At 70.9% G+C, this 57,671-nt stretch carries 43 protein-coding genes (2 of these 43 cut by a window edge); 27 read left to right on the top strand and 16 right to left on the bottom strand.

Annotated features, from left to right (window positions below; translation table 11 throughout):
- The 4 genes from ACZ7SW_RS25700 to ACZ7SW_RS25715 all read left to right on the top strand — a co-directional run.
- Positions 1-1,021: the 3' portion of a cupin domain-containing protein gene (locus tag ACZ7SW_RS25700; protein WP_470232911.1), read on the top strand. The gene continues 128 nt to the left of window position 1, outside the view; 1,021 of the gene's 1,149 nt are visible here — the last part of the coding sequence; its start codon lies beyond the left edge, outside the window; its stop codon occupies positions 1,019-1,021.
- Positions 1,022-1,044: 23 nt separating this feature from the next.
- Positions 1,045-2,499: an aldehyde dehydrogenase (NADP(+)) gene (locus ACZ7SW_RS25705; RefSeq protein ID WP_470232912.1), complete on the top strand. Its 1,455-nt coding sequence runs from the start codon at positions 1,045-1,047 to the stop codon at positions 2,497-2,499.
- 78 nt (positions 2,500-2,577) lie between these two features.
- On the top strand, positions 2,578-4,896 hold the full coding sequence (locus tag ACZ7SW_RS25710; RefSeq protein WP_470232913.1) for a polysaccharide lyase 8 family protein: 2,319 nt from the start codon (positions 2,578-2,580) through the stop codon (positions 4,894-4,896).
- A gap of 100 nt (positions 4,897-4,996) precedes the next feature.
- Positions 4,997-6,463: a flavin-containing monooxygenase gene (locus ACZ7SW_RS25715; protein ID WP_470233129.1), complete on the top strand. Its 1,467-nt coding sequence runs from the start codon at positions 4,997-4,999 to the stop codon at positions 6,461-6,463.
- Between the two features lie 304 nt (positions 6,464-6,767).
- Here the strand turns inward: ACZ7SW_RS25715 and ACZ7SW_RS25720 are convergent, their stop codons facing one another.
- Positions 6,768-7,511 carry a maleylpyruvate isomerase family mycothiol-dependent enzyme gene (locus tag ACZ7SW_RS25720; RefSeq protein WP_470232914.1) on the bottom strand — a complete coding sequence of 248 codons (744 nt, stop codon included), beginning with the start codon at positions 7,509-7,511 and terminating at the stop codon, positions 6,768-6,770.
- Between the two features lie 44 nt (positions 7,512-7,555).
- On the opposite strand from ACZ7SW_RS25720, the gene ACZ7SW_RS25725 reads away from it, so the two are divergent.
- Positions 7,556-8,446, top strand: coding sequence for a MerR family transcriptional regulator (locus ACZ7SW_RS25725; protein WP_470232915.1), 891 nt, complete (start codon positions 7,556-7,558; stop codon positions 8,444-8,446).
- Positions 8,447-8,758: 312 nt separating this feature from the next.
- Here ACZ7SW_RS25725 and ACZ7SW_RS25730 read toward each other — a convergent pair whose 3' ends face one another.
- From ACZ7SW_RS25730 to ACZ7SW_RS25755, 6 genes are all read right to left on the bottom strand, one after another.
- Positions 8,759-9,919, bottom strand: a complete 1,161-nt coding sequence (locus ACZ7SW_RS25730) for a VWA domain-containing protein (RefSeq protein ID WP_470232916.1) — start codon at positions 9,917-9,919, stop codon at positions 8,759-8,761.
- On the bottom strand, positions 9,916-12,096 hold the full coding sequence (locus ACZ7SW_RS25735) for a DUF5682 family protein (RefSeq protein WP_470232917.1): 2,181 nt from the start codon (positions 12,094-12,096) through the stop codon (positions 9,916-9,918). Before ACZ7SW_RS25735 ends, ACZ7SW_RS25730 begins: the two co-directional genes overlap by 4 nt.
- Positions 12,093-13,178, bottom strand: a complete 1,086-nt coding sequence (locus tag ACZ7SW_RS25740; protein ID WP_470232918.1) for an ATP-binding protein — start codon at positions 13,176-13,178, stop codon at positions 12,093-12,095. Before ACZ7SW_RS25740 ends, ACZ7SW_RS25735 begins: the two co-directional genes overlap by 4 nt.
- On the bottom strand, positions 13,175-14,617 hold the full coding sequence (locus tag ACZ7SW_RS25745) for a DUF5691 domain-containing protein (protein ID WP_470232919.1): 1,443 nt from the start codon (positions 14,615-14,617) through the stop codon (positions 13,175-13,177). Before ACZ7SW_RS25745 ends, ACZ7SW_RS25740 begins: the two co-directional genes overlap by 4 nt.
- Positions 14,614-15,927 (bottom strand): SWIM zinc finger family protein, encoded by a 1,314-nt coding sequence (locus tag ACZ7SW_RS25750; RefSeq protein WP_470232920.1) that lies wholly within the window; start codon positions 15,925-15,927, stop codon positions 14,614-14,616. The genes ACZ7SW_RS25745 and ACZ7SW_RS25750 overlap by 4 nt, the downstream gene beginning before the upstream one ends.
- A gap of 126 nt (positions 15,928-16,053) precedes the next feature.
- Positions 16,054-17,211, bottom strand: a complete 1,158-nt coding sequence (locus ACZ7SW_RS25755) for an NAD-dependent epimerase/dehydratase family protein (protein WP_470232921.1) — start codon at positions 17,209-17,211, stop codon at positions 16,054-16,056.
- 187 nt (positions 17,212-17,398) lie between these two features.
- Here ACZ7SW_RS25755 and ACZ7SW_RS25760 point away from each other — a divergent pair, with 187 nt between their 5' ends.
- Positions 17,399-17,905: a GtrA family protein gene (locus tag ACZ7SW_RS25760; RefSeq protein WP_470232922.1), complete on the top strand. Its 507-nt coding sequence runs from the start codon at positions 17,399-17,401 to the stop codon at positions 17,903-17,905.
- Here the strand turns inward: ACZ7SW_RS25760 and ACZ7SW_RS25765 are convergent.
- Together ACZ7SW_RS25765 and ACZ7SW_RS25770 are read right to left on the bottom strand one after the other, a co-directional pair.
- On the bottom strand, positions 17,835-20,009 hold the full coding sequence (locus ACZ7SW_RS25765; protein WP_470232923.1) for a glycosyltransferase family 2 protein: 2,175 nt from the start codon (positions 20,007-20,009) through the stop codon (positions 17,835-17,837). The genes ACZ7SW_RS25760 and ACZ7SW_RS25765 overlap by 71 nt on opposite strands.
- A complete protein-coding gene (locus ACZ7SW_RS25770) occupies positions 20,006-20,950 on the bottom strand; it encodes an NAD-dependent epimerase/dehydratase family protein (protein ID WP_470232924.1) in 945 nt (314 codons plus the stop codon). The genes ACZ7SW_RS25765 and ACZ7SW_RS25770 overlap by 4 nt, the downstream gene beginning before the upstream one ends.
- A gap of 234 nt (positions 20,951-21,184) precedes the next feature.
- Here ACZ7SW_RS25770 and ACZ7SW_RS25775 point away from each other — a divergent pair, with 234 nt between their 5' ends.
- The 3 genes from ACZ7SW_RS25775 to ACZ7SW_RS25785 are packed head-to-tail and all read left to right on the top strand — an operon-like array spanning position 21,185 to position 23,317.
- Complete coding sequence (locus tag ACZ7SW_RS25775; protein WP_470232925.1) at positions 21,185-21,628, top strand: XRE family transcriptional regulator; 444 nt, start codon at positions 21,185-21,187, stop codon at positions 21,626-21,628.
- Entirely contained in the window at positions 21,625-22,233 is a 609-nt protein-coding gene (locus ACZ7SW_RS25780) for a hypothetical protein (protein ID WP_470232926.1), read from the top strand. Before ACZ7SW_RS25775 ends, ACZ7SW_RS25780 begins: the two co-directional genes overlap by 4 nt.
- 7 nt (positions 22,234-22,240) lie before the next feature.
- The gene (locus ACZ7SW_RS25785) at positions 22,241-23,317 is read left to right on the top strand and encodes a hypothetical protein (protein WP_470232927.1); all 1,077 of its coding nucleotides are present in this window, start codon (positions 22,241-22,243) and stop codon (positions 23,315-23,317) included.
- Here the strand turns inward: ACZ7SW_RS25785 and ACZ7SW_RS25790 are convergent.
- The gene (locus ACZ7SW_RS25790) at positions 23,259-23,780 is read right to left on the bottom strand and encodes a 2'-5' RNA ligase family protein (protein ID WP_470232928.1); all 522 of its coding nucleotides are present in this window, start codon (positions 23,778-23,780) and stop codon (positions 23,259-23,261) included. The genes ACZ7SW_RS25785 and ACZ7SW_RS25790 overlap by 59 nt on opposite strands.
- Positions 23,781-23,950: 170 nt before the next feature.
- On the opposite strand from ACZ7SW_RS25790, the gene ACZ7SW_RS25795 reads away from it, so the two are divergent.
- The 4 genes from ACZ7SW_RS25795 (at position 23,951) to ACZ7SW_RS25810 (ending at position 27,724) form a co-directional block, all read left to right on the top strand.
- Positions 23,951-24,112: a hypothetical protein gene (locus ACZ7SW_RS25795; RefSeq protein ID WP_470232929.1), complete on the top strand. Its 162-nt coding sequence runs from the start codon at positions 23,951-23,953 to the stop codon at positions 24,110-24,112.
- A 125-nt stretch (positions 24,113-24,237) separates the two neighbouring features.
- The gene (locus tag ACZ7SW_RS25800) at positions 24,238-25,038 is read left to right on the top strand and encodes an alpha/beta fold hydrolase (protein ID WP_470232930.1); all 801 of its coding nucleotides are present in this window, start codon (positions 24,238-24,240) and stop codon (positions 25,036-25,038) included.
- Positions 25,039-25,286: 248 nt separating this feature from the next.
- Positions 25,287-26,813: a CehA/McbA family metallohydrolase gene (locus ACZ7SW_RS25805; RefSeq protein ID WP_470232931.1), complete on the top strand. Its 1,527-nt coding sequence runs from the start codon at positions 25,287-25,289 to the stop codon at positions 26,811-26,813.
- A gap of 95 nt (positions 26,814-26,908) precedes the next feature.
- The gene (locus ACZ7SW_RS25810) at positions 26,909-27,724 is read left to right on the top strand and encodes a hypothetical protein (protein ID WP_470232932.1); all 816 of its coding nucleotides are present in this window, start codon (positions 26,909-26,911) and stop codon (positions 27,722-27,724) included.
- Positions 27,725-28,247: 523 nt separating this feature from the next.
- Here ACZ7SW_RS25810 and ACZ7SW_RS25815 read toward each other — a convergent pair.
- Together ACZ7SW_RS25815 and ACZ7SW_RS25820 are read right to left on the bottom strand one after the other, a co-directional pair.
- The gene (locus ACZ7SW_RS25815; RefSeq protein ID WP_470232933.1) at positions 28,248-29,084 is read right to left on the bottom strand and encodes a trypsin-like serine peptidase; all 837 of its coding nucleotides are present in this window, start codon (positions 29,082-29,084) and stop codon (positions 28,248-28,250) included.
- Positions 29,085-29,972: 888 nt separating this feature from the next.
- The gene (locus tag ACZ7SW_RS25820) at positions 29,973-30,446 is read right to left on the bottom strand and encodes a hypothetical protein (RefSeq protein ID WP_470232934.1); all 474 of its coding nucleotides are present in this window, start codon (positions 30,444-30,446) and stop codon (positions 29,973-29,975) included.
- Between the two features lie 183 nt (positions 30,447-30,629).
- Here ACZ7SW_RS25820 and ACZ7SW_RS25825 point away from each other — a divergent pair, with 183 nt between their 5' ends.
- From ACZ7SW_RS25825 to ACZ7SW_RS25835, 3 genes are all read left to right on the top strand, one after another.
- Positions 30,630-31,301, top strand: coding sequence for a GntR family transcriptional regulator (locus tag ACZ7SW_RS25825; protein WP_470232935.1), 672 nt, complete (start codon positions 30,630-30,632; stop codon positions 31,299-31,301).
- Positions 31,302-31,364: 63 nt separating this feature from the next.
- On the top strand, positions 31,365-32,777 hold the full coding sequence (locus ACZ7SW_RS25830) for an aldehyde dehydrogenase family protein (protein ID WP_470232936.1): 1,413 nt from the start codon (positions 31,365-31,367) through the stop codon (positions 32,775-32,777).
- Positions 32,778-32,800: 23 nt separating this feature from the next.
- Positions 32,801-33,883, top strand: a complete 1,083-nt coding sequence (locus tag ACZ7SW_RS25835; RefSeq protein ID WP_470232937.1) for an alcohol dehydrogenase catalytic domain-containing protein — start codon at positions 32,801-32,803, stop codon at positions 33,881-33,883.
- 31 nt (positions 33,884-33,914) lie between these two features.
- On the opposite strand, the gene ACZ7SW_RS25840 is transcribed toward ACZ7SW_RS25835, so the two are convergent.
- Together ACZ7SW_RS25840 and ACZ7SW_RS25845 are read right to left on the bottom strand one after the other, a co-directional pair.
- Positions 33,915-34,607 (bottom strand): GNAT family N-acetyltransferase, encoded by a 693-nt coding sequence (locus ACZ7SW_RS25840; protein WP_470232938.1) that lies wholly within the window; start codon positions 34,605-34,607, stop codon positions 33,915-33,917.
- A 13-nt stretch (positions 34,608-34,620) separates the two neighbouring features.
- The gene (locus ACZ7SW_RS25845; RefSeq protein WP_470232939.1) at positions 34,621-36,936 is read right to left on the bottom strand and encodes a transketolase-like TK C-terminal-containing protein; all 2,316 of its coding nucleotides are present in this window, start codon (positions 36,934-36,936) and stop codon (positions 34,621-34,623) included.
- A 133-nt stretch (positions 36,937-37,069) separates the two neighbouring features.
- On the opposite strand from ACZ7SW_RS25845, the gene ACZ7SW_RS25850 reads away from it, so the two are divergent.
- Positions 37,070-37,549, top strand: coding sequence for an Lrp/AsnC family transcriptional regulator (locus ACZ7SW_RS25850; RefSeq protein ID WP_370936400.1), 480 nt, complete (start codon positions 37,070-37,072; stop codon positions 37,547-37,549).
- A gap of 3 nt (positions 37,550-37,552) precedes the next feature.
- Here the strand turns inward: ACZ7SW_RS25850 and ACZ7SW_RS25855 are convergent, their stop codons facing one another.
- Positions 37,553-37,846 carry a DUF3040 domain-containing protein gene (locus ACZ7SW_RS25855; RefSeq protein WP_470232940.1) on the bottom strand — a complete coding sequence of 98 codons (294 nt, stop codon included), beginning with the start codon at positions 37,844-37,846 and terminating at the stop codon, positions 37,553-37,555.
- 152 nt (positions 37,847-37,998) lie between these two features.
- On the opposite strand from ACZ7SW_RS25855, the gene ACZ7SW_RS25860 reads away from it, so the two are divergent.
- The 5 genes from ACZ7SW_RS25860 (at position 37,999) to treZ (ending at position 47,258) form a co-directional block, all read left to right on the top strand.
- Positions 37,999-38,853, top strand: coding sequence for a TIGR03619 family F420-dependent LLM class oxidoreductase (locus ACZ7SW_RS25860; protein ID WP_470232941.1), 855 nt, complete (start codon positions 37,999-38,001; stop codon positions 38,851-38,853).
- Positions 38,854-39,118: 265 nt separating this feature from the next.
- Complete coding sequence (gene malQ / locus ACZ7SW_RS25865) at positions 39,119-41,059, top strand: 4-alpha-glucanotransferase (protein ID WP_470232942.1); 1,941 nt, start codon at positions 39,119-39,121, stop codon at positions 41,057-41,059.
- A gap of 54 nt (positions 41,060-41,113) precedes the next feature.
- Entirely contained in the window at positions 41,114-43,240 is a 2,127-nt protein-coding gene (glgX, locus tag ACZ7SW_RS25870; protein ID WP_470232943.1) for a glycogen debranching protein GlgX, read from the top strand.
- The gene (gene treY / locus ACZ7SW_RS25875; protein ID WP_470232944.1) at positions 43,237-45,531 is read left to right on the top strand and encodes a malto-oligosyltrehalose synthase; all 2,295 of its coding nucleotides are present in this window, start codon (positions 43,237-43,239) and stop codon (positions 45,529-45,531) included. The genes glgX (ACZ7SW_RS25870) and treY overlap by 4 nt, the downstream gene beginning before the upstream one ends.
- Positions 45,528-47,258, top strand: coding sequence for a malto-oligosyltrehalose trehalohydrolase (gene treZ / locus ACZ7SW_RS25880; protein WP_470233130.1), 1,731 nt, complete (start codon positions 45,528-45,530; stop codon positions 47,256-47,258). The genes treY and treZ overlap by 4 nt, the downstream gene beginning before the upstream one ends.
- Here the strand turns inward: treZ and ACZ7SW_RS25885 are convergent.
- A complete protein-coding gene (locus ACZ7SW_RS25885) occupies positions 47,227-48,195 on the bottom strand; it encodes a helix-turn-helix transcriptional regulator (RefSeq protein ID WP_470232945.1) in 969 nt (322 codons plus the stop codon). The genes treZ and ACZ7SW_RS25885 overlap by 32 nt on opposite strands.
- A gap of 308 nt (positions 48,196-48,503) precedes the next feature.
- Between ACZ7SW_RS25885 and glgX (ACZ7SW_RS25890) the strand changes: the two genes are divergently transcribed.
- The 5 genes from glgX (ACZ7SW_RS25890) to glgB all read left to right on the top strand — a co-directional run.
- Positions 48,504-50,648, top strand: a complete 2,145-nt coding sequence (glgX, locus tag ACZ7SW_RS25890; RefSeq protein WP_470232946.1) for a glycogen debranching protein GlgX — start codon at positions 48,504-48,506, stop codon at positions 50,646-50,648.
- Between the two features lie 341 nt (positions 50,649-50,989).
- A complete protein-coding gene (locus ACZ7SW_RS25895) occupies positions 50,990-52,969 on the top strand; it encodes an alpha-1,4-glucan--maltose-1-phosphate maltosyltransferase (RefSeq protein ID WP_470232947.1) in 1,980 nt (659 codons plus the stop codon).
- 90 nt (positions 52,970-53,059) lie between these two features.
- A complete protein-coding gene (gene treS, locus ACZ7SW_RS25900) occupies positions 53,060-54,853 on the top strand; it encodes a maltose alpha-D-glucosyltransferase (RefSeq protein ID WP_470232948.1) in 1,794 nt (597 codons plus the stop codon).
- Position 54,854: 1 nt separating this feature from the next.
- Positions 54,855-56,267 (top strand): maltokinase N-terminal cap-like domain-containing protein, encoded by a 1,413-nt coding sequence (locus ACZ7SW_RS25905; RefSeq protein ID WP_470232949.1) that lies wholly within the window; start codon positions 54,855-54,857, stop codon positions 56,265-56,267.
- A gap of 5 nt (positions 56,268-56,272) precedes the next feature.
- On the top strand, positions 56,273-57,671 hold the 5' portion of the coding sequence (gene glgB, locus ACZ7SW_RS25910) for a 1,4-alpha-glucan branching protein GlgB (RefSeq protein ID WP_470232950.1). It continues 809 nt past the right edge of the window; the window shows 1,399 of its 2,208 coding nt (coding positions 1-1,399); the start codon lies at positions 56,273-56,275; the stop codon falls past the right edge of the window.

Consider the following 57,671-nt stretch of genomic DNA (forward strand, 5'->3'; position numbering starts at 1 on the left):
GCCGTGGTCGACTGAGCAGACGTCGGTGGTCGCGCGGACCGCTGCGCTCTACCGGCCGGTGCGCGCGGAGGCGTGGGAAGGCCGCGAGCTTGTCCCGGCCACGCCGGACTGGGTCTCGGCGGAGGACAGCGGGGGCGATGCGGTCCGGCGGCTCAACGAGGCTGGAATCCCGGCCGCCGCGTGGATCGTGCTCACGCACAACTCTCAGCTCGGCACCGAATTTCCGCAGTACGCCGTGCGCAACTGCTTTGGCGAGACGTACCCGTGGGCGCTGTGCCCGGCGCAGCCCGCGGTACGCGAGTACGCGGCGACGCTGACCGCGGAATCGGTTGCGGGGCTGGAGCTTTCGTCGGTGCTGCTGGAGGCGTGCGGCCCGCTCGGCGGTGTGCATCAGCATCAGCACGAGAAGACGGACGGCGTGTGGGCTCCGGCGACCGCGCGGTTGTTGTCGATCTGCTGCTGCGACGCTTGTGCGGAGGGCTGGACCGGCCTTGACCCGTCGGACGTCCGGGAGACCTTGCGTGCTGAGGTGCAGCGGCTGATCGCGACGGCGGATTTGTCGGTGGCCGAGGATAGACTGCCGGCTGAGTTGAAGGAAAAACTGCTTTCCGGGCGGCAGCGGGCGACCGACGCGTTGCGTGCCGCGGTTCTGGCGGTGTTGGAGCCGGGTACGCGGATCGTGTTGCACGGCGCGCTCGACCCGTGGGTCACCGGTGCGCTGCCCGGCTTGACCCCGACGGCCGCCGACGACGCCGAGACGGTGGTGCTGCAGAACTGGGCACCCGGTCAGGGCAGTGTCGACGCGGTTGCCGCCGCTCGGCAGGCGCTGCCGGAACGGGTCGCGATCGGCAGCTACATCACCGCGGTCGCGGCGAGCGCGGTGCCGGACATCGAGGCGTACGTGGCCGAACTGGCCAAGGCCGGAGCGACCGAACTGCACCTGTACCACTTGGGCCTCGCCGGGCCTGCGCGCTGGCCGGACCTGCACGCCGCCACCGCCGCCGCGCACTCGGCGCCCTGAACTGTGTTTGACGAGGAGAACCATTGAGCCGCGAAACTTCCGCCACGGAACTGGAAAGCGTCCTGGCCGCCGCTGCGAAAGCCGCCCGGCCGTTCGCCGAAAGCACGCCAGCTGAGCGGGCCGGGTGGCTGGCCGCCGTCGCGGACGCGCTCGACGCCGCCGCTGATGAGCTGATCCCGCTGGCGCACCAGGAAACCCGCCTCCCGGCCGCGCCGCGGCTGAAGGGCGAACTCGCGCGCACGACGTTCCAGCTCCGGCTGTTCGGCGAAGTGCTGCGGGACGGCGAGTTCCTGGGCGCGACCGTCGACCACGCCGACCCGGCTTGGCCGATGGGCGCCCGGCCGGACCTGCGCCGGGTGCTCGTGCCGATCGGGCCGGTGCTCGTGTTCGCCGCGAGCAACTTCCCGTTCGCGTTCAGCGTCGCGGGCGGCGACACCGCGTCGGCGCTGGCGTCCGGCTGTCCGGTGGTGCTCAAGGCACACCCGGGCCACGAAGAGCTTTCGGCGCGGACCGGCGAGATCGTCGCGTGTGCGCTGACCGGCGCGGGTGCGCCGGAGGGTGCGTTCGCGGTGATCCACGGGGTCGAACAAGGCGTCACGGCGCTCAAGGACCCGCGGATTTCCGCCGCCGCGTTCACCGGTTCGGTGCCGGGCGGGCGGGCGCTGTTCGACATCGCGGTCTCGCGGCCGACGCCGATTCCGTTCTACGGCGAGCTGGGCAGTGTCAACCCGGTCGTCGTCACGCCGGGCGCGGTCGCCGCGCGCGGGGAAGCGGTGGCGAAGGGCTATGCCGGGTCGTTCAGCCTTGGCGCGGGCCAGTTCTGCACGAAGCCGGGCCTGTTGTTCCTGCCTGAGGGACACGGGCTGGACGACACCCTGCGCGAGGCGGTCAGCGCGGTGGCTCAGCAGGAAATGCTGAACGACCGCATCGCGGCCGGGTTCGCGCAGAAGCTGGCGGAGCTGCGTGCGGTGTCGGGCGTCGAGTCGGTCGTGGAAGGCGCACAGGACGGCGATGCGTTCACGCCGTCGTTGCTGGCCACCACCGCGAAGGAATTCCTGGCTGGCGGCGAGGCTGTCCGCGAGGAGCACTTCGGGCCCGCTTCGCTGATCGTCACCTACTCCGACCAGGCGGAACTGACCGAGGTGCTGGACAGCCTCGAACCCGGTCTGACTGCGACGGTGCAGGGCGAGGAGAGCGACGCCGACTTCGTGCGCCCGCTGCTGCCTTCGCTGACCCGGCTGGCCGGACGGCTGCTGTGGAACGACTGGCCGACCGGCGTCACGGTCAGCTGGGCGCAGCAGCACGGCGGCCCGTACCCGGCGACCACCGCGCCGACCACCACCTCGGTCGGCACCGCCGCGATCGAACGCTTCCTGCGCCCGGTGGCGTGGCAGAGCTTCCCGGACGCACTGCTGCCGGAAGCGCTGCGGGAAGCGAACCCGTGGCAGCTGCCGCGCCGGGTCGACGGAGCGCGCTGAGCAGACCCCCTTGTGCGTGGCGATCCCGGTTCTCACCGGGATCGCCACGCACGACCAACCCCACTGGGAGGCACCGTCATGCCCGTGAACCGCAGAACCGCACTGCGCGGCGGTGCCATCGCCGCCGCGTCGGCCGCGCTGGTCGCCACCGCTCGCCCGGCCTTCGCCGCGCCCGCCGCTGATCCGCTGAAGAAGATCGTGGCGGGCTACCGCGAGCTGCAGACGGGCATCAACCGTCCGTCGCCGGAACGCACGGCCGCGCTGAAGAACCTCGGCCGGGTCGCGAAGTCGTACTACGACAGCATGACGGTCTCCGGCAATGGTCCACTGTGGACCGACCTTCCGCTCGGCCCCGGCAGCGACTACACCACGTCGATGTACGCCCGGCTGCGCGCGATCGCCGTCGACTGGGGGACGCCGGGCAGCACGCTTTCCGGCGATCCGAAGGTGCTCGACGGGATCAAGAAGGCGCTGGAGCTGATCTACGCCAGCCAGTACAACCCGCAGGTCGGCGAGATCGGGAACTGGTACACCTACGAGATCGGCGTGCCGTACTACCTGCTGCACACCCTCGTCACGGTCGCCGACCAGCTGACCGCGGACGAACTGGCGCGCTACGTCAGCCCCGTCAAGCGGTTCGTCGGCAACCCGAACCTGCGCGCGAACAACCCGAAGATCGTCGAAACCGGCGCGAACCGTGCGGACAAGGCACTGATCTCGATCGTGTCCGGCGCGCTGACCGGCGATACCGCGTGGATTCGCACCGGCCTCGACGCGATCACCGACGTCGCGGGCGGGGGAGCGGCGAGCGTCTTGGCGAAGCTGGACCGCGCTGCGGGCGACGGTTTCCACGCCGACGGCTCGTTCATCCAGCACGACACCATCCCGTACCCCGGCCACTACGGCATCGTCCTGCTGACCGCGCTGGCCGGGACGATCCACGTCACCGAAGGCACCGAGTACGCGCTGCCGGACGACCTGGCGCAGAAGGTGTACGCGCTGGTCGGCGACACGTTCGCGCCGTTCGTGTACGCGGGCGCGCTGATGGAGCCGGTGCGCGGGCGGATGCTTTCGCGGCAAGGCGAAACCGCGCACGACATCGGACACCAGCTGACCGTCGCGACGCTCGTGCTCGCCCGCTCGGCGACCGGAACCGTGAAGACCGAGCTGTCCGGTCTCGCCGCCAAGTGGATCAAGGAAGGCACCTACGCGCCGTTCCTGGAGATCCCCGATCCCGAACGGTTCGCGCCCGGCCCGGACCTCGTCGCGACCCCGGGCATCGAGTTCGCCCAGGAGATGCTCGCCGGACGCGTACGGCCCACGCCGATCGTCGCGACGCACCGGATCTTCGGACAGCAGGACCGGATGGTGCACGTGACCGAGGGCTGGTCCGCGTCGCTCGGCGTCGGCTCCACGCGGATCTCGCGCTACGAGTCGATCAACGGGATGAACCTGCACGGCTGGCACGTCGGCGACGGAGTGCTGTATCTGTTCCTTCCCAACGCGAAAGGCCACTACTCCGACGCCTATTGGCCGACCGTCGATCCGGCGCTGCTGCCCGGCACCACCGCGAAGGCCGGCCCGCCGGGACCGCTGGCGGCGACGCCGTTGACGACGAAAGCGCACGTCGGCGGCGTGCGCTGGGACGCCCGGCACGGCGCGTACGCGATGGATTTCGTTTCCGAAGACGGCTCCCTGACGGCGAAGAAGTCCTGGTTCTTCACTCCGGCGGGCATTGTCTGCCTCGGCGCGGGAATCACTGACACGTCGGGGCAAGCGGTCCGGACGACGATCGAAAACCGCAACCTCGGCGAGAACGGACGGGGCACGCTGCTGGCTGATGCCCGCGCAGTCGGCGATTCGGCCGCGCTGCACCGACCGCGCTGGCTGCACCTCGACCACGTCGGCGGGTACGTCCTGCTCGACAACGCCGAGGTCACCGCACTGCGCGAAGACCGGATCGGGGCGTGGCGCGACGTCGACACCGGTGCCAACACGAAGGGCACTACGACGCCGAACACGCGGCGGTACCAGAAGCTGGTGATCGAGCACGGCGCGAAGCCTGTCGACGCGAAGTACGCGTACGCGGTTCTGCCCGGCGCGTCGGTGGTGGGGACGGTCGCGTCGATGCTCTCGTGGCGCGTCCGGGCGAACACGGCCGCTGTCCAGGCCTTGCGGCTGTGGGATAACACACTGCTGGCAAACTTCTACAGTGCAGGTAACGTGGACGAAGTATCCGTCTCAGGACCCGCTTCGGTGGCGCTCGGCAGGAACAGCCTCGCTGTTTCCGACCCGACGCAGCTGCAGGACAGCGTCCGCGTGACGGTGCGGCGGCGCACCGTGGAGGTTCCGCTCAAGGACACCTTCGGCGCCACCAAGATCGTTCCCCTGCGGTGAGCACGGTTTTCCCCGCCGGGCCGGTGGTTCCCGGCCTGGCCCGGCGGGGCCCCACCTGAGACGGCTCTAGTCTGGGCGGAGTCCGTTCGAGCGGGGAGGAATCGTGGCGCGTTTCGATGTCCTGGTCGTCGGGGCCGGGCTGTCCGGCATCGGCGCGGCGTGCCGGCTGCAGCAGCGGGCCCCGGGCCGGACGTACGCCATCCTCGAAGCCCGGAACACGATCGGCGGAACCTGGGACCTTTTCCGGTACCCGGGCGTGCGCTCCGACTCGGACATGTTCACGCTCGGCTACCCGTTCCGGCCGTGGGACAAGGAACAGGCGATCGCGTCCGGCGCGGAGATCCTCGAATACCTCCGGGAGACCGCCGCGCAGCACGGGATTGCCCGGCACATCCGGTTCGGCCACCGGGTGGTGCGGGCGGCCTGGTCGTCAGCTTCGGCCCGCTGGACCGTGGATGTCTCGCACGACGGCGAGGTCGTCACCCACACCTGTTCTTTCCTGTATCTGTGCAGCGGCTACTACAGCTACGAGAACGGCCACGTCGTCGATTTCCCCGGCCGCGACTCGTTCCGCGGCGAGATCGTGCACCCGCAGTTCTGGCCGGAGGACCTGGACCTCTCCGGCAAACGAGTCGTAGTGATCGGCAGCGGCGCCACCGCGGTGACCTTGGTGCCGGAACTGGCTTCGCACGCGGAGTCGGTGACGATGCTGCAACGCTCGCCGAGCTACGTCCTGGCCCGGCCGTGGACGGATTCGCTCGCCCGTCGCCTGCGGAAAGTTCTGCCTTCGCGGCTCGCCTACCACGTCGTGCGGGCGAAGAACGTCCTGGTGACGACGCTGCTCTACCAGTTCTCCCGGCGGCAACCCCGGCGCGCGGCAGCGTTCTTGCGGGACGCGGCCGCGAAGCAATTGCCCCCTTCGATCCCGGTAGATCCCCATTTCTCGCCCCGCTACCAGCCCTGGGATCAGCGGCTCTGCCTGACGCCCGGGGCGGACTTCTTCCAAGCGCTCCGCAGCGGCAAAGCGGACATCGTCACCGACCGGATCGACCGCATCACCCCCGAAGGCATCGCTCTGGAATCGGGAACGCGGCTGCCCGCGGACGTGATCGTCACCGCGACCGGCCTGCGGGTGATCGCGTTCGGCGGAATCGAGCTGAGCGTGGACGGTGCGGTGATCGAACCGTCGGAACAGCTGGTGTACAAGGGAATGATGCTGGGCGGGGTGCCGAACTTCGCCTGGTGCCTCGGCTACGTGAACGCCTCGTGGACGCTGCGGTCGGACCTCGTGTCCCGGTACGTGTGCCGGGTGCTGAACCACCTGTCCCGCAACGGTTTCGACACGTGCGTGCCCCGCCCGCCCGCGCTCCCGGAGACGACGCGGCGTCCGATCATGGACCTGACGTCGGGCTACCTGACGCGCGCCGCCTCGGTGCTGCCGCGCCAAGGCGACCGGCGACCGTGGCTGATGCGGCAGAACTACGTACTGGACGCGGCGGACCTCCGGCTGAGCCGAATGGACGACGGGGTGCTGCGGTTCGAGCGCGCTTCGGGGCGCCGTGCTTGACCTCCTTGACCTGGGTTCTGCTGGCCTTTCGCGGCTCCGCGGGGGTCGTGGTGAGATCCCTCAGACCTGAGTGTTCGGCGTTTCCGGTGGCCGGGCGGGGGAAGCGCGGCGGTCGTGTCGAGGTGTCCGCCGCGGTGGCCCGCTTCCTGGTCCGCTTCACCGCGGAACTTCTTCCGCTCGGCCCAGCACTGGTGGCCTGGCCGGCTCTTCAACCGACGTGACGGGGGCCGCTGCGGTGCCGAGATCCTTCCGGCCCGACCTGCTCGGCTTCCTGGCGGCTTGGCGGTGCACCGCGGTTGTGCCGCTACGCCGCCGTGTGTGCGAGCCAGTGGCCGGCCAGGTCTTGGTCCCCGGCAATCGTGATCCGACCGGGCGGCAACCGCCGGGTGAGCACCAGCAGGAGATCTCCGACAGGACCGGTCAGCGTCACGTCCGCGGTGTCGGTCGCGCGTTCCCACCGCACGCCGTCGGGGGTGCGGGTGATCAGCCAGCCCACGCCGGCACCGGGGTTGAGCCGGAGCGTTTGGCCGGTGCCGCGGAGGGCGGAGAAAGCCGGTCTCAGCGTCGTCATGACCGGGTGGGACAGCATTTCCAGCCACTCGCTGATCGCGTCGGCTGCGAGGTCTGGGGCCACCTCGAACGCGGCGCCTGTGGCGAGGGCCGCGTCCGCGTGGTGCACCGTCGTGTCGTGGAGCATGCGGCGCAGCCAGAACGTCGCCGGTCGCGGGCCGAAGAATGTCCACACCGGACTGTCGGCGGCGGCGAGCACCGCGTCAGCGAGGTCCGCGGCTCCGGCGCGCAGCCAGCCGGGCCATTCGCCGGGCGCGCCGGGGTTCGCTTCGAACGGGTCCGGCACCGGGGCCGCGCCGGACCGGACGAGGCTCGCCGCCCAGCGGTGCGCCTGTCCGACGTGTCCGGCCAGCACCCGCAGCGGCCACTCCGGGCAACTGGGCACCGGAGTCTCCGGATCCGCGCCGGTCACCGCCTTCGCGAACCCGGCGGTGTGCTCGTGCAATCCCTGGAAAAGTCGTGCGATATCGAGATCCATGGCCGTACCGTACGAACTCCACCCGGCTGGAGGTTCCATTGGAAGTGACCGGCGACACACTCGGAATCGGCGATCTGGCGGGGCGCACCGGCGTGCCCGTCCGCACGATTCGCTTCTACTGCGACGAGGGACTGCTGGAGCCGGCGCGCAGCGTCGGCGGGCACCGCCGGTTCGATCCGGCGGAGGTGCACCGCCTGAACCTGGTGCGGCGGTTGCGCGGGCTCGGCCTGAACCTGAAGTCGATCACTGACGTTCTCGCTGGAGTGCGTTCCCTCGCCGAGGCAGTGGCCGCCGAGCGCGTCGCGCTCGACCGCGAGGTGACGACGTTGGCCTGGCGACGCGCAGCTCTCCGCGCCGTCGAGGAGGCACCGCCCGCCGACCGCGCCGCTCGGCTCGAGCTGTTGTCCGCGGCGACGGATGGGTTTGCCGCGCAGGAGGCTCTCGTCCGCTTCTGGCATCCGATGGCCACCGGCGCGGTCCCGCCGGACACGGCCGACATGTTCCTCGCCGTGAGTGCGCCGCGGCCGCCGGAGTTGCCGACTCCGGCGCAGGTCGTCGCCTACGCTGAACTGGTGCTGCTCGCCGCCGACCGCGCGTTCGTCGCCCGGATGCGGACCAGCCCTCTGACCACTCGCCTCGGCGTTCTCCACGACGGCGTCGGCGCGGCGTGCGAGCTGGCGTCCCCGCGGGTGGCGGCTGGGGCCCGGCCGGAACCGGGGCCCGCGCTCGACCTGTTCGCCGCGGCGCACGCCGCCGCGTCCGGCACCGGCGACACCCCGGAGTTCCGGTGCGCGCTGCGGCGGCGCACCGCTGCCGACCGGCATCCGCAGGTACGCCGCTACTGGCATCTCGCGGGCGAGATCACCGGCGAAGCCGCGCCGGTCGGGGTCGCGCATACGTGGTTGCTGGATGCGCTGGACTGTTCGGTCGGCTGAGGCTTTCCCAGCGGCGGGCATGCCAGCGTGCCGGTCGTCGGCTTGACCGCGGAACTGAACGGCAAGCAGGGCAACGCATTCCGCTCGGCTGGGACAAAGCCGCCCGCGGAAGTCCACACCTAAGGCGAAATGTTGACCCGTCGGCGAGACATGAGGGACGTCCTTAAGCCAAGCGACGACAGCGCCGACGAAACCGTGCGCAGACGACAAGGCTTGTGCCGCTGGATACCCCGGAGCCCCACCGGCATTGCCCATCCGCCTCGGTGCGTTCCCCGGCGAAACCGTGCTGCGCGAACTCGGCCTGGCGTCAGGTCATTGCGCGGTCGCGGCGGCCGCCCAGCGGCTCAGGTCCTCCCTTCGGAGCGCGGCTGCCATCAGGTCCGGGAAAAGATCCGGCGTGCAGGCGAAAGCGGGCACCCCCAGTTCGGTGAGCGCGGCCGCGTTCTCGTGGTCGTAGAACGGCGCTCCGGAGTCCGACAGCGCCAGCAGCGTGACCACCTGCACCCCGGAGCCGACCAGGTCTGCGACCCGGCGCAGCAGGTCGTCCCGGACTCCGCCTTCGTACAGGTCGCTGATCAGCACCAGGAGCGTCTGCTCGGGGCGCTCCACCAGTCCCTGGCAGTACGCCAACGCGCGGTTGATGTCGGTGCCGCCGCCGAGCTGGGTGCCGAACAGGACGTCGACGGGATCGTCCAGGTGGTCGGAGAGGTCGGCGACCGCGGTGTCGAACGCGACGAACTTCGTGCTCAGAGCGCGCATCGAGGCAAGTGCCGCGCCGAAAACTCCGGAGTACACCACGGATTCCGCCATCGAACCGGACTGGTCGACGGCCAGGATCACGTCGCGCCGGACGCTCTGTTCCCGGCGGCCGAAGCCGAAAAGCTGTTCGGGCACAATGGTTTTCAGCTCGGGGGAGTAGTGTTTCAGATTCCGGCGGACCGTGCGGTTCCAGTCGATGTCCGCGCCTCGGGGGCGTTGGGTGCGGGCCGCGCGGTCCAGTGCGCCGCGCACTGCGGCTCGGGTCCGTTCGGCGAGCCGTTCCTCCAGTTCGGTGACGACCTTGCGCACGACGGTGCGCGCGGTTTCCTTCGTCTCCTCCGGCAGGACATTGTTGAGGGACAACAGGGTCCCGACCAGGTGGACGTCCGGTTCCACGGCGCTCAGCAGTTCCGGCTCCAGCAGCATCCGGGTGATGCCGAGCCGGTCCACGGCGTCGCGTTGCATGACCTGGACGACCGAGCCGGGGAAGTACTTCCGGATGTCGCCCAGCCAGCGCGCGACGCGCGGTGCGGAGGCTTGCAGGCCGCCGCTGCGTTCGCCGCTGCCGCGGGAGTTCTTGGGGCGCTCGTCGTAAAGGGCGGCCAGCACGTTGTCGACGCCGGTGTCCCCTTCGGACAGTGCGTGGCCGGTGCCGTCGGAATCTCCGCCCAGCACTAGGCGCCAGCGGCGGAGGCGTTCGGGGTCGGTGGTCACGGGGCGGCTCCCAGGAGGGTGGCGAAGACCGGCAAGGCGGCCGCGGCACGGAGTTCGTCCAGGTCCTCGACGACCGTCGCTTCGGCGCGGCGAGTGCCGGACAGGGTGGCGGCGCGTTCGCCGATCGCGCGTTTTTCGGGACCGGCGAAGGCGCCGAAAGTGCGGCGCAGCAAGGGAAGCACCTCGGTGAAGACCTCGGGCGGGATCGAAGCCAGCCAGGTGTCGACCACGCGCAGCATGCGTTCGTCGTGGACCAGCAGGAGCGCGCCGCCCGAGAAGAAGCCTTCGACGTAGCCCGCGCCGTCCGTCGGGACGATTCCGGGGGTGAGCATGCGGCCCAGCCGGAGCTCGACCTCCGAGCCGTCGAGCAGGTCGGCGTCGTGCAGGAGACGCACGATGCGGCCGGCCAGCAGCGGCGGCAGTGAGTCGCGAGCAGACAGCCGGGCGAGGGCAGTGAACCAGCGGTCGCGGGCCGCGTCGCCAAGTAGATCGGTGGCTTCGTGGACGTCGTCGACCAGTTCGCAGAACTGTGCGGCGGCCTCCTCGTCGATGCCGTGCACCGCGGGCGGGAGCCCGGCGCAGACTCGGGTGAGGATCCGGTCGGCGACTTCGCGCAACCGTGCGGTGTCGGTGCCGCGGACGTCGCCGTAGCGGGTTGCCCGCGCGAGCGGAGGCAGGGCCGTCATGAGGTGCGCGACGTCCGCGTCGGCGGCGGCGCGAGTGTCCAGTGCGGCAAGGGTTTCCGGCAGCGCGTCGCCAAGGTCGGCCAGGAGACAGCGCTCTACCGCGGCGGTGATGTCGGCGAGCGGGGGAGACTCGGCGACGGTTTCGCGCACGACCGCGGTGGCGGCGGCGGGCACGGTGGTTCCGTGCACCGCGGCCGCGACCAGGTCGACCTCGAAACCCGGTTCCCAGCACAGGGTCCAGGTCTCGCGGAAGGTGCCTTTGCTCCGCACCGAGGACAGTTCCGGCTCGCCCCAGGGAATGCCGAGGATCTGCAGGCGGTGCAGCAGGCGGGAGCGGTCCAGGCCGCCGGGCGTGCGCAGGTCCAGATCGAGTTCGCGCGCCTGGGGCTCGCGTTTGAGCCGGAGCCGCCGGGCGGTGGCGATCAGGTCGGCGGCCAGCGGCGCTTGCGGGACGGTCTCCGGAACCTCGCCGAGCAGTTCGCCGACCACCAGCCGCCGGGTGACCAGGTCGGCCTGGACGTCGTCGCCTCCGCACAAGACCGCGCGGGTGGCGGCGTCGACCTCGGCCAGCCCGGCCGACGACCGTCCGCGCAGCGCGGCCAGCGTGTCGGCCAGCCGCACTGCTTCGATCACGTGCGCGGTGGAGACGGGCAGGTCTTCCTCGCGCAGCACCCCGGCGACGGCGGTGAGCCACCGGGTGGTGACGTCGTCAGTCGTGCTGAACAGATGGTGGTACCAGCCGGGCGAGCGGACGCCCGCGCCGTAGCCGGTGACCGAGGCGAGCCTGCCGTGCGTCCACGGCACCCACGTGCACACGACCTTCCGCTTCGGGAGTCCTTTGAGGACAGCGTTGTCCTGGGAAGCGGGCGGCAGCGGATCGGCCAGCGCGGGCACGTGCCAGGCCCCGCACACCACGGCGATCCGTTCGTAGCCTTCCTTCCGCGCCTTGCGCAGCACGTTCCGCATGTACGCCTCGCGCCGCCGCTCGTGCGGATCGTCCGGCCGGTCGTCCTCGCGCAGCGCGGTCATCGCGTCGGCGATCACCTCGAACGGCGATTCCCCGCCCCGGCGGGACTCGACGAAGTCGTCCCACCAGCGTTCCGGGTCGTCGTACCCGCCCGCCGAGGCGAGTTCCGCGAGCGGGTCGGCGCGGGGCGCGGTCCGTTCCTCGCCGAGCGCGAACTGGTGCGCCGCCGGGAGATCGCAGAACTTCACCGGCACGCCGGCCGCGGCGGCGTACCGCAGCGCCTGCCATTCCGGGCTGAACACCGCGAACGGCCAGAACGCCGCGCGCGACACGTCGTCGGACGCGTACGCCAGCAACGCGACCGGCGGCCGCATGGCGTCGTCCGCGGCGAGATCGACGAGCTGGTCCGCCTCCGGCGGTCCCTCGATCAGCACCACGTCCGGTTCCAGTTCGGCGAGCCGGGCGGCCACCGCCCGCGCCGAACCGGGACCGTGGTGCCGGATCCCGAGGAGGTGAGTGGTCATCCGGCGATCTCCTGGCCTGCCCGGTAGAAGTCGGCCCAGCCTTCCCGCTCGCGCACGACGGTTTCCAGGTACTCGCTCCAGATCGCGCTGTCGGCCACCGGGTCCTTCACGACCGCGCCGTGAATCCCGGCCGCGACGTCCTGCGCCCGCAGCACGCCGTCGCCGAAGTGCGCGGCCAGTGCGAGACCGCCGGTGAGCACGCTGATGGCTTCCGCCGTCGACAGCGTGCCCGACGGGGTTTTCACCGCCGTGCGGCCGTCTTCGGTGCGACCCGCGCGCAGCTCGCGGAAAACCGTGACCACGCGGCGGATTTCGGCGAGATCGGCGGCTTCGGCGGGCAGCGACAGCGCGGCGCCCAGCTGCCCGACCCGCCGCCGGACGATCTCCACCTCGGCCTCGGCGGTGTCCGGCAGCGGGAGCACGACGGTGTTGAACCGGCGGCGCAGCGCGCTCGACAGCTCGTTGACGCCCTTGTCCCGGTTGTTCGCCGTGGCCACCAGCGTGAACCCGGGCCGGGCCTGGACTTCGCCTCCCAGTTCGGGGATCGGCAGCGTCTTCTCGGACAGGATGGTGATCAGCGAGTCCTGCACGTCCGCGGGGATGCGGGTGAGCTCTTCGAGCCGAGCGACCTTGCCGTCCCGCATCGCGCGCAGGACCGGGCTTTCGACCAGGGCCTGGTCGCTCGGTCCCTCGGCGATGAGCCGCGCGTAGTTCCAGCCGTAGCGGATCTGCTCCTCGGAGGTGCCCGCGGTGCCTTGGACGAGCAGTGTGGAGTCGCCGCTGATCGCCGCCGCGAGGTGCTCGGACACCCAGGTCTTCGCCGTGCCCGGCACGCCGAGCAACAGCAGCGCGCGGTCGGTGGCGAGGGTGGCGACCGCGACCTCGATCAGCCGCCGCGGGCCGACGTACTTGGGGCTGATCTCGGTGCCGTCGCCGAGTTTCCCGCCGAGCAGGTAGGTGACCACCGCCCAGGGCGAAAGCCGCCACGACGGCGGTTTCGCCCGGTCGTCGGCCGCGGCGAGAGCGGCCAGTTCGCCGGCGTATTCCTGTTCGGCGTGCGGCCGGAGGACGGGGGACGTCATGCGAGCTCCTTGTGCATTTCACGGCGGAAGGACAGGGTTTCGGCGACTGCGCGCCGCCACGGGGCGGCCTCGCCGGGAAGCGGGATCTCGGCCAGCGGGTGGCCGAGGCAGGGGACCGGCACGGCTTTCGCGATCAGCGCGGCCGCGTGCGCGACCAGCCGGTGGTCGCGTTGCCCGGCGACCCAGTCGAGCAGCACCGTGCCGAGCGCGGCGGGCCACGGCTGCGGCAGGTCGAGGATGAGCCGGGTGAGGGCTTCGACCGGCAGCCCGCGAGTCAGCTTCGCGACCGTGGCGGCCTGCTGTTCGGGCGACAGCACGCCGATGAGCGCCGCGGTGCTGCGTCCCCCCGGTTCGGCTTCCACGAGGGCTTGCGCCCATTCCTCGTCGCGCTGCCGAAGCGCCGCGGTGGCCCAGCTTTCGCGCACCACGTTCAGCGGCGGGCCTTCGACGAGCATCCCGGCCAGTTCACCCGGGCTGCCGTACTCGGCCCAGAACCGCAGGGGAGTGGCGGCGATGATCGCGCGCAGCCGGGCAGTGCCCTGCCCGGGCCCGGCCGGGACGCGGATGCCGTCGCGGATCAGGCCGTCGTCCGGCTCGGGCGGAGTGAATTCGAGGACGTCGGCCCGCAACGCGCGGCTGCGCACGGTGACGCAGGCCCGCAGCCGTTCGATCATCCGCTCGCCGGAGGCCGAATCGGGGTACCGGCCGATCAGCCGCAACGCGATCTCGCGCACCCCGGCCGCCCGGTCGCCGAGCGCGGCTTCGACGAACGGCTCGTCCTCGTCGGCGAGATGTTCGCCGAGCAGGGCCAGGAAGGTCGCCCTGACGTCGGCCGGTTCGTTGCTCCAGGCCGCGGCGAGCGTCTCCCGCGCGCGGGCGGGATCGGCGACGAGCACGCGTTCCAGCCACGCCTGCCGTCGTGCCGCGGTGCCGAACTGCCAGGCATTGTCGCTGGTGTCGTCCGCGGCGGCGACCAGGAACGCCCACTCCGGGTTCCGCTCGCCGAGCCACGCCCCGACCGGCCCGGCGACCGTGGCGAGCGGCGCCCGCAGCGACACCCGGGTCCGCGCCGCGTCGGCCAGCGCGGGCAGCCGCTCGGCCGGAACGCGGAATCCCTTGCCCGCCACCGTGGCGAGCCATTCCTCGACCAGTTCGGGCCGGTTGGCGGAGAGCAGGTGCACGAGCCGCGCCCGCGCCACGGCCGGGAGGAACGGCCGGTTGTCCGCGGCCGCGGCGGGTTCGGGTTCGATGCCGGCGAGCGGTCGCTGCCCGGCTCGGCGGTACCCGGTGTAGGCGGCCGCGGCGACGAGCGCCTGGTCGGCGGGTTCGGTGCGTTGTTCGGCGATTTCCTTTACCCCGGAAGGCAAACTGGCAGGGTCGACGGTTCTGCGGCGGGTGCCGAGGAGAACGGTGCCGACGAGGTCGTCCCAGGCGGTCACAGTCGCACCATCCCGTTCTGATGCCAGCAGCTCAACGGCCGCAACCCCGCCGTCGTCCATTCCGCGGCCACCGTGACCGGCTGCTCGGCAGCGACGGCCAGCAGCGGCCAAGGATCCACCGTCGGTACCAACGGCAAAGCGGCACCGTCTACATCGGACAGTGCCCAGCCCTCGCCGTGCCGCGCCGGGCGGAGATCGGACAGCAGCACCGGCCACCGGTCCAGCCACGGATCAGCCGCGAGCGCGGCAGCGTGCTCGGCCAGGGCCGAAGCGACCGTGCCGCCGACCGGGGCGGCTTCCGGAGCCTCGGGTTCCTCGCGATGGTCGAACACCGCCCGCAACGGCACCGCGCCCGGGTGGAACACCAATTCCCCCGCGACCACGAACCCCGGCGGCAGCGAACTGTCCAGCGGACGCCCGGGCGGCGCGAACGACAGCACCAGCGCGTCCCGGCCGCTGCGTTTGCCCCGCAGCCACGTGCGCCTGCTGCGCAGCGAATCCTGTTCCTCGTCGATCGCGCCGGTGACCAGCCATTGGTCCGGCACCCGCTCGCCGGACTCCAGCACCTGCGCGTTGCTCACCGAAAACCCGAGCCGGGTCCGGACGGTGTCGGCGAGCCCGGCGGGCAGCGATTCCAGCCGATTCGCCGCGTCCGCGAGCACGTACACCAGCGACAACTCGGCCAGCAGCCGCTCCGGCCAGTCCCGGCCGCGGCCTACCAGCGCGGCGGCCCGGCGCAGGCCGTTCGCCAGCCCGGGAGCTTGCGCGTCGACCATGCGCGAGGCAACCGTGTACAGCTCGTCGGTGCCGCCGCGTTCGAACGTCGCGAAGCCGGCGGACACCCGGTCGGCGAGCCATCCGCGCAGCTCAGCGGCCCCGGCGGTGACGCGCGCGAGCCGCTCCTGCGCCCGCTTCGCCGCCGCCTCGAGATCCTTCGGCGCGTCCGTCTTCTTCTCGGCCCGCTCCGCTCGCGCGGCCCGTTCGTCCAGCCACTGGTGCACCCATCCGGGCTCCTCCGCGCGGGGGAGCTGTCCCTCCGACCAGAGCAGCAGCAACCCCAGCGCGTGCTTGCACGGGAACTTCCGGCTCGGGCAGGTGCACCGGAACGCGGGCCCGGCCGTTTCCACCGTCGTCTGGTAGGGCCGCTTCCCGCTGCCCTGGCACGCGCCCCAGACGGCGCGGCCCGACGCGCCCGCGTCCGACCATTTGGCCGGTGCCGCCTGCCCGCGCCCGGCTTTCGCCGACGCGGCGTCCGGCGCAAGTTCGAGCACCCGCTCCGGGCTCCACCGCGCCGCTGCTTCGTCCCCCACGTTTTCCTTGCCGCTCTCCCGGTTCCGTCCCCTTCAGGGGCTGACCCGAAGAAGCATCCCACCCGCCACCGACAATTTCCGCGACGGCGGCGGAACCAGGCGAAACGAGACGGAAACGGCCGGAGGTCAGGAGGTTTCGACAGCCCCGCGCCAGCGCACCGTCGGGCGCAGCCGCTCGTCGTTCACCCGGTGCTTGTTCGCGCCCACGATGTCGAACATCGACTCGATCAGCGTGTCCGACAGCAGGTGCGGCTCCAGCCCCAGCCCGACCAGCCCGGTGTGCTTGACGTGGTAGTAGTGCTCGGGCTGCTCCACCCGCGGGTTGTCCAGGTTCTCGATCTGCACCGGCCCGGGGAAGCGGTCGGCGACGAGTTCGGCGATCTCCCGCACCGACATGCTCTCGGTCATCTGGTTGAACACCCGGAACTCACCGCGCCCGGCCGGATTCTCCACGGCGAGCCGGATGCACTCGACGGTGTCGCGGATGTCGATCAGGCCGCGCGTCTGCCCGCCCTTGCCGTACACCGTGAGCGGCTGCCCCAGAACGGCCTGGATGACGAACCGGTTGAGCACCGTGCCGAACACCGCGTCGTAGTCGAACCGCGTCGCCAGCCGGGGGTCGAGCGCGGTCTGCGGCGTCTGCTGGCCGTACACCACGCCCTGGTTGAGGTCGGTCGCGCGCAGGTCCCAGATCCGGCAGGCGAACTCGATGTTGTGCGAGTCGTGCACCTTCGACAGGTGGTAGAACGAACCCGGTTTCTTCGGGTACAGCATCCGGTCGCGGCGGCCGTTGTGCTCGACTTCGAGCCAGCCTTCCTCGATGTCGATGTTAGGGGTGCCGTACTCGCCCATTGTGCCCAGTTTGACCAGGTGGATGTCCGGATCGAGTTCGGCGATCGCGTACAGCAGGTTGAGGTTGCCGACCACGTTGTTGTGCTGCGTGTAGACGGCGTGCTCGCGGTCGATCATCGAATACGGCGCGGACCGCTGCTCGGCGAAATGCACGATCGCGGAAGGACGGAATTCGCGCACCGCCGCGAAGAGGAATTCCGCGTCGAGCAGGTCGCCTTCGTAGCGCTGAATGCGCTTTCCGGACACCGCGTGCCACGCGTCGGCGCGGGCGCCCAGGTCTTCGATCGGGACGAGGCTCTCGGTGCCGAGTTCGACGTCGTACTGCCGTCGCGCGAAATTGTCCAGAACAGCCACTTCGTGGCCTTTGTCCGACAAGTGGAGCGCAGTGGGCCAGCCCAGGTAACCGTCACCGCCGAGAACCAGCACTCGCATCCGGAGCACCCTTTCCTTTCGTTTTCGCGACAGGCACGGCCTTTCGTTGTACACGACGCCCGGTGTCGCGGTGGCAGATCCGAACCTAATCGCCGGCCGCTGTCGTTCGGCTGGCAGTCAGCTGTGAATCCGCTGTGGGCCGGGGGGCCGCGCGGCGGAACCGGCGGCCCGAGGGGAGACTGGGACTATGACGACGGTAACCAACCCGGCGAACCCGCGCACGACGGAGGAATCGCCCAGGCCGCGCCGTCGCGGCCTGGCCCGGTTCGTCCGCGCGGCCGCCAGTTCGGTCGCCGCGACCCTGCTCAGCCAGGCCGCGCTGATCGCGGTGCTCGCCGCCGGCGGCGCCCCGTGGCTCGCCAGCACGTGCGCGTTCGCGGCCGGGGCGGTGCTGAACTTCTTCCTGACCCGGCGCTGGGTGTGGGGCCGCCGCGGCCGTCCCGAACTGGGCCGCGAGCTGCTGCCCTACGTCGTCGTCATCTCGCTCGGCGGCCTCGCCTCGGTCGGCCTGACCACGCTCGCCGGGCATCTGCTGGCGCCGCTGCACCTGCCGCACTTCTGGTGGGTCGTACTGCTCGACGCGGCGTACGTGCTCAGCTACGCGCTGGTGTTCGTCGCGAAGTTCACGATGCTCGACCGGTTCGTTTTCGACCGCGGCGCAGCACGTACCCCCGCCACCACGTCCCTGTCATGACTCGCGCGTAGTTCGCGCCGTACACGACGCTGCCGCCCTTTTTGCTCTTGCCCGCCTTGCGCAGCCGCATGCTCATCGGCCGTTCGAGGACGCGCGCGCCTCGCGCGGTCGCGCCCAGCAACAGTTCCGACGATTGGTACTGCGGCTCGTTCAACGGGATCGCGCACGCGAGTTCCGCGCGCAGCGAACGGAATCCGAACGACGTGTCGGTGATCCGCCGCCAAGTGAGCACCGAAGCGAGCCACGCGAACACGCGCACGCCTACCCAGCGCATCCGGCTGTCGGCCTCTTCGTGCCCCAATCGCCGGGAGCCCGTCACGAAATCCGCAGTACCGTCCAGAAGTGGCGCGAGGAGTTCGGCCATTTCGCTGTTGTCGTACTGACCGTCGCCGTCGGTCGTCACGATGTACTTCGCGCCGTTCTCGGCAGCGAGGTGGTATCCGAGGCGAAGCGCGGCGCCCTGGCCGCGGTTAGTCGGCGCGACGCACACGTACGCGCCATGGTCTTCTGCGATAGCCGCAGTGTTGTCCGTGCCGCCGTCTACGACCACCAGGACGGCTACTGGCAGCCCGAGACATTCGTCCGGCATCTTCTCCAGTACTTGGCCGATGCCGCCAGCTTCGTTGTACGCGGCGATCACCACGGTCAGCTCGGACAGCTTCGCGCCGGGATGACGGTCGTGGAAGTCCGCGATCGCACCTTCGTCGACAGCGTCGGGATAACTGCCGAGGCGGCGACGGCTTGCGACGGTGAGCGTGGTGAACCCGAGCGCGCCGGCGACCGGCAACAGCACGAGCGCAGGCAGTTGGTAGCGCCAAGAAAACTCGAACACCGCAGACGCGAACAGCAGGAACAACCCAGTGCCCGCGGCGAACAGCGCACCGCTGCGGGCGATGTGACGGGGTTTCTTGCGGCGCAGCACGGTCAGCAGGCCGAGCAGCGCGAAGAACCCGAGCACCGCGCCGGGCACGAATCCGCCGTTGATCTGGTAGTCGCGCAGGAACACCGCGATCGGCTCGTTGACCTGGGGATCGGTGCCGTCGTACTGCTGCGTGACCGCTTTGAGCGCGGCGGGATCGGCGAACTGCGGGTACGTCAGCTGGAACTGCCACCGGTCGATCGGCACGTCGGTGGCCGCGGTGTGGCGGGTGAACTGGAAGCTCTTCCCGAAGTCGCCGAGGATCGACGTCGCGACGTCCCACCACTGCGCTTTCAGCGTGGTCACGGCGAATTCGCGCGCCAGCGCGCCTTTGTCCGCGCCGGGCGGCAGCGGGCCGGGCCAGGCCGGGTCGAGATCGGCGTGCGTGTAGTTGTCGACGAGCCGGTTCTCGACCGGTTCGGTGGGGCAGAACTGCCGCACGGCCGGGTCGAGCTGAAGTTTCGCGCAGTCGGCGACCGCGGCGGTGCGGCCGTACAGCATGCTGCCGGACGGCCCGCTCAGCCCCCATTTTCCGGTCTCTGCCCGGACTTGCGCCGCGTACGGGACCACCACGACGAGGATCGCGAGGAGCCCGATCCCGGCGTCGCGCCAGCCGCGCCACGACCGCCAAGCGCTGCCCGCGGCGAGCACGTACAGCAGGAACGGCACGGCGATCGTGATGCCGATCAGCCGCACCAGCACGCCGAATCCGACCACGAGCCCGGCCAGCGCGATCCGCCGCCAGTTCGGTTTTCCCTTGGCCAGCACCAGCCACAGCAGTCCGAACAGCAGTGCCTCGAACAGCACCTCGGCCATGATGTTCTGCTCGATCTGCACCTGGTACGCGTCGAGCAGCAGCGGCGCGGCGGCCAGCGCGCTTACCCAATAGCGGGCACCGAGCCGCCGGGCCAGCGCGTAGATCCCGATGGCGATCGCCAGGCCGCCCAGGTGCTGCACGGCGGCGACGAACGACAGCCCGCCGACCGCGAGCAGCGGCCGCAGCAGCAGGTCGTAGCCGACCGGGTTGATCCCGTCGGCGCGCAGGCCGTGCAGATTGTCCAGGTACCGGAAGGAATCGATGTACAGCAGCGCCGGCTGGTACGCGACCCAGGACAGCACCCGCAGCGTGGTTCCCGCGGCGAGGAGCACCAGCAGGAACGCGTGGCGGCGGAGGAATCCGGTCACGGCGCCTCGGCCCGGTCCAGTCCGGAGAAGTACTTCCAGGCCGTGGCGAGACCGTCGGCGAGGGTGATTTCCGGCTGGTAGCCGATGGTTTCGGCGCTCGTCGACACGTCCACGACCACCGCGGGCATCTCGCCGGCCGGCGCGGGCACGTGCTCCACCGGCAACTCGGCCCCGGTCACCGCGCGCACGGTCTCGACCATTTCCAGTACTGACACCGAATGTCCGGCACCGACGATGGCGCGGCCGGTGTAGCCGCTCTCGTACGCGAGCGCGATCGCGCGTACGACGTCGTCAACGTGCACGAGGTCGCGACGCTGTTCTCCGGTGCCGTACACACGCACGCCTTCATTATTCAACGCCGCGCGCATCATGCGCGGGACGAAGCTGTCTTTATGCGACATGCCGGGTCCGTACACGTTGGTGAAGCGCAACGCGCACGTCGTGATGCCGTACGCGCCCGCGTAGCCCGACAGCAGCATCTCGCAGGCCGCTTTCGTGGCGCCGTACGGCGTAAGCGGCTTCGTGGGCAGGTCGACCGTGATGGTGTTAGTGCCGACGTCGCCGATCACTGCGTTCGTAGACGCGAGAATGAAGCGCGGCACCTCGCGTACGCGGCACAGTTCGAGAAGTTCTTGTGTCACCGCGACGTTCTCCGCGTACGTGTCGCGCGGCAGCTCTACTGACTTCAGCACGGACGTCAGCGCGGCGAGGTGCACGATCCCGCCGACGCCTGCTTCGACAGCCGCTTCGCGGGTTTCGGCGTCGCGCAGGTCTCCGACGACGACGCGCACTCCCTTGTCCGTCGTCTCGTAGCGCACGCGGTCCACGACGGTGACCGGATAACCGCGCTCACGAAACTCGCGCACGACAGCGCGGCCGATGAAGCCGCTGCCGCCGGTGACGACGACGGGTGTCCTTTCGGGACTGTGGGGGAGTGTCATGGCGCACAACCTACCTCCGCAGTCTGTGCGTCACTTGTGCGTCCCTCGCGCGGACCAGCACGCGCAAGCGCGGGACCGCGTGCGGGCACCCCCAGCGACCGCACGCGGATCCCGGTGTTTAGTTTTCTAAACGATGCGCGGGGCGAGTGTAGCCGGAACGGGACGGCTGGTGTCAAGTTTTCGGGACGGTTATGCTGGACGCTGTTACGGAGACGGAACGATGGTGGGGGCGGCATGGCCGAGCAGGCGGAGGAGCGCAGCTTCGCGCAGCGGCTGGCGCACCTGATCGCGACGGTGCACCCGCCGGACCGCAAGCCCTACTCCTACCGCGAGATCGCGCAGGGCGTCGCCGACGTCACCGGCGTCAGCATGTCGGCCACGCACGTGCAGCAGCTGGCCGTCGGGGCCCGGCGCGACCCGAAGCGGTCGCACATCCAGGCGCTCGCGCGGTTCTTCGGCGTGCCGGTCACCTACTTCTTCGACGACGAGGTCGCCGGCCGGGTCGACGAGCAGGTCGCCGACGTCGTCGCCTGGCGCGACACCCAGGCCCGCGACCTGGCGCAGCGCGCGATGCGGCTGTCCGAGCGCGACCGGCGGACCGTGTCCGCCCTGATGGACCAGCTCGACAGCTACACCGGGGGACGCGATCGCACCCGGCGCGGACGCAAGCCGGAGTGAGCCGGGCGGCTATGCTGGCGACGGCCGGAGCGCCGGGGACACCCTGGTGCACCAGGCTGGTCCAGCCGCCGATCGCCTCGGGAGGGGACATCGACCCGACCGTGCGAGTGCGCGCCCGCGACCGGGTGCGCGACCTGCTGCGGCACGTGCCCGCCCCGCGGCCGTGGTCGATGAACGCGTGGATCGACCGGCTGGAACAGCATCGCGGCCGCGAGATCGACCTGATCGCGGTCGATTACGCGCCCGGCCAGCCCTCGGGTGCGTGGCAGCGGCATCACGACTTCGATCTCATCGCGTACGCGATGAGCACGTCGTCGTTGCACCAGGACCACATCATCGCTCACGAAATCGCGCACTTGCTGTGCGGCCATCGCGGCGAATGCGTGCTCACGGACGCCGAAGCGGCGACAGTCGCGCCGGATCTCAGCGCGCACCTGCTGTCGCATCTGCTCACCCGCGTCACCACGAATTCCGACGAGTACGAAGCGGAGCTCATTGCCGTGTTCCTGATGAGCGCCGCGACGGCGGACGGCGCCCAGTTGCGGCCAGGCGCTTCCGGTCCGGCAGCGGATCGCGCGCGGCGCTTCGCGTCGCTGCTGGGGTAGCGCGCGGATGATCGACGTTCTTTTCTTCGGGGTCGGCCTGTTCGCCCTCGCGGTCGGGATCTGGCGCGCGGTGCGCGCACGGCGAACTGGTGCGGGCGCGGGCTTGGCGATCAGCTTGATCGCCCTCGGCGTCGCGTTGTGCTTGCTCGCCGACAGCGCGCAGGCGATCGAGAGCCAGCTGTACCCGAGCTTGGGGCGGCTGCTGTCGAACCTCGCGACGATGGTGGCCGCGTACGGCATCGAGGTGACTGTCGCGGAGATCGGCGGCGTGGCAGAGCGTCGACGGCGTGCGCGGCTCGGAGCGTTGATTGTCGCACTTGTTGTGCTTACTGCGTCGTTCTTCGCGACGCGCGGGCTGCCGACGGGCGTCGGGCTCTTCGACGAGCTGTACCGGTCTAATCCGTCACTGGTCGTGTACATCGTCGTCTACACGCTGTACTTGGGCTTGGCGGTGGCCGACATCGCCGTGGTGTCGGCAGGGGCGGTGCGCGCGGGCACCGGTGCGTTGCGGGCCGGGCTGGGCATCATGCTCGTGGCTTGTGTGTTCGCTTTCGCTTATCTGGTCGGCAAGATCGTCGATTTGATCGGCGATCTGACGGCCGAACATCCGGTCACGAAGCTGTGCCGCGGTGCGTTTTCGACCATTCGGTGCACGCTCGCGGTCGGCTTCCCCGCGGTTTCGGTGCTGCTGATCGTGGTGGGGCTGACGGTGCCGGCGTTGCCCGCGTTGGGACAGGCCGTGCGCGACGCGCGGACGCGGTCGGTGCTGCGGCCGCTTCGGGAACACCTCGCTTCGCGGTACCCGGACGTCGTCCGCCTCGACGACGCGTCGGGGACCGGACGGGAGCGGCTGCTGACCATGATGAGCGAGATCAACGACGGGCTGCTGCTGTCCGGCGTCGGGCCTGAGCTGTCGCCGGGCGCGGCCGCGCAGGTGCTGCGCAGTTCGGCCGCGCCGGTGCCGGACGAACCGGCGGTGTTGCCCCAGGAGACGGCTTTCGCGGCGGAGGTGGCCCGGCTGCGGGCTATCGCGCGGGCGTTCCGAGCGGAGCCGACAGCCGGAGCTGCCAACCCTGCTCCGTGAGCACGACGAGATGCACCGCTTCCGCCCGGGCGGTGATCGGCAGCGCGGCTCGCGCCCGTTCGGCGACCTCGGCGCGCTGGTCGTCGGTGCCGCCGAGAGCGATCGTGAGATGCGCTGGCGGGTGCGTCCCGAAACGGCCGCCGTACGGGGGCGCTTCGGGCCAGTGATCGCAGACAGCGTCGGCGAGGGGCTGCAGCGCTGGGGCGGCCGCGGCGACGAATCCGGGCGCGGTGACCAGATCGGTCAGCCGCACGTCCGTCGCGGGGAAGCCGGCGGCGAGCTGACGGACGCCGGTGTCGGTCCGGTCGGTGAGCCGGTCGGCGGGCAGGAACGGGTACAACGCCGTGACGTGCGGCGGAAGGCCGGGCCGGACGAGTCCGGGGTCGACGGCCGCGGCGGTTTCGAGCAGGACGGCGGCGGACGGGAGCGTGACGACGAGCGCGCTGGTTCCGGGCGTGGGCACGTCCCCGATCCTGCCGGACCGCCCCCGCCGCCGCACCGGAAGGGCCCCTCGCGGGACGGAAAGGAAAGGCAACCCTTTCTTTTGCTTCTTCCGGGGAATTCCGTTCGACCTAACCCTAAGTCTTCCCCAAGTCCGCTCTCGGCGATTCTTCGCGGTCCTACACTCGGTGGATGAAGATCGTCCTATGGACCGCATTGTGCGGATTGTGCGCCGTCGCCGGCCACGTGCTCCTGGGCGTCGTGGCGGGTTTCCTTCTGCTGGCTTGTGTTCCGCGCCGTCCCGCCGCGGGGCGCCCGGCTCCCGAAAGGGAATTGATCGGCTCCCGCGGCTGACTTTCCGGGGAATTCTCCCGGAAATGCGCCCCCGGCGCCCGGCGCCGGCCTCCTCCCGGCCGCGGGCGTCCCGGAATTGTCGGTGCCGTGCGGTACAACGGTGTCCGGCTGACAGGGAGGGAACGATGCATTACGTCGAACACGGTTCCGGCACGCCGGTGCTGGCCGTCCACGGCTGGATGCCGGACCACCGCCTGATGACCGGCTGTCTCGAGCCGGTCTTCGCGCGGCGGCCCGGATTCCGGCGGATCTACCCGGATCTGCCCGGGATGGGCGAGTCGCCCGCCGGGTCCGCGAGCGGTTCGGACGACCTCGTCGCCGCGCTGGAGGACGTGGTGGACGACCTGATCGGCGACGAGCCGTTCTTGCTGGTCGGGGAGTCGTACGGGGGTTATCTGGCGCGCGGGCTGGTTCGCGCGCGGCCCGCGCAGGTCGCCGGGCTGGCGCTGGTGTGCCCGGTCGGCCGTCCGGTGCCGGTCCTGGAGCGGGACGTGCCGGACCACGAGGTGCTGCGCGCCGATCCGGAGCTGCTGGAGAGTCTCGATCCGGCGGAGGCGGCGGAATACGGGGAGATCGCGGTGGTCCAGTCCGCGGAGACGCTGGCGCGTTTCCGGGCGGACGTCGCGCCCGGTCTGGCGGTCGCCGACCGGAATGCGCTGCGGCGGATGCTGGCGGGCTGGAGGTTGTCGGTCGATCCGGAAAGCGGTCCGGCGTACCGGAAACCCGCGCTGATCGTGTGCGGGCGGCAGGACGCGTCCACGGGATTCGCGGAGCTGTACGAGTTGCTGGGGCACTATCCGCGGGCGAGTTACGCGGTGCTCGACCGGGCGGGGCACAACCTGCAGTTCGAGCAGCCGGTGTTGTTCGAGGCGTTGCTGGAGGAATGGCTGGACCGGGTTGTCGAGGGGAGCGGTGCGGTGCGGTGAAGCCGGTGCGGGGTTCGCGCTTGAGCGGTAGGGCACGGTCCGCTGCTCGGCGCCGGGCGCGCCGTTGTTCCGTGCGGGCAAGCGATCCTGCGCCGGCGGTCGTTCCGGAGCCTGTTCGAGCCGCGGCTCGATGAGCTGAAGACGTCGATGCCCGGCGAGGCGAGTCGCCGAGTGTTCACCGCAGCGTCGTTGATGGGGGTTGCTCCGGCGGCTAGCGTCGGCGCGACTTCTTTGCTGCGGAGGTAGGCATGTCCACTGGGGAACTCAACCGGCGCAACCTGTTCCGGGCCGGCGGCGTCGTGGCGGCGGGTGCGGCGATGAGCATGCTGCCGGGCGTCTCGTTCGCCGAGCCCGCGCCCGGCTCCGGGCAGCAGACGAAGACCGTGACCGGCACCTTCCGCCCGGACGTGCCCGACTGGTACTACCTCCCGGTCGACGTCCCGCGCGGGGTGAAGCAGATCGACGTCGTGTACTCCTACGACAAGCCGTCGGTGCCCGCCGGGACGCGCGGAAATGCTTGCGACATCGGGATGTTCGGGCCGGAAGGACACGAACTGGGCACTCGCCGCGGCTTCCGCGGCTGGTCCGGCGGCTTCCGCGACCGGTTCTCGATCAGCGCCGCCGAGGCGACGCCCGGCTACCTCGCCGGACCGATCGCGCCCGGCCGCTGGCACGTCATCCTCGGCCCGTACACGGTCGCGCCGCAGGGGCTGAACTACCGCGTCGACATCACGCTGACGTTCGGCCGCGACACCTCGAAGCCGTTCCAGCCGAACCCCGCCCCGGAGACCGCGCCCGCGCGCGACCGCGGCCGGTCCTGGTATCGCGGCGACTCCCACCTGCACACCGTCCACTCCGACGGCAGGCGCACGCCCGAGCAGCTGGTCGCGGACGCGCGGGCGGCCGGGCTGGACTTCATCGTGTCCACCGACCACAACACGTCCAGCTCGCAGCTGGTGTGGGGCGATTACGCCACGGACGACCTGCTGATCCTGAACGGCGAGGAGGTCACCACGCGCTCCGGGCACTGGCCCGCGATCGGCCTGCCGGCGGGCACGTGGATCGACTGGCGCTACCGCGCGTCCGACCCGCGCGACTTCCGGCGGTTCACCGACCAGGTGCACCGGGCGGGCGGCCTGGTCACCGCCGCGCACCCGTTCGCGAACTGCTTCGGCTGCACCTACGAATTCGCCTACGAGATCGCCGACCTCGTGGAGGTCTGGAACGGCCCGTGGACCGCGGACGACGAAGCGAGCGTCACGCACTGGGACGGCCTGCTGCGCGGCGGCCGGTGGATCCCGGCGATCGGCGATTCCGACGCGCACAACCCGGACCAGACCGTCGCGCTCCCGCACACGGTCGTCCAGGCAGACCGGCTGGGCCGGGCCGAACTGCTCGCCGGGCTCAAAGCAGGCCGGTCGTGGCTGGCCGAATCGAAGGACGTGCAGCTCGATTTCTCCGTCTCCGGCGCAGGCCGCACCGCAGGCATCGGCGGACGGCTCGCCGCGGGCACCGGCACGCCGATCGAGGTGCGCGCGGTCGTTCGCGGAGTGCCCGGCACGACCGTGACCTTCCTCGACCAGCTCGGCCCGGAGCACAGCGAGACCGTGCCGGAGTCCGGCAGCGCGACCGTCACGTGGACGACGTACCCGCGCTACAGCCGCTGGGTCCGGGTCGAGGTGCGGCGTCCGTCGGGCGGCCCGAAGACCACGACGCCGAACGCCATGGTGGCCCTGTCGAACCCGATCTTCCTGGGCGCGCCCGACGCCGGCTGACCTGACCCGGGCGTCTCCCCGCCGGGACGTCCGGGCAGACTGTGCACTCGGAGCGGGCAGTGGGGAAGGGCGGGCACGGGGTGCGCGGGTGTGGCGTGCGAGCGGCGATCCTGGCGGTCGTCGTGGCCCTCGCGGCGGTGGTCGTCGTGGTGGTCATGTTCTCGAGCAGTGACGAGGTGAAGACCCCCGGCTGCACTGTCGCGCTGCCGAAGGGACCGAACGACGCCTCGGCGACGCAGTACACGCTGCAACCGGAACCCATGAACAACGCCGCGATCATCGCCGCCGTCGGCGTCAAACAGGGCCTGCCCTCGCACGCGGTCACGGTCGCCCTCGCGACCGCGCTGCAGGAGTCGAAACTCCGCAACCTGAGCGGCGGCGACCGGGATTCGATCGGCCTGTTCCAGCAGCGCCCGAGCCAAGGCTGGGGCACGCCCGATCAGCTCCAGGACCCGGTCTATTCGGCGACGGAGTTCTACAAGAAGCTGGCGAAACTCGACAACTGGCAGACGATCCCCGTCACCGAAGCGGCCCAGGCCGTGCAACGCTCCGGCGCTCCCGACGCGTACGCCCAGTGGGAAGACGAAGCCACCGCACTGACCGGCGCACTGACCGGCCAGTACCCGGCGGCGCTGACCTGCCGGAACCTGACGCTGAGCGCGCCGGCGAACCTCGTGACGGTCGCGAACGCCGAACTGGGCACCGCGCGCTTGAGCGGCGCCCACCCGGCCGCGGAGGGCTGGCGGATCGCGAGCTGGCTGGTCGCCCGCGCGGCGAAACTGGGCGTCGACCGGGTGAGCTTCGCGGGCCAGACGTGGACGGCGGAGTCGGGCGCGTGGGCCGCGGACGAGAAGGCCGGGCAGAATCTTTCGCTGCATCAGGCGCCGGTCGCGCCGCCTAGCTCGGGGTGATCGGCGGGGCTGGCTTCGGCTGGCTCGGGACTGGGACTGCCGGGCGGAATCTTTCGGTGCATCAGGCACCGGTTGCGCCGCCTAGCTCGGGGTGATCGGGGGGTTGGCTTCGGTTGGCTCAGGATTTGGACCGCTGGGCGTAATCTTGTGCTGTATGGGGTGCCAGCTAGTTCAGGTTGACCGCTCGGGGTTGGCTCAGGGTTTTGGGCCTGTGGGCGGAGCGCACCGGGCGGAATCTTTCGCTGCGTCAGGCATCAGCTGTGCCGCCCAGTTCGGGTAACCGGCGGGGCTGCCCTCGGCTGGCAGAGGATTTCGGGCTGCTGGGAGGAGCGTTCCGGGCAGATCGGCAGCGTGCCAAGCGGCGTGGTTCGCAGCGCGGAGCGGAGTTGTCATCACAGCTGCTCCGACGTGTTCACTCGCGCCTGTTCCGCTTGGCAGGTGTCGTCCGGCTCGGCGGTTCGCGTCAGGCTGCCGGAGTGCGGGCTGATTTCCGCCCAGCTGTGGCGGTTTCGCCGGGCGCGGTTCAGCTGATGGCGGAGTTGTAGAGCTTGGCGATGTCGTCGTCGAAGTAGGCGCTGTAGGAGACGTCCGGGGTGGCGCCGCCGGTCTGGTAGCCGCCGATGGTGCCGATGACTGTGCCGGTTCCGGTGTTCGGGTCCTGGTTGATGACCCAGGGGCCGCCGCTGGTGCCGTCGGGGAAGCCGGGGCAGGCGACGCGTTGCTGGTAGGTGTCGGACTGGGTGGTGGTGCCCGTGCAGACGACTGGTTGCTCGGTGCCGTCGGGGTAGCCGGTGAGGGTGATCGTGTGCGAGAAGCCCTGGTTCGTGCCCAGCTGGTTGGCGCCGGTGAGGCTTTCGAGGCTCGCGGAGCCGGGCTGGGCGACCTTGAGGAACGCGAAGTCGAGGTCCTGATCGGACGAGGACTTCCACCCGTCGGCGAGGATCGCGGCGGTGACCTGCCAGGTGCCGTACGGGGCGAGGCCGTCGTGGTAGCCGGGCTTGAAGGTGACGCCGGAGACGTCGCCGCTGACGCAGTGCGCGGCGGTGAGGAGCAGGTCGCCTGCGGGGCTGTGCACCACGCTGGCCGAGCAGAAGTGCTTGCCGCCGGAGAACAATGCGCCGACTGTCCGGCTCGCGGTCCCGGTCGCGGTGGTGCTGGGGGCCGCGCCGGTGTCGCCGGTGTTCGTCGCGGTGCCGCCGGGATCGTCGCCGGTCGAGACGGCCGGGGTGCCCGTGCCGCTCGCCTGGTTCGCCGGGCCGGTGACGGCAGCGGTGTCGACGACGGCGTTGGCGCCGCCGGTCGCCACGATCGCTGCCGCCGCGCAGACGATCAGCGCTGTCCGGGAAACGTTGACTCTCACGCTTCAAGATGACCATGCCGACGCCCGCCGGGCATCCCGTGCGGCCGGATGCACAGCAACCTCACAGCGCTTGCACATCGCCTCACAGCAGGGGATTTGATCTGACGCGCCCGGAATTTTCCACCCTGGCGGGGGTGGGTGAGCGGGCGTGCTGTCGGGGTGGGCGAGCGGGTGCGCCGCGAGGCGGACGTCCACCTCGCGGCGCGTTCGCGGCAGGCGGGCGGGTGACCGGCCAGCCTGGGGGACTGGCCGGACAGCCCGCCTGCCGCGCGGGCAGCCCGTGTGACTCAGCCGATCTGGGGGACTGGCCGGTCACCTGTGTGCTGCGTGGGCAGCCCGTGTGACTCGGCCGGTCTGGAGAACTGAGCTGTCACCCGCCTGCTGCGCGCAGCCCGCGCGAGGCCCGGTCTGGGGGACTGGCCGGTCACCTGTGTGCTGCGTGAGCAGCCCGCAGGACTCCGCCGAACCGAGCGACCGTCGGCGTTGCCGGTCTGTTCAGCCAACGGGGTCGCCTCCCGAAGCGCCTGACCACTCGGTGGTCGACGTGGCTGGGGCGAGCCAGGCCACCGCCAGCGTTAGGGAGCAACCCTCGCAGCGACGCTGTGCCCCGCCCGGGTGGAGACCATCCGTGTGGCGGAATGACCGATAGGCGGCCAAGCCATGCAGACAGCCATCCGCGCTGGATCGCGATTGCGGAGTCGGGGGCGTCGCCGTCCGGCCGGGTGGGTGCCCGGCCGGACGGCCGACCCTCAGCGCCGGGCGAGGGACCTGCCCGGTCCCGACATCGTCGGCCCTAGCCGACAACCGCGAGCGCCGGACTTGCCTAGCCGGGCACCACCTCCGAACCGGAGCGGGTCACCCTCGTGCCGCGAGACCTCCCCGGCATCGCTATTCACCCGCCGGCGGGGTGTGGGTCACCAGCAGGGTCACGCCTGCTTCCCCGTCGCAGTCGACCATGACGGGGCCGACGCCGTTGCCGAGCTTCGTGGCGAGTTTCGCTGTGGCCTTGAAGGCTTCCGGGTTCGCGTCGACGATCTTGACGTCCTTGAGGATCTGATGACCCGGATATCCGCCGATCACCTTCTTCAGGCCCTTGCCGCCGCCGCAATTGCCGGTGATCGTGACGTCCCCGCCGGGGGCGGCGGGGTTCGGGTCGACCTTCACGATCGCCCGGGCGCCCTCCGGCGGCTGCTCGGCGGCGGGCGGCTGAGCAGCGGGCGCGACGGCGGCGACGGGCGGCGCCGGGTGCTCGCCGGTGGCCGCCGCGGCGACGCCGATCGTTCCTCCGGCGATGACGGCCGCCGCGACTGCCGTGCCGGCGGCCAGCCGGCCGTGGCGCAGAACCGAAGACTTCACTGACATTCCGTTTCCCTCCCTCGATGTGTCCATTGAGGACACTGTGCGGTTCACCCCGGGGCACGGGGTTCGTCCGGATAGTCGAGGCGACCCCTGACGGAGGTTCTCATCGGAGCAAAAAGTGACGGGGGTCACACCGGCGAAGAAAGGCTACGATGGCGGGAAATCGAACGCTGGCGGGGAGTTTTCGTGACAGTGGCCGGAGAAGCGCGCGAACGGCTGAGCCCGCGGGTCGCCAAGCAGGTGCGCGATCTGATCCTGACCGGCGCGGTCCGCGGCGGCGAGCGGCTGCGCACGGAGCATCTGGCCGAGCGCCTCGGCGTCAGCGCCACCCCGGTCCGCGAGGCGTTGATGGCGCTCGCGGGCGAGGGCATGGTGGATTTCCGTCCAGGGCGTGGATTCCGGGTGATCCCGGTGACGCGCCGGGACGTCGTGGACGTCTACGCGATGCAGGCCTACGTCTCCGGCGAGCTGGCCGCGCGGGCGGCCGAGGCCTTCGATCCGGTGGGGCTGGCGCGGCTGGACGATCTCCAGCGCGAGATCGAGAAAACCGTCCGCGACGGGGACCTCGACGCGACAGAGCGGGCCGACTTCGCGTTGCATCGCATGGTCAATCGCGCTGCCGCCGCGCCGAAGTTCACCTGGATGCTGTCGTTGACGCTCAGGTACGTGCCCTTCTCGGCGTACGCGGACATTCCCGGCTGGCCGATCCTGGCTCGCGACGACCACGATCGGGTGCTTGCCGCCCTGAACGACCGCGAGCCGGACGCGGCGCGCGAGGCGATGGCGGCGCACATCCGCGAGGCGGGGGACCTGCTGGTCGACTTCCTCGCGGCGCAGGGCGTCCTCGCGGCGCACTAGACAGCCGGAGCGTTTTCTATAGAATCCGCCGAGAGGGAGAGAACCTAGGTCGAAGGAGACTCGGTGGCTGAGCGCGACGTGCTGTACCTCGGCGGCGAATGGGTCCGCTCGGACTCCGAAGCCGTGATCCCGGTGGAAAACCCGGCCACCGAGCAGGTGCAGGCGCACATTCCGGAGGGCACGGCCGCCGACGTCGACCGGGCGGTCCGGGCGGCGCGCGAGGCGTTTCCCGCGTGGGCCGCGACCACGAGGGCGGAACGCGCGGAGCTGCTGCGCAAACTCCTCGACGGCTTGGCGAAGCGGGCCGACGAGATCGGCGAGACGATCGCGAAGGACGTCGGCACGCCGCTGCGGATCGCGACCCGGATCCAGGCCGCGCTGCCGCAGACCGACGTGCGGACCTACGTCGATCTGCTCGGCCAGGACGAGCCGGAGGAGAAGGTCGGCAACTCGCTGGTCGTGCGCGAACCGGCGGGCGTGGTCGCGGCGATCACGCCGTGGAACTACCCGCTGCACCAGATCACCTGCAAGATCGCCCCGGCGCTGGCGGCGGGCTGCACGGTCGTGGTGAAGCCGAGCGAGGTCGCGCCGTTGAGCGCCTACCAGTTGTTCGACGCGATCCACGAGGCCGGTTTCCCGCCTGGCGTGGTCAATCTGGTCACCGGATACGGACCGGCGGTCGGCGAGGCGCTGGCGACGCATCCGGAGGTCGACGTCGTGTCGTTCACCGGTTCGGTGCGCGCCGGCACCCGGGTGGCCGAGCTGGCGGCACGCACGGTCAAGCGCGTCACGCTGGAACTGGGCGGCAAGTCCGCCAACGTGATCCTCGACGACGCGGACCTGGCGACGGCGGTCAAGGTCGGTGTCTCCAACGCGTTCCTCAACGGCGGCCAGACCTGCACGGCGTGGACGCGCATGCTCGTCCCGCGCGAGAAGCACGACGAAGCGGTGGCGCTCGCGAAGACGTTCGCCGAGGGGTTCACGACGGGCGATCCGTTGGACCCCAAGACAAAACTGGGCCCGCTTGTCTCGGCAGCACAGCGCGACCGGGTGCGCGGCTACATCGAGAAGGGCATCGCCGAGGGCGCGACTCTGGTGACCGGCGGGACCGAAGCTCCTGCCGAAACAGGGTACTTCGTCGCACCGACAGTTTTCGCGGGCGTGGACCCGGATTCGACGATCGCGCAGGAGGAGATCTTCGGCCCGGTGCTGTCGATCATCCCGTTCGACGACGAGGACGACGCGCTGCGGATCGCGAACAACTCCCGCTACGGCCTGCACGGCGCGGTGTGGTCGGCCGACCAGGACCGGGCGCTGGCCTTCGCGCGCAAGGTCCGGACCGGGCAGATCGACGTGAACGGCGGGGCTTTCAACCCGCTCGCCCCCTTCGGCGGCTACAAGCAGTCCGGTCTCGGCCGCGAGATGGGCCGCGCCGCGCTCGACGAGTTCACCGAACTCAAATCCATCCAGCTCTAGCGCGACCCGAAGGAGAAGACACCGTGGTCAAAGCCGTGGTTGTGCGCGAGGAAGGCGGCCGTCCGGAGGTCTGCGACATCGTGCTGCCGCCGGTCGGGCTCCAGGACGTGCGGGTGCGGATCGCGGCCGCCGGGGTGTGCCATTCCGATCTGTCCATGGTGGACGGAACGCTGCGCCCGCAGTACCCGTTCGTGCCGGGACACGAGGCGTCCGGCGTCGTGGCGGAGGTCGGCGGCGAGGTCACCCACGTGAAGCCGGGGGACCGGGTGGTGCTCAACTGGGCCGCCGCGTGCCGGGAATGCTGGTTCTGCCTGGCCGGGGAGCCCTGGCTGTGCTCGGCGATCGAAGGCGTCACCACGCTGCCGCGCGGGGAGCTGGACGGCGGGCCGCTCAACGTCGTGCTCGGGGTCGGCGGATTCGCCGAGGAAACCGTGCTGCCCGGGCGGTCCGTCGTGCCGCTGCCCGACGGCGTTCCGCTCGATCTGGCCGCGTTGATGGGCTGTGCGGTGCTGACCGGGGTCGGCGCGGTGCGCAACACCGCGAAGGTCCGGAAAGGACAGAGCGTGCTCGTGCTCGGTCTCGGCGGGATCGGGCTGTGCGTGGTGCTCGGGGCGAAGCTCGCAGGCGCCGGGCAGATCATCGCGGCCGATCTGTCGCCGGAGAAGGAAGCGCTCGCTCGCGCGGCCGGTGCGACGGATTTCCTGGTGAGCGACGACAAACTCGCCAAACAGGTGCGCGGGCTGACCGAGGGCCGCGGCGCGGACTACGCGTTCGAATGCGTCGGCGCGGCGACGACGATCCGCGCGGCGTGGAGTTCGGTGCGCCGCGGCGGGCACTGCACGGTGGTCGGCGTCGGGAGGAAAGACCAGCAGGTCGTGCTGAACCCGCTGGAGATCTTCCACTTCGCCCGGACGCTCACCAGCACCGTCTACGGCGCTTCCGACCCGGACCTCGACATCCCGGTCCTCGCCGACGAGGTCCGGTCGGGCGCGCTGAACCTGGAAACCCTGGTGACGCACCGGATTTCGCTCGACGAGGTGGACGAGGCGTTCGACCGGATGCGGCGAGGGCAGGGCGCCCGCTCGCTGATCCGGATCGGGGACTGAGGCAGCGACACGACAGCGACCGCGGGCGGCGTCAGCGAGGCGAGTCCGGCGACACGACGTCCCAGGTGCCGAACAAGGTCAGCCCGGCGGACGCGGCGAGCGCGAGCGACGCGTGGTTGTCGAGCTGGCACCGGTACTGCGGCTCGTGCTCCCGGCCGAGCGCGTGCCGTGACATCGCCCGCACGAGGCGGCGGGCATGCCCCTTGCCCCGGTGCGGTGCCAGCGTCACCACCCCGAGGTCGGCCAGCGGCGCGTCGCCCCACGGGTACATGCTCGCGACGGCCACGAGCTGCCCGTCGGCGAACGCGCCGTAGACCGCCCAATGGTCCAGTTCGACGGACGCGTCGTCCAGATCCTGTTCCGACGCGGCGGCCTCGAACGCGGCGAACGCTTCGGCGTCCGAGGCGGTGAGCGGCCGGACCCACGGGCCGTCCGGTTCGGCGAGCAGCGTTTCCCTCGCGGTGCCGGCGAAATAGAACAGATTGTCGGCCCCGTGCAGCACAATCCCCGCCGAGGCCAGCCGCTGCCGGAACTCCGGTTCGTCGCGCGGCCGGCCGAGGGTTTCGGCCATCGCCGGGGTGAGCCGGATCCGGATCTGCCCGTCCTCGGTGGCGAGGACGGTCAGCCGTTCGTCCTCCTCCAGCGCGGCGTCGACGGTCATGCTGAAACCGCCGCCCTCCGAGACCGGCGGCAGCCAATGGCGGGTGACGGCGGGGGCGAACAAGAGTCCTCCTCGATCAGTCCGCGACGTCCAGCGCGGCCTGGATGATGCTGTCGGTGTCGATGCCGTGGTGCCGGTACACGCTCTCCAGGTCGCCCGACTGCCCGAACCGCGTCACGCCCAGGTGCGCCGCCCGCACGCGGTGGACGTTCGCCAGGAACGCCAGGGTGTGCGGGTGCCCGTCGAGGACCGTCACCATCGGCGCGGACCGTTCGGACGGCAGCGCCGACTCCAGGATCCACGTCTCAGCCGTGTCCTGGCCCGCCCTCGCCTGCACGGCGCGGAACAGCAAGCCAGGGCTCGTCACGCACACGACGTCGGCGTGCTTGCCCAAGGCGTCCAGCCGGTCGGCGGCTTCCAGCGCTTCGGTGACCATCGCGCCCATCGTCACCAGCGTGACGTCCGGGCGGGCCACCGCGGCGGTGCGGATCGGGTACGCCCCGGCCACGACCTGGCGGCGGCGGCGTTCCCGGGCGGCCGGGTCGGCCGGCACCGCGGCGAGGCTCTGGTCCACCGGACGGGTCGACAGGCGCAGGTAGGCGGAAGTTCCGTCGGGGCGGCCGAGCCGCGAAAGAGAAGCGAGCAGGGTCCACTCGACGTCCAGCGCGAACGCGGGTTCGTAGGTCACGCAACCAGGCTGTTCGAGCCCGACCGACGGCGTGGTCACCGACTGGTGCGCGCCGCCCTCGGGCGCGAGCGTGACGCCGGACGGCGTACCGACCAAAATGGACTGTCCGCCGCCGTAGACGCCGAACGACCACGGTTCCAGCGCGCGCTCCACGAAGGGGTCGTAAAGCACCCCGATCGGCAGCAGCGGGCGGCCCCAGCGCGACCACGTGGTGCCGAGTTCGCCGAGCGCGCTCACCAGGTTCACCTCGGCGATGCCCAGCTCCAGATGCTGCCCGCTGGGCCGCTCGCGCCAGTGCAGGATCGTCTCCGGGTCGTCGGCGAACCAGTCGACACGTTCCTGCGGCGACCACACGCCGACCTTGTTGACCCAGCCGCCGAGGTTGGTGCTGGACGAGACGTCCGGGCACAGCGTCACGACGAGTTCCGCCGCTTCGGGCGCTTCGCGGGTCAGGTCGAGCAGCGCGCGGCCGAGCGCGGCCTGCGTCGTCGTGCGGCCGGACGGCGTGCGGCCGATGTCGGACGGCAGCGCCGGAACCGGTTGCAGCTCAACGGTTTCCCGTTCCAGGCGAGTGGCGGTCGAAGCGCACAGCTGGGCGGCGGCGGAGCCTTCGGGGAACTTCTGCCACGGGTCGTCCGGCGAGATTCCGACGCGTTCGGCCAGCGAACCCAGCTGCTCAGCGGTCAGCAGCGACGAGTGGTTCTGCGGGTGTCCCTCGCTCGCGAGCCCGAATCCCTTGACGGTGTAAGCGAAAACGACCGTCGGCCGGTTGTCGTCGATGGCGTCGAACGTGTCCAGCAGCGCGGACAGGTCGTGGCCGCCGAGGTTGCGGATCGCGGCGTGCAGCGTGTCGTCGTCGACAGTGTCCAGCAGCGGAGCCAGCTCCGGCGTCGTCAGGCGTTCGCGCAGCTGCGCCGGGGTGCAGCGGATGAGCCGCTGGTACTCCGGGTTCGACATCTCGTCGATCCGCGTACGCAAGGCCGAGCCGCCCGGCCGCTCGAACAGATCCTGCAGGAGCCGGCCGTACTTCACGGTCAGCACCTGCCAGCCGGCCGCCTCGAACATGCCCTGCAGCCGGGTCGCGCCGATGTTCGGCACCACGCGGTCGAGCGACTGGCGGTTCAGGTCGACGATCCAGACGACCTCGCCCAGTTCCGCCACGTTCGGGTCGAGGATCGCCTCCCAGCACGCGCCCTCGTCCAGTTCCGCGTCGCCGACCAGCGAGTACTGCCGTCCGGCGCCCGCGCCGCCGCCGTGCGACTCGACGTAGCGCCGCGCCAGCGCGCCCCAGATCGGGGCGGTCGCGCCGATGCCGACCGAACCGGTGGAGTAGTCGACGCGGTCCGGGTCCTTCGAGCGCGACGGGTAGCTCTGCAGGCCGCCGAACTCGCGCAGCGTCGTCAGGTACTTCTCGTCGAGGTCGCCGAGCAGGTAGTTGATCGCGTGCAGCACGGGGGAGGCGTGCGGCTTGACCGAGACCCGGTCCTCGGCGCGCAGCCGGGCGAACCACAGCGCGGTCATGATCGACACCATCGAGGCGCTGGACGCCTGGTGCCCGCCGACCTTGAGCCCGGTCGGATTGGGCCGCACGCGGTTCGCGTGGTCGATGATCGCGGTCGACAGCCACAGCACCCGGTCCTGCACCTCGCGCAGGACGGTCACCGTGTCGTTGTCCGGAAGGCGTTCGGGGGCGGCGCTGCTCACGACGGATCGGACCTTTCTTGGGCGGAAAGTTCAGGACAGTCCAGCAGAGCTGGTTAGGGTGCACAACAAGCGCGTTCGACATTGCGCAGAACGCCCAAGACAGCACCTCGCGGTGCGGAGAGGACTGCGCAGCATGCCCAGCACTCAGCGGCTCGACGCCACCGACGCCCGGATCCTGCTCGCGCTCGGCCGAAACCCTCGGGCCACCGCGGTCGCGCTCGCCGACGAGCTGGGCCTGTCCCGCAACACCGTGCAAAGCCGGCTCGCCCGGCTCGAACAGGGCGACGCGCTGCGCTCGGCCGAACACCGGATCGACCCGGCCGCGCTCGGCTACCCGCTCACCGCGTTCGTGACGGTGCAAGCGCGGCAGCGGTTGCTGGACGAGGTCGGCCGCGCGCTCGCCGCGGTGCCGGAAGTGCTGCAGGTGCGCGGATTGACCGGGGCGCAGGACCTTCTGGTGCACGTGGTCGCGACGGACGCGGACGACCTGTACCGGATCGCCGGGGAGATCCTGGAAATCCCCGGCGTCGAGCGCACCAACAACGCGCTCGTCATGCGCGAGATGGTGCCCTACCGGCTCACCCCGCTGCTCGAACGCGCCGCGCGACGCTGAAAATCACGGCTGGTCGTCGGCCGCCCGTTCCCGGCGGTTCAGCAGCGCGCTCCGGTGCGCCCAGACGAGCAGGGGAGCGGCGAGCAGGCCCCACAGGAACCAGCCGGTGTCCCCGGCCATCAGGCCGAACACCAGCATCAGCACGGCGGTGGCCTCGGCGAGGACGAGGATCTTCTGCCATCGCCGGGACCGCGCCGTCGGCACGCCTTGGCTCAGCGTCGCGGCGAACACGGGGTCGCTCGCAGCGAGTTCTTCTTCGATCTTCCGCAGGGCGCTGCGGTCGCGATGGGGCAGCATGATCCCCTCCTCGGGAAGGACGGGCCGGTGGAAGCGCGGGTACCAGTGGAATACCCGGCCCGCACCGCCGTCAAGCCCGGGTTTCACCAGGAATGATCGCCCGGCCCCGGACACCGTTGCAAACTGAAACACGTTCTAATAACGTGCCGGGGGTGAGATACGGGATCGTGTTGTTCACCAGCGACCGGGGCATCTCCCCGGCGGCGGCCGCCCAAGCCGCGGAAGAGGCCGGATTCGCGACCTTCTACGTGCCCGAGCACACCCACATCCCGGTCCGGCGGGACGCCCCGCATCCCCGGACCGGCGGCTCCTCGCTGCCCGACGACCGCTACCTGCGCACGCTCGACCCGTGGGTCGCGCTGGCCAGCGCGGTGCCGGTGACCTCGACGATCCGGCTGGCGACCGCGGTGGCGCTGCCGGTGGAGAGCGATCCGATCACGCTCGCCAAGACCGTCGCGACGCTCGACCACCTGTCCGGCGGCCGGGTCACGCTCGGCGTCGGGTTCGGCTGGAACACCGACGAGCTCGCCGACCACGGGGTGCCCGGGAAGCGGCGGCGCACCGCGCTGCGCGAGTACCTCGAGGCGATGCGCGCGCTGTGGACCGAGGAGGAGGCGAGCTACGCGGGCGAGTTCGTGGAGTTCGGGCCGAGCTGGGCGTGGCCGAAACCGGTGCAGCCCAAGGTGCCGGTGGTCGTCGGCGCGGGCGGGACGGAGCGCACGTTCCGCTGGATCGCGCGGCACAGCGACGGCTGGCTGACCACGCCCGGCGAAGACGACATCACCGCGAAAGTCGCGCAGTTGCGCGAAATCTGGCGCGAGGAGGGCCGCGAGGGCGAGCCGGAAGTGATCGCGCTCGGCCCGCGCCCGGATCCGGAGGGGCTGGCCAGGCTCGAGCAGGCGGGCGTGACCGAGGTCGTGTTCGGGCTCCCGGACCGCTCGGCGGGCGAGGTCGAGGCGTGGCTGGACCGGCTCGCCGGGAAGCTCGGGCAGCCGGCCGGAGCCTGACCGGCGTCCATTTCGGACGGCATTACCTCCATTGGTATGGACCTGCGCGGTGAAAAAGCGAAAAGCGCCTGAACGGGTGAACTCGGCCGCCGCGCGTCATTCCCGGAGCGGCCTTCCCTCTTGTTTCGTGTGGCGGTGACCGGCCGGCACGCCCCCCGACCGGCCGGTCACCGCTTCGCCCGTCTGCGGCGGCGAGGCGAATGGCGCCGCGCGGCACCGCCCGGGACACTGGTCGGGTGCGCATTCCCCTTCCCCGGACCGAAACGTGACCCCCGAACTGGCCGAACTGGCCGCTGCCCACGGCGTCGCCACCCGCTACGAAAACGCCGACCAGATCGAAGTACGGGTTGACCCTGACGTCGTGATCGCCGTATTGGCGCAGCTCGACGTCGACGCCGGCACTCCACAAGCAATTCGGCGAGAATTGGCCGCGGTGCGGGAAGCCCGTGCCTCGCAAGCCTTGCCGCCGACTGTCGTGGTGCGCGCCGGGCAGGAACGCGAACTCGGCCGGGCCGCCACCGTCGAACTCGAAGACGGCACTGCGCGTGACGTCGGCACCACACTTCCGGCTGACCTTCCGCTGGGCTGGCACGAGATCGTGACCGCAGAGCAACGGGTTTCGCTGGCCGTCGTCCCGGCGAGGCTGCCCGCGGTGCCGCCCGCGTGGGGCTGGATGCTGCAGCTCTACGCGCTGCATTCCGGCCAGTCGTGGGGGATGGGCGATTTCGGCGATCTCGCCGAAGTGGCGTCCCGGTCGGCCGCCGAACTGGGCGCGGGCGTGCTGCTGGTCAACCCGGTGCAGGCGATCAGCCCAGCGCATCCGGTCGAGCGGTCGCCGTATTCGCCGTCCAGCCGCCGGTTCGCGAACCCGCTGTACCTGCGGGTCAGCGACACCGAAGCGTTCGCCCGCGCCGACGAAGACACTCAGCGGCAGGTACGCGCGCTCGCGCCGGATCCCATCGGCGAGCTGATCGACTACGACGCGGTGTGGACCGCCAAACGCGCCGCGCTGGAACTGCTGCGGCCGCACCATCCGCGTCCGATCGAATTGGACGACGACCTTCGCGATTTCGCCGCGTTCGGCGCGCTCGCCGAGGTGCACGGCAGCGACTGGCGCGAGTGGCCCGAGCCGTTGCGCGATCCCGGCAGCGCCGAGGTGGCCGCCGCGCGCGAGGAGCTGGCTGAGCGGATCGAGTTCCACGGCTGGCTCCAGCTGCTCTGCCACGAGCAGCTCGACAACGTCCGCCGCGCCGCGCGCGCGGCGGGCATGCCGGTCGGTGTCGTGCACGACCTGCCGGTCGGGGTGCACCCCGGCGGCGCGGACACCTGGGCGCTGCGGGACGTGTTCGCCGCGCGGGTGCGGGTCGGGGCTCCGCCGGACGCGTTCAACCAGCAGGGCCAGGACTGGAACCTGCCTCCGTGGCGGCCGGACCGGCTCGCCGAAGCCGGGTACGCGCCGTTCCGCGACGTCGTGCGCGGAGTGTTGCGGCACGCCGACGGCATCCGGGTGGACCACGTCGCCGGAATGTGGCGGCTGTGGTGGATTCCGCCGGGCGAACCGGCTGGCCGTGGCACGTACGTGCATTACGACGCCGAAGCGATGCTCGGCGTGCTCGCGCTGGAAGCGCATCGCGCGGGCGCGGTCGTGGTGGGGGAGGACCTCGGCACCGTCGAGGACACCGTCACCGAAACCATGCACGAACGCGGCCTGCTCAGCTCCGCGGTGCTGTGGTTCCAGCGCGACTGGGACGCGCCCGGCAAGCCGTTCGTCCGCCCGGACCGCTGGGATCCGGACGCGATGGCCAGCATTTCCACGCACGACCTGCCGACAGTGTCCGGCTGGCTCGGCGCCGAGCACGTCCGGGTCCGCGCCGAGCTGGGCCAGCTCGACCGTCCGGTGGAGCAGGAGTACGCCGAAGCGGCGGCCGAACGGACGGCGTTGCTCGAATTGGTTGCCAGCGAAGGAATTCCGGACGACGACTTGGTGGTCGCCTTGCACACGCTGCTCGCTTCGGCGGCCTCGCGGCTCGTGCTCACCGCACCGGCGGACGTGGTCGGCGAACGGCGCCAGCCGAATTTGCCGGGCACAGTGGATGAGTACCCTAACTGGCGCATCCCGCTTCCCGTCACTGTCGACGGGTTCTTCGCCGACCCGCGGGTGCGGGCGGCGGTCGCTCCGCTCGCCGCGGCCCGCCCGTTGCGCTGAAACGATCGAAAAGCCCGTCCGGACAACGAAAACCGATGCCCAAGGAGAAGCCCTGTGCGGCCCTGGCCCGGAAAGCCCTACCCGCTCGGCGCGACCTATGACGGCGTGGGGACGAACTTCGCGCTGTTCTCCGAGGTCGCCGAGCACGTCGATCTCTGCCTGTTCGACGACGAGGGCAACGAAACCCGCTCGCGGCTGGAGGAGGTCGACGGCTTCGTCCACCACGGCTACCTGCTCGGAGTCGGCCCCGGGCAGCGCTACGGATTCCGGGTGCACGGGCCGCACGACCCGAGCCGCGGCCAGCGCTGCAATCCGAGCAAGCTGCTGATCGACCCGTACGCCAAGGCGTTGTCCCGCGGCGTCGACTGGTCCGAAGCGCTGTTCAGCTACCGCTTCGACGACCCGGAACAGCTCAACGAGGACGACTCGGCGGGCCACGTGCCGTATTCGCTGGTGGTCAGCCCGTTCTTCGACTGGGCCAACGATCGCGCGCCGCGGGTGCCGTACCACGAAACGGTGATCTACGAGACGCACGTGCGCGGCATGACGATGACGCATCCGTTCGTGCCGGAACGGTTGCGGGGCACGTACGCCGGGCTGGCGCACCCGGCGGTAGTGGAGCACCTGCAGAAACTCGGTGTCACCACAGTGGAGCTGATGCCGGTGCACCAGTTCGTCACCGACCACGGCCTCGACGAGAAGGGCCTGCGCAACTACTGGGGTTACAACACGATCGGGTACTTCGCCCCGCATGACGGGTACGCCGCGATGCAGGGCCAGGGCGGGCAGGTGCAGGAGTTCAAGGGCATGGTCCGCGCCCTGCACGAGGCCGGCATCGAGGTGATCCTCGACGTGGTCTACAACCACACCGCCGAGGGCAACCACCTCGGCCCGACGTTGTCCATGCGCGGCATCGACAACGAGGCGTACTACCGCCTGGTCGAGGACGATCCGCAGTACTACATGGACTACACCGGCACCGGGAACTCGCTCAACGTGCGCAGCCCGCACACGCTGCAGCTGATCATGGATTCGCTGCGGTACTGGGTGACCGAGATGCACGTGGACGGCTTCCGGTTCGACCTCGCCTCCGCGCTGGCCCGCGAGTTCTACGACGTCGACCGGCTGTCGACGTTCTTCGACCTCGTGCAGCAGGACCCGATCGTGAGCCAGGTGAAGCTGATCGCCGAACCGTGGGACGTCGGGCCCGGCGGCTACCAGGTCGGCAATTTCCCGCCGCTGTGGACGGAGTGGAACGGGCAGTACCGCGACACCGTCCGCGATTTCTGGCGCGGCGAACCGTCCACGCTGGGCGAGTTCGCGTCGCGCATCACCGGTTCGTCGGACCTCTACCAGGACGACGGCCGCCGCCCGTTCGCGTCGATCAACTTCGTCACCGCGCACGACGGCTTCACGCTCACCGATCTGGTGTCCTACAACGAAAAGCACAACGAGGCCAACGGCGAGGACAACCGCGACGGCGCGGACGACAACCGGTCGTGGAACTGCGGCGTCGAGGGTCCGGCCGACGACGAGGAGGTGCTCGCGCTGCGCGCCCGGCAGCGGCGGAACCTGCTCGCCACGCTGCTGCTGTCGCAGGGCGTCCCGATGCTGCTGCACGGCGACGAACTCGGCCGCACCCAGCAGGGCAACAACAACGCCTACTGCCAGGACACCGAACTGTCCTGGATGGACTGGGAACTCGCCACCGAGAACGCCGACCTGGTCGAGTTCACCGCCGCGCTCACCGCGTTCCGCAAGGCGCATCCGGTGTTCCGCCGCCGCCGGTTCTTCCAGGGCAAGCCGGTGCGCAAGGGGGAGGAACTGGGCGACATCGCCTGGTTCACCCCCGCGGGCGAGGAGATGACCGAGCAGAACTGGGACGACGCGTTCGGCAAATCGGTGGTGATCTTCCTGAACGGGGAGGGGATTCCGGATCTCGACCCGCGCGGGATGCCGGTCGAGGACGATTCGTTCCTGCTCGCGTTCAACGCGCACTGGGAGGACATCGCGATGACCCTGCCGGGCAACGGCTACGGTCGCGAATGGACAGTCGTGGTCGACACCGAGACCGGCAGCGTGGGGAAAACCGACGTCGAGCCGGTCGAGGGCGGCGGCAAGTTCACGCTCGCCGCTCGCTCGCTGGTGGTATTGCAGCGCACCGCGAAGGAGGTCGAATGAGCACGCCGTCTTCGACGTACCGGGTGCAGTTGCGGCCGGAGTTCGGCTTCGCCGAGGCCGCGGGAATCGTGGATTATTTGCACGAGCTGGGCATCGGCGCGTTGTACGGCTCGCCGATGCTCGACGCGACGCCCGGGTCCACGCACGGCTACGACGTCACCGATCCGACACGCGCCCGGGGCGAACTGGGCGGCGAAGAAGCGCGAAAGGCGTTGTCGGCGCGGCTGAAGGACGCGGGGCTCGGCTTCGTGGTGGACATCGTGCCGAACCACATGTCGGTCGAGGCGCCGAAGGCGAACCAGTGGTGGTGGGACGTCCTCCAGAACGGCCGGGATTCGCCGTACGCACCGTTTTTCGACATCGACTGGAGCCGCGGCCGGCTGCTGCTGCCGGTGCTCGGGGACGACAGTGCCGTAGCCGAGCTGACCGTCGAGGACAGTGTCGACGGCGCTGAGCTGGTCTACTACGACCACCGGTTCCCGATCGCGCCTGGCACCGGCGACGGCACGCCGCGCGAGGTGCACGCGCGCCAGCACTACGAGCTGGTCGGTTGGCGGCGCGGCAACCGGGAGCTGAACTACCGGCGGTTCTTCGACATCACGAACCTGGCCGCGGTCACCGTGGAGCGGCCGGAGGTGTTCGCCGAGACGCACGGCGAGGTGCTGCGCTGGGTGTCCGACGGCGACGTCACCGGCCTGCGCGTGGACCATCCGGACGGGCTCGCCGACCCCGGCGGCTACTTCCGGCGGCTGCGCGAGGGCGCGCCCGGCGCGTGGCTGGTGGCGGAGAAGATCCTGCACCCGGGCGAGGCGCTGCCGCAGAGCTGGCCGGTCGACGGGACCACCGGGTACGACGCGCTGCGCGAGATCACCGGTGTGTTCGTGGACCCGGCCGCCGCGTCGGTGCTCACCCGGCTCGCGGCCGAACAGGGCGTGCGCACCGACTACCACGCGGTCGAGGAACGCGCGCGGCGCTTGGTGACCGACGGCATCCTGGTCGCCGAGGTGCACCGGATCGCCGCGCTGCTCCAGGGCGTGGATGCCGACGCGGCCCGCGCCGCTGTCGCCGAGGTGATGATCGCGTTCCCGGTCTACCGTTCGTATCTCCCCGAGGGTTCCGGACACTGGGCGACAGCCGTCGCGCGGGCGCGCAAGAGGCGGCCCGAACTGGCCCCGGCCCTCGACGCACTGGACAGCCAGGTGCGCGGCGCGCCGGACGGAGAGCTGGCGACCCGGATCCAGCAGACGTCCGGCATGGTCGTCGCGAAGGGTACCGAGGACACGACGTTCTACCGGTTCACCCGGTTCGCCGCGCTGAACGAGGTCGGCGGCAACCCGGACCGATTCGGCTTGAGCACGGGGGAATTCCACGCGCTGGCCGCGGGCCGGGCGGCCGCGGCCCCGGCCACGATGACCACGCTGACCACTCACGACACGAAACGCTCCGAGGACACCCGGGCGCGGATGGCCGCGCTGTCGGAGGTCGCGGACGAGTTCGCGGTCGCGGTCCGGCGCTGGACCGCCGCGCGCGGGATCGACGAGCCCGCGCTGAATCTCCTCGCGTGGCAGACGCTGGTGGGCGCGTGGCCGATCTCGCCGGAACGGCTGCGCGACTACCTCGACAAGGCCGCGAAGGAAGCGAAACTCCGCACCTCGTGGACGGAGCACGACGAGGAGTTCGAACGCGCCGTCGCCGACTGGCCGTCCGCGGTGCTGGGCGACCCGGAGCTGGCGGCGGATGTCGAGTCGTTCGTCAAGCGGGTGCGCGGCGCGGGCTGGGCGAACTCGCTGGGGCAGAAACTGGTGCAGCTGGCCGGGCCCGGCGTGCCGGACGTCTACCAGGGCACCGAGCTGTGGGACTGCTCGCTGGTCGATCCGGACAACCGCCGCGAGGTCGACTACGCCGTGCGACGCGACCTGCTCGAACGCATCCAGGCTGGCGAACAGCCGGAGATCGACGAGACCGGCGCGGCGAAGCTCTTGGTCGTGCACCGCGCGCTGACCCTGCGCCGGGACCGGCCGGAGCTGTTCACCGGATACCGGCCGCTGCGGGCTGAAGGCGTTGCCGCGGAACACCTTCTGGCCTTCGAACGCGGAGCTGACCTGACCGTGGCGGTCACCCGGTTGTCACTGGGACTGCACCGGGCCGGCGGCTGGCGCGACACCGTCCTGCCGCTGCGCGCGGGCGAATGGACCGACGTGCTGACCGGTCGCGGAGTCGGTGACGCACCGCAAGCGTCCGCGTTGTTCGACCACTACCCGGTCGCGCTTCTGGTGCGGGAGGACTCCTGATGTTCAGCGTGTGGGCCCCGTCCGCCGAGCGCGTCCGCGTCCGGGTGGACGGCACCGACCACGAGATGACCGCCGCTGCCGACGGCTGGTGGCAGGCCGACGTCACCGGCACCGACTACGCCTTCCTGCTCGGCGACGACGACCGTCCGCTGCCGGACCCGCGCTCGCTGCGCCAGCCGAACGGCGTGCACGAAGCGTCGCGCGTCTACGACCATTCCGCCTTCGCGTGGACCGACCAGTCGTGGACCGGACGGCAGCTGCCCGGCGGCGTGGTCTACGAACTGCACGTCGGCACCTTCACCGAGGCAGGCACGTTCGACGCGGTCATCGACCGGCTCGGCCACCTGGTCGACCTCGGCGTCACGCACGTCGAACTGCTGCCGGTGAACTCCTTCGACGGCACTGCGGGCTGGGGTTACGACGGCGTGCTGTGGGGCGCTGCGCACGAACCGTACGGCGGTCCCGACGGGCTGAAACGCCTGGTCGACGCCTGCCACGCACGCGGGCTCGCGGTGGTGCTCGACGTCGTCTACAACCACCTCGGCCCGTCCGGCGCCTACCTCGACCGGTTCGGCCCGTACTTCGCCGGCCGCACCGACTGGGGCGCCGGCCTGAACCTCGACGGCCCCGGTTCCGACGAAGTCCGCCGCTACGTCCTCGACAACGCGCTGGGCTGGCTGCGCGACTTCCACCTCGACGGCCTGCGCCTGGACGCCGTGCACGCCCTGGTCGACAAACGCGCCGTGCACCTGCTGGAAGAACTGGCCGCCGAGGTCGAGGCGCTGTCCGCGGCCCTGAACCGGCCGCTGACGTTGATCGCCGAGTCCGACCAGAACGACCCGAAGCTCGTCACCGCCCGGGAGGCCGGCGGCTACGGCCTGCACGCGCAGTGGTCCGACGACCTGCACCACGCGCTGCACGTCCGGCTCACCGGCGAGACCACCGGCTACTACACCGATTTCGCCGCGCCCGGCGCGCTGGCCAAGACCCTGCGGGAGGCGTTCTTCCACGCCGGCACGTGGTCGTCGTTCCGCTCCCGCACGCACGGCCGCCCGCTCGACCGGCGCGTCGCCCCCGGCCATCGGTTCCTGGCCTACCTGCAGGACCACGACCAGATCGGCAACCGCGCGACCGGCGACCGGCTGTCCGCGACCGTCCCGCCCGGCCTGCTGGCCTGCGGCGCCGCGGTGGTGTTCTGCTCGCCGTTCACGCCGATGCTGTTCATGGGCGAGGAGTGGGCCGCGGAGACGCCGTGGCAGTTCTTCGCGTCGTTCCCGGACCCGGAACTGGCCGAGGCCGTCCGGACCGGCCGGCGCCGCGAGTTCGGCCGGCACGGCTGGGGCGAAACGGACGTCCCGGACCCGATGGACCCGGCCACCGTCGCCCGGTCGCGGCTCGACTGGACCGAACCGGGCAAACCGGGCCACCGGGAGATCCTCGGCCTGTACCGGACGCTGATCCGGCTCCGCCGCGAACGTCCGGAGCTGTCCGATCCTCGGCTGGACCGGGCGGTCGCGGAGACCGCACCGGACGATTCGTGGCTGATCCTGCACCGGGGCGGACTGCGGCTGGCGTGCAACTTCGCGGCGAAGCCGGTCGAGCTTCCGGTGGCGGGGGAGGTGCTGGCTTCGTGGGGCAATCCCGAGGTCGGCGACGAGGCGACGGTGTTGCCCGCGGAGTCGTTCGTCCTGGTCGCTACCCGGGATAGCTCCGCAGCATCGTCGTGAGCGTCTCGGCCAGCCGGTCGCGAAGCTGGGGCGGCGCAACTACTTCCGCGAGAGGGCCAAGCCGCAAGAGATCGTGGACGGCTTGGTCGTGCTGCTCGATCGGGACGATCGCGCGCGTCCAGCCGTCTGCCTCGACCACCCCGCTTTCCCAAGCAGCACGCGCGATGGCGGGTTCGGCGAGCTGCGGCAAGAGCCGCATCCCCTCCGGCGACAGCCGCAGCACCGCCTCGCCCCGGTGCCGTCGAGAGTCGAAGTCGTCCAGGTAGCCCGACCAGTAGCGGCCCAGATCGAAGTCCTCGGCGCGGTCGAAGGTCTCCTCGAGCATCGCCGCCTCGGCGATCCGCGCCACCCGGTAAGTCCGGAACTCCCCGGAACGCGCGACCAGGTACCAGTGCCCGGCTTTGAGCACCACGCCGTACGGCTCGACGGTCCGGGTCGTCTCGTGCGGCGCGGCCCAGCGCTGATACCGGATCCGGACGCGGCGTCGCTGCCACACCGCGTCCGAGACCGTCGGCAACTGCGGGGTGGCTTCCGTGTCGTGGTACCAGGACGCCGCGTCCAGATGGAACCGCTCGCGCACCTGGTCGGCGTGGGACCGCAGTTCGGCGGGAAGCGCGGCCAGCAGCTTGCGCTCCGCGGTCGCGACGACCGGCCCGAGACCGAGCCCGGAGGCCGCGGCGGGCAGGCCGGTGAGGAAAAGCGCCTCGGCTTCCTGCCTGGTCAAGCCGGTCAGCTGGGTGCGGTACCCGTCGACCAGGCGGTACCCGCCGTCGTGGCCCGGTTCGCCGTACACCGGGATCCCGGCCGCGCTCAGCGCCTCGATGTCGCGGTAGATCGTCCGCTGGGAGACCTCCAGCCGCGCGGCCAGGTCGTCCGCGGTCCTCGGCTGCCGGGCCTGCAGCAGCAACAGGATGGAGACGAGACGGCTCGCACGCATGGGGCCAGCATGCCCCGGTCCACTGACAGAAGCTGTCAGTGCACCCCTCTTCGGATCCAGCTTCCAGCAGGTCAAGCCCACCGGCGAACGGTTCGCGATGACCTTCGCGCTCCGGCTGACCGTCCATTGCGGCCTGATCTCGCAGCACCACATGCACGAGGACAGCCTCTCCGTCGAGGCCGCTTTCGGGGCGCGCCCGGCCCGACCCCTGTCTGCGACGCCGTCCGCCCAGGTCACCACCCCTGCCCCGGGGAAGTTCAGCCAAGCGCCGGAGCCCGCCGCCGCCCGGGATTTGAAAGGATCGGCGCATGGCACAGCGACCCGCAACCGACAACCAGGTCCTCGCCGGACGTCCGTTCCCGCTCGGCGCCCACCCGGAGGCGGGCGGCGTCCGGTTCGCGGTGACGTCCGCCGTCGCCGACGCGGTGGAGGTGTGCCTCATCGGGGACGACGGCTCCGAGCGGCGGATCGAGCTGACCGAACGCACGTTCGGCGTCTGGCACGGCCTCGTCCCGGGCGTCACGGTCGGCCAGCGCTACGGCTACCGCGTGCACGGTCCGTACGACCCGGCCCGCGGCTACCGCTGCAACCCGGCGAAGCTCCTCGTCGACCCGTACGCGCGCCGGATCGACGGGAAGCTCGCCGGCCTGCACGCCGCGCAGGGCTTCACCGGCGATCCCGAGCGCGGTCCGATGTCCACTGTGGACTCGCTGGGCGCGGTGCCGCTGTCGGTCGTCGCCGCGCCCGGCGGACAGGACACCGGAATCAAACCCGAGGTGCCGTTCGAAGAGTCGGTGATCTGCGAACTGCACGTGAAGGGGTTCACCCAGCAGCACCCGTTCATCCCGGAGGCGCTGCGCGGCACGTACCTCGGCCTGGCGCACCCGGTGGCGATCGAGCACCTGACCCGGCTCGGCGTGACGACCGTCGAACTGCTGCCGGTGCACGCCTTCGCCGACGAGCCCGCGCTGATCCGCTCGGGACGGCACAACTACTGGGGCTACTCGCCGCTGGGCTACTTCGCGCCGCACGCCGGGTACGCGAGCGAGCCGGGCCGCGAGATCGAGGAATTCCGCACGATGGTGGCGGCCCTGCACGCGGCCGGCATCGAGGTGCTGCTCGACGTCGTCTTCAACCACACCTGCGAGGGCGGCCCGGACGGTCCGACGCTGTCGCTGCGCGGCCTCGACGCCCCGGCGTACTACCTGCACACCCGCCGCGGGCACATGGCCGACCTCACCGGCTGCGGCAACACCCTCGACGCCGGTTCGCCGACGGTCGTCCGCCTGGTCACCGATTCGCTGCGGTACTGGACGCAGGAGATGGGCGTGGACGGATTCCGCTTCGACCTGGCGAGCACGCTCGGCCGCCCGCGCGGCGAGATGTTCGACCGCGAGTCGACGATGCTCACCGCGATCACCACCGACCCGGTCCTGTCGCGCTGCAAGCTGATCGCCGAACCGTGGGACGCGACCGGCGAGGGCTACCGCGTCGGCGACTTCGGAGCGCAGTGGGCCGAGTGGAACGGCCGCTACCGGGACACGGTCCGCGATTTCTGGCGCGGCGCGACCGGCGTGCGGGACCTCGCGTACCGGCTGTCCGGCTCGTCCGACCTGTACGACCACAACCTGCGCCGCCCGTGGCAGTCGATCAACTTCGTCACCGCGCACGACGGCTTCACGCTGCGGGACCTGGTGTCCTACAACGAAAAGCACAACGAGGCCAACGGCGAGGACAACCGCGACGGCACGAACGACAACCGGTCGTGGAACCACGGCGCGGAGGGCGAGACCGACGACGCGGCGATCGTCGCGCTGCGCACCCGGCAGGCGCGCAACCTGTTCGCGACGCTGCTGCTGTCCACCGGCACGCCGATGTTCACCGCGGGCGACGAGATGTGGCGGACCCAGCAGGGCAACAACAACGCCTACTGCCTCGACGACGAAACGTCCTGGGTCGACTGGACGCCGACCGAGGCCTCGGAACCGATGCTCGAGTTCGCCCGCCGCTTGGTCCGGCTGCGCGCGCACAGCCCGGCGCTGCGGCAGCCGGAGTTCTTCGAGGGCCGCACGACGGTCACCGGCAAACCCGACCTCGTGTGGTTCCGCCCGGACGGCGAGGAGTTCGACGAGATCGACTGGTTCGACGAGGACCGCCGCACGCTCTGCATGTGGATCGACGGGTCGAACAGCCAGGCGCGCAACCGCGAGGGCGCGCTCGTCACCGACCATTCGTGGCTTCTGGTGCTGCACGCCGGCGCGGAACCGGCTGAGATCGTGCTGCCCGGCCCGGAGTACGGCGAGACCTTCAAGCCCACATTGGACACCAGCACCGCCGACGGCACTCCCGCCCATCCCGGCGTGCTGGAGCCGAAGGCGCGGATCACGGTCGAGGCGCGGTCGCTGCTGTTGCTGCGCGCGCCGCGGGACACGGTGGAGATCCCGCAGCTCTGACGAGGCCAGCGGCCCAGCCCAGCCGTCCGTGAGGGGAACCCTGAGGGAATCAGAGTCCCTCAGGGTTCCCCTCACAGACCATCGGCCGCGAAGCGGTACTCGCGGGTAATCACCGGAACGCGCCGCCGATTGTTAACGCAATTCGGCGCGCGTGTTGCGGGCGGGAGACGGGAATGCGTCGGGGAGTTCCGCCGAATGGGCGCGTTTCGCCCGACCGGGTGGCGGGAATTTCAGAAAAAGGCCCCGCTGTCAACGGCTTTGGAGGAATCAGGCACACTGACCGTGCTCGCGGAGGCACACTCCGACCACACTCCCACCCACCGTGAAAAAGGGGCATTGCCATGACCGGCAGGCTCGGGATCGACGACGTCGCACCCATTGTCAGCTGCGGCCGATATCCGGCCAAAGCCGTTGCAGGCGAACATTTCCCCGTCACCGCCACGGTCTGGCGGGAGGGCCACGACGCGGTCGCCGCGACGGTCGCCTGGCGCGGTCCCGGCGACCGGGCCGCGCGCCAGACGCGGATGGCCGCGCAGGGCCGGGGGCTCGACCGGTTCGGCGCGGTGATCGTGCCCGACGCCGAGGGCATGTGGACCTATCGCGTGGACGCGTGGAGCGATCCGTGGGCCACCTGGGAGCACGCGGTCGAGGTGAAGATCGCCGCCGGGCAGGGACCGGGGGAGCTGGCCAACGACCTGGAGAGCGGGGCGCTGCTGCTCGACCGGGTGTCGCGGCGCCCGGAGCGCCGGGCCGAGCGCCCGCTGCTCGCCGGGGCCGCGGCCGCGCTGCGCGACGGGGAACGCGATCTCGCCGAGCGCGTCGGTCCCGCGCTGTCGCCCGAGGTCCGCCAGCTCATGCACGATTTCCCGGTGCGCGAGCTGATCACCAAGGGCCGCGTGCTGAAGCTGTGGGTGGACCGCAAACGCGCCGCTTTCGGTTCCTGGTACGAATTCTTCCCCCGTTCCACCGGCGGAGTCGACGCGCAGGGCCGCGCGGTGCACGGCACCTTCGCCACCGCGCGGCGCGAGCTGGACCGCGTCGCGGGCATGGGTTTCGACGTCGTCTACCTGCCGCCGGTGCACCCCATCGGCCGGGTGAACCGCAAGGGCCCCAACAACACTCTCGACGCGACGCCGGACGACGTCGGCTCGCCGTGGGCGATCGGCGCGGACGAGGGCGGGCACGACGCGATCCACCCAGAGCTCGGCACGATCGAGGACTTCGACGCCTTCGCCGCGCGCGCGGAGGAACTCGGGCTGGAGGTCGCGCTCGACCTCGCGCTGCAGGCCGCGCCCGATCACCCGTGGGTGGTCAAGTACCCGGAGTTCTTCACCACCCGCCCGGACGGCACCATCGCCTACGCGGAGAACCCGCCGAAGAAGTACCAGGACATCTACCCGGTCAACTTCGACAACGACCCGCGCGGCATCTACGACGAGGTGCTGCGCGTCGTGCTGTACTGGGTGTCGCACGGGGTGCGGATCTTCCGGGTCGACAACCCGCACACCAAGCCGCCGGACTTCTGGGCGTGGCTGATCCAGTCGGTGAAGGACGCGCACCCGGACGTGCTGTTCCTCGCCGAGGCGTTCACCCGCCCGGCCCGGCTGTGGGGGCTGGCGAAGCTCGGCTTCACCCAGAGCTACACCTATTTCACCTGGCGCACCACGAAAGAAGAGCTGATCGAGTTCGGCACGGACCTCGTCGAGCACTGGGACCACGGCCGCCCGAACCTGTTCGTCAACACCCCGGACATCCTGCACGAATCGCTGCAGCACGGCGGTCCCGGCATGTTCGCGCTGCGCGCCGCGCTCGCCGCGACGATGTCGCCGACCTGGGGCGTGTACTCCGGCTACGAGCTGTTCGAATCCGAGGCGGTGCGGCCGGGCAGCGAGGAGTACCTCGACTCGGAGAAGTACCAGCTGCGCCCGCGCGATTTCGCCCGCGCGCTCGCCGAGGGCCGTTCGCTGGAACCGTGGCTGACCCGGCTCAACGCGATCCGCCGCGCGCACCCCGCGCTGCAGGGCATGCGGTCGCTGCGCTTCCACCACGTCGACAGCGAAGCGCTGCTGGCCTACTCCAAACAGGACCCGGCGACCGGCGACACGGTCGTCACGGTGGTGAACCTCGACCCGCACGGCGCGCACGAGGGCACGCTCTGGCTCGACCTGCCCGCGCTGGGCTTCGACTGGCCCGAGCGGCTCATCGCGCACGACGAGGTCACCGGCGAGACGTGGGACTGGGGCCAGGCGAACTTCGTCCGGCTCGAACCGTGGCGGGCGGTCGCGCACATCGTGGCGCTGCGCCGCAGGCTCGCGGCCTGAAACCGGCGACAGGACTTCGCGAGTGGTTAGCCCGGCTCCGATCGGGATAACCACTATTCAGCACAGGCGACTCACGACAAGGTGGAACGGATGGACGAGGAGAGCCGGCCCGGCGCCGCGGCGGGACTGGCGGGCGTGCCGCACACGGGGGAGGCGGTGACCGCCGACGGCTTGCTGGTCGAGCCGCAGGCGGACGACTTCGCGCACGCGCACGCGGCGCCGAAGGACCCGGAATGGTTCAAGAGCGCGGTGTTCTACGAGGTGCTGGTGCGCGCGTTCGCCGACTCGAACGGCGACGGCACCGGCGACCTGCGCGGGCTGGCGGGCAGGCTGGACTACCTCGAATGGCTCGGGGTGGACTGCCTGTGGCTGCCGCCGTTCTACGCCTCGCCGCTGCGCGACGGCGGCTACGACATCAGCGATTTCCGTGCCGTGCTGCCGGAATTCGGCAGTGTCGAGGACTTCGTGTACCTGCTCGACGAGGCGCACCGGCGCGGCATCCGGGTGATCACCGACCTGGTGCTGAACCACACGTCGGACGCGCATCCGTGGTTCCAGCAGTCGCGCTCGGACCCGGACGGCCCGTACGGCGACTACTACGTCTGGAGCGACGACGACTCCCGCTACGCCGACGCGCGGATCATCTTCGTCGACACCGAAACGTCGAACTGGACCTACGACCCGGTGCGCGGCCAGTTCTACTGGCACCGGTTCTTCGCCCACCAGCCGGACCTGAACTACGAGAACCCGGCCGTGCAGGACGCGATGATCGACGTGCTGCGGTTCTGGCTCGACATCGGCATCGACGGCTTCCGCCTCGACGCCGTGCCCTACCTGTTCGAACAGGAGGGCACGAACTGCGAGAACCTGCCGCGCACGCACGATTTCCTCAAGCGCTGCCGGAAAGTGGTCGACGACGAGTTCCCCGGCCGGATCCTGCTGGCCGAGGCGAACCAGTGGCCCAGCGACGTGGTCGAGTACTTCGGCGACGAGGAGGTCGGCGGCGACGAATGCCACATGGCCTTCCACTTCCCGCTGATGCCGCGGATCTTCATGGCGGTGCGCCGGGAGTCGCGGTTCCCGATCTCGGAGATCCTGCTGCAGACGCCGCAGATCCCGTCCGGCACCCAGTGGGGCATCTTCCTGCGCAACCACGACGAGCTGACGCTCGAGATGGTCAGCGACGAAGAGCGCGACTACATGTACTCGGAGTACGCCAAGGACCCGCGGATGAAGGCCAACATCGGCATCCGCCGCAGGCTGGCCCCGCTGCTGGACAACGACCGCAACCAGCAGGAGCTGTTCACCGCGCTGCTGCTGTCGCTGCCCGGGTCGCCGGTGCTCTACTACGGCGACGAGATCGGCATGGGCGACAACATCTGGCTCGGCGACCGGGACGCGGTCCGCACGCCGATGCAGTGGACGCCGGACCGCAACGCCGGGTTCTCCACCTGCGACCCCGGCCGCATCTACCTGCCGGTGATCATGGACCCGGTGTACGGGCACCAGGCGCTGAACGTCGAGGCCCAGGCCGACAACGCGGCGTCGCTGCTGAACTGGACGCGCCGGATGATCGAGGTGCGCAAGCAGCACCACGCGTTCGGCCAGGGCGATTTCGCCGACCTCGGCGGCTCGAACCCGAGCGTGCTCGCCTACCAGCGCCGGTGGCTGCGCCCGGACGGCCGCGAGGACGTCGTGGTGTGCGTCAACAACCTGTCCCGTTTCCCGCAGCCGGTGGAACTGGACCTGTCCGCGCACCAGGGCGCGACGCCGGTCGAGCTGACCGGCGGGGTGCGCTTCCCGGACATCGGCGAGCTGCCGTACCTGCTCACGCTGCCCGGGCACGGGTTCTACTGGTTCCAGCTGCTCGAGCCGGAAGAATGAGGTGAGTCCGCTGTCGCACCACGGTTCCCCGCCCGAGCCGCCCGAGCCGCCCGCGCTGTCCGAGGTGTCCGGCGCGCTGACCGCGCTGCTGCCGGACTGGCTGCCCGCGCAGCGCTGGTTCGCGGGCAAGGACCGGCCGGTCGACGAGGTCCGCCCGGTCGGCCTCACCGCGCTGGCGGGTCCGGATCCGCTGCTGGTGCACGCGGTCGTCGACGTGGTGCAGGGCGACCGCACCGAGCCGTATCAGCTGCTGATCGGGCGCCGGTCCGGGGTCCCGGAGGTCGCGTCGGCCGCGGTGCTCGGGGAACGGTTCTACGAGGCGAGCGGCGACGCGGACCTCACCGCCGGGCTGCTGGACCGGATGGCGGCGGGCGAGTCCGTCGGGCCGCTGCGGTTCGCCGCGGAGCCGGACACGACGCTCGAACCCGGGCTGCGCTCGCGGCCGATCACCGCCGAGCAGAGCAACACCTCGCTGGTGTACGGCGGGCAGTACATCCTCAAGCTGTTCCGCAAGCTCAGCACGGGGATGAACAAGGACCTGCTGCTGCACCGCGCGCTGCAGGACGCCGGCTGCAAGCACATCGCCCGCGTGGTCGGCTCGATCTCCGGCGAGCTGCACGGCGAACCCGCGACGATGGGGATGCTGCAGGAGTTCCTGCCGGACGCGGTCGACGGCTGGGCGATGGCGACCACGAGCGTGCGGGACCTGCTGGCCGAACCGGACCAGCTCGCGGCCGAGGCGGGCGGCGACTTCGCCGGCGAGGCCGAGCGGCTCGGCGCGGCGGTGGCCGAGGTGCACGCGGACCTCGCGACCGCGCTCGGCACCGAGCCCGCGGACAGCGGCGAGCTGGACCGGACGGTGCGCGCGATGACCGAGCGTCTCGACCAGGTGTCCGAGATGGTCCCGGAGCTGGCCGTGTACGCGCCCGCGCTGCGCGAAGTGTTCGAAACGGTGCGCGCGCACGAGTCGCCGATAGTCATCCAGTACATCCACGGCGATCTGCACTTGGGCCAGGTGCTGCGTACCGTCAACGGATGGCTGTTGCTGGACTTCGAAGGCGAACCGGCCGCCCCGGTCGCGGAGCGGCACGCGCTGCGCTCGCCGCTGCGGGACGTCGCGGGCATGCTCCGGTCGTTCGACTACGCGGCGCACCAGCGGCTCGTCGGGCAGCCCGAGAACGCGGACGTGACCCGGCACGCGATGGAATGGGCCCGGCGCAACCGCGCCGCGTTCTGCACCGGGTACGCCCGCGCCGGCGGCCCGGTCGGCGACCCGCAGGCGCACGCGGGCCTGCTCCGCGCCTTTGAACTGGACAAAGCGGTGTACGAGGTCGCCTACGAGCACGCGAACCGGCCGGACTGGCTGAGCGTGCCCCTGGCGGCGATCGCCCGCAGCACTGACGGAAGCGAGTGACCCCCGTGAACGCTGTCCCCGCGGAGCTGCCCTCGGCGGCGCCGTCTCCGCTCGACATCGACCGGCTGCTGGCAGGCGAGCACCACGACCCGCACGCGGTGCTCGGCGTGCACACCGACGGCAGCGACATCGTCGTGCGCGCGCTGCGCCCGGGCGCGACGGCGGTGTCGGTCCTCGCGGGCGAGCGCCGCGTCCCGCTGGAGCGCGTGGCGGACGCGCTGTTCGCGGCGGTGCTGCCGGAACACCCGGGCGACTACCGGATCGAGGTCGGCTACGACGACCGCACTGTCGTCACCGACGATCCGTACCGCTGGCTGCCGACGGTGGGGGAGCTGGACCAGCACCTCATCGGCGAAGGACGGCACGAGCGGCTGTGGGACGTCCTCGGCGCGCACGTGCGCCGGTACGACACTCCGAACGGCGCCGTCGAAGGCGTGTCCTTCGCGGTGTGGGCGCCGACCGCGCGCGGCGTGCGGGTGATCGGCGACTTCAACGCGTGGGAGGGCCGCGGCCACCCGATGCGCTCGCTCGGGTCGTCGGGCGTGTGGGAGCTGTTCGTGCCCGGCGTTTCCGCGGGCAGCTGCTACAAATTCCGCATCCTCGGCGCGGACGGGCACTGGCACGAGAAGGCCGACCCGATGGCGTTCGCCACCGAGGTGCCGCCGGCGACCGCGTCGAAGGTGACCGAATCCGAGTACACCTGGGGCGACAGCGAATGGGTCGCCCGGCGCGAGGCGACCGACTGGGCGGACGCGCCGATGAGCGTGTACGAGGTGCACCTCGGCTCGTGGCGGCCCGGGCTCGGCTACCGCGAGCTGGCCGACCAGCTGGCCGACTACGTCGAGGAAACCGGCTTCACGCACGTCGAATTCCTGCCGGTGGCCGAGCATCCGTTCGGCGGCTCGTGGGGCTACCAGGTCACCTCGTACTACGCGCCGACGTCGCGCTTCGGTTCGCCGGACGACTTCCGCTACCTGGTCGACCACCTGCACCAGCGCGGCATCGGCGTGCTCGTCGACTGGGTGCCCGCGCACTTCCCGCGCGACATCTGGGCGCTGGCGCGGTTCGACGGCAGCCCGCTGTACGAGCACGAGGACCCGCGCCGCGGCGAACAGCCGGACTGGGGCACGCTCGTGTTCAACTTCGGCCGCAACGAGGTGCGCAACTTCCTCGTCGCGAACGCGCTGTTCTGGCTGGAGGAGTTCCACCTCGACGGCCTGCGCGTGGACGCGGTCGCCTCGATGCTGTACCTCGACTACTCGCGCAAGGACGGGGAGTGGCTGCCGAACGAGTACGGCGGCCGGGAAAACCTCGACGCCGTACGGTTTCTGCAGGAACTGAACGCGACTGTCTACAAGCGACACCCGGGCGTGGTGATGGTCGCCGAGGAGTCCACCGCGTGGC

This window comes from Amycolatopsis sp. NPDC114484 (genome assembly GCF_055633755.1).

Bases quoted from the DNA above. Each gene is read 5' to 3' on its own strand.
- ACZ7SW_RS25735 (WP_470232917.1), bottom strand. From the start codon at position 12,096: ATGACCACTCACCTCCTCGGGATCCGGCACCACGGTCCCGGTTCGGCG.
- ACZ7SW_RS25755 (WP_470232921.1), bottom strand. From the start codon at position 17,211: ATGCGAGTGCTGGTTCTCGGCGGTGACGGTTACCTGGGCTGGCCCACT.
- ACZ7SW_RS25885 (WP_470232945.1), bottom strand. From the start codon at position 48,195: ATGCGTGCGAGCCGTCTCGTCTCCATCCTGTTGCTGCTGCAGGCCCGG.
- ACZ7SW_RS25785 (WP_470232927.1), top strand. From the start codon at position 22,241: ATGATCGACGTTCTTTTCTTCGGGGTCGGCCTGTTCGCCCTCGCGGTC.
- ACZ7SW_RS25710 (WP_470232913.1), top strand. From the start codon at position 2,578: ATGCCCGTGAACCGCAGAACCGCACTGCGCGGCGGTGCCATCGCCGCC.
- ACZ7SW_RS25770 (WP_470232924.1), bottom strand. From the start codon at position 20,950: ATGACACTCCCCCACAGTCCCGAAAGGACACCCGTCGTCGTCACCGGC.
- treS (WP_470232948.1), top strand. From the start codon at position 53,060: ATGGACGAGGAGAGCCGGCCCGGCGCCGCGGCGGGACTGGCGGGCGTG.
- ACZ7SW_RS25795 (WP_470232929.1), top strand. From the start codon at position 23,951: ATGAAGATCGTCCTATGGACCGCATTGTGCGGATTGTGCGCCGTCGCC.
- ACZ7SW_RS25720 (WP_470232914.1), bottom strand. From the start codon at position 7,511: ATGGATCTCGATATCGCACGACTTTTCCAGGGATTGCACGAGCACACC.
- ACZ7SW_RS25805 (WP_470232931.1), top strand. From the start codon at position 25,287: ATGTCCACTGGGGAACTCAACCGGCGCAACCTGTTCCGGGCCGGCGGC.
- ACZ7SW_RS25855 (WP_470232940.1), bottom strand. From the start codon at position 37,846: ATGCTGCCCCATCGCGACCGCAGCGCCCTGCGGAAGATCGAAGAAGAA.
- ACZ7SW_RS25760 (WP_470232922.1), top strand. From the start codon at position 17,399: ATGACGACGGTAACCAACCCGGCGAACCCGCGCACGACGGAGGAATCG.
- ACZ7SW_RS25740 (WP_470232918.1), bottom strand. From the start codon at position 13,178: ATGACGTCCCCCGTCCTCCGGCCGCACGCCGAACAGGAATACGCCGGC.
- ACZ7SW_RS25800 (WP_470232930.1), top strand. From the start codon at position 24,238: ATGCATTACGTCGAACACGGTTCCGGCACGCCGGTGCTGGCCGTCCAC.
- ACZ7SW_RS25895 (WP_470232947.1), top strand. From the start codon at position 50,990: ATGACCGGCAGGCTCGGGATCGACGACGTCGCACCCATTGTCAGCTGC.
- glgX (WP_470232946.1), top strand. From the start codon at position 48,504: ATGGCACAGCGACCCGCAACCGACAACCAGGTCCTCGCCGGACGTCCG.
- treY (WP_470232944.1), top strand. From the start codon at position 43,237: ATGAGCACGCCGTCTTCGACGTACCGGGTGCAGTTGCGGCCGGAGTTC.
- ACZ7SW_RS25820 (WP_470232934.1), bottom strand. From the start codon at position 30,446: ATGTCAGTGAAGTCTTCGGTTCTGCGCCACGGCCGGCTGGCCGCCGGC.
- ACZ7SW_RS25850 (WP_370936400.1), top strand. From the start codon at position 37,070: ATGCCCAGCACTCAGCGGCTCGACGCCACCGACGCCCGGATCCTGCTC.
- ACZ7SW_RS25775 (WP_470232925.1), top strand. From the start codon at position 21,185: ATGGCCGAGCAGGCGGAGGAGCGCAGCTTCGCGCAGCGGCTGGCGCAC.